The following is a 57,671-nucleotide window of genomic DNA, read 5'->3' as shown; positions in this document are numbered from 1 at the left end:
CCCCTAAAACCTTATAACAATGGCAAAAAATCTCTGGACCCGCGAAGAATTAATTTTAGCTTTCAATCTTTATCTTAAAATAGAATTCGGAAAAACATATGCTGGAAATCCTAAAATAATCGAACTTGCCAATATAGTGGGGCGAACGCCCGCATCAATTGTTATGCGGTTGGCAAACTTTGCAAGCATAGACCCTTATCATCAAGAGAGAGGTGTTGGTGGACTAAAGAACGGCATGAACCAGGTAAAGCCAATTTGGGATGAATTCTTTAACAATCAAGAAGAGCTTGTTTTTTTAAGCGAAGAGATTCTAGCTCAAAAACAAAATCTAACTATTGAAAGTAAATACCACGATCTGCTCTTTGATCTAAAGGGATTAAAAGGAGAAACAAAAATCAGGGAAGTTAAGACCCGCGTCAATCAATATGTTTTTAGAGAAATGGTAATGGTAAATTACGCTTCGAAATGTGCAATTACCGGAATTGATATTCCTGATTTATTGCATGCAAGCCATATTATCCCTTGGTCACAGAGCGAAAAAGAAAGATTAAATCCTGAAAACGGCATTTGCTTGTCGGCACTCTATGACAAAGCTTTTGACAAAGGCTATATCGGATTAGATAAAGATTATAAAGTACTTCTTTCCTCGAGCCTAAAAAAGAAAAAGGATACCGAGTATTACTCAAGATATTTTGCTCCAATAGAGAATACTGCTATTACTACACCTATAAAATATCAACCAAGGAAAGAATTCCTAGAATATCATCTCGATACTATCTTTGATAAAAGATAATTCAAACCCTCAATAACAAAAAAAAGCCCAATACTTTCGTATCAGGCTTTTCATTAACCAATCTATATTTACCCCTTAACCACTTCAAGGTCTTTACGCTGCTATTCGCGTAATCTTAAATTTCAGTCCAAACATACATCAAAACAAAATGTGAATTTTGGACAATGAATATCCGTCGGCTTCTGCCCTATATCCGTTTATATATACAACAGAACCGTTTTAAGAAAATTCAATTTCCAAGACTCAACGCGATGACCCCTTAAAAACAAATTTACTATAGCTGTCAACTCTGTTAGACACCTTAAAACGACCTCACTTTAGCCTGTCAACTCTGTTAGACGGCTTCTCCCGAGTTGAAAGAAGCTGTCAACTGGGTTAGACACCTTAAAACGACCTCACTTTAGCCTGTCAACTCTGTTAGACGGCTTCTCCCGAATTGAAAGAAGCTATCCACTGTGTTAGACACCTCAAAACGACCTTACTTTAGCCTGTCAACTGTGTTAGACAGCTTCTCCCGAGTCGAAATATGCTGCCTTCTGTGATTTTTGAATTAAAAATTAGCATAATTGTTATTATTTTATATAATTTTTCAATAAATTTGAAATACAGAGATTTTAACTCGTTAAAGTTATAATTGTTAAATTTAATTCCATGCCGTATGAAAAAGTATTTTTTATTTTATTTCTTGTCCTTTTTTCTATACGCTCCGGCGCAAGTATTTGTTACGCCATCGGCAGCAGGAACCGGCAACGGCTCTTCCTGGGCCAATGCCGCAACGCTGCAAAATGCAATCTCAAGTATGGCGGCCAATTCTCAGATCTGGCTTAAATCGGGAGTGTATAACATAAGCACGACTTTGGATATCAATAACAATGCATCGAACGTAAAAATATACGGGGGATTTGCAGGTACTGAAACCAATCTGAGCCAAAGGGATTATCTGACCAACGTTACGACTCTTGACGGACTGACCACTACTCAAATCCTTATCATCAGGAACGATGCTATTGAGGTCAACGGCATCACCTTTACAAACGGCTTTATAACGGGCACCATTACCGGTGGTACCAATCCCAATACCGGAGGCGGAGCGATACGGGTTATGGGCAGCAACTCGGTCTTGCGAAACTGCAAATTTCTTAACAATGTATCCACCTCAGAAAGAGGCGGCGGCGCCCTGTTCATCTGGTACGGAGAAGGGCATTTGATCGAAAACTGTGAGTTTCAGGGCAATGTAAACCGTACGGCAGACGGTAATGGCGGCGGCGCTATTCACAATTGGGAGGAAAATGTCATCATCCGCAACTGCAAATTTATTGGGAATAGCTCTACAAACGATGGCGGTGCTATCTACACCTGGGTTTATAATCTTACCATCAGCGGCTGTATCTTCGAGAACAATCATTCTGATGAATCAGGCGGCGCTATCCACACCCGATCCATTGCAAATCTTTCCAATTCCGTTTTTAAATCCAACTCCTGCACTGAAAATGGAGGCGCCATTTATACATCGGAGGCGTTAAAAGTGACCAACACCTTATTCAATCAAAATACTGCCGTGGGATTAGGTGGAGGAATTTTTAACGCTGAAGCGCTATATGTTTCGAATTCTACTTTTGTTTCCAACCAAGGGTCGGGCATTATCCACAGTAATTTTCAGACCAGCGGAAGTTTTACCCGCTTGACCCATATTTTCAACTCTATTTTTTACAACAATACCACATTGATTCCCGGAAAATTAGCTGATGTAGACAAAGAGGCTAACGGGGGAACCGATCTAAGCGATAAAGATTTTAGAAGAAACATCTTTCAGTCCAATACCTTTGGCAGCAACAATCTAGTAGGCACAAATCCTTTATTCGAAAATTTTGCCGCTAGCAATTTTGCTTTGCAAAGCTCCAGCCCTGCTAAAAATTTTGGCGAAAATGCGCTGTACAATACTGTTTCGCAAACACCCGTTTCGGCTTCAACAGACTTGGCCGGCAATCCCAGATTGGGGGGCTCTGCCATTGATTTGGGAGCCTATGAATTTCCGGAAAATCTTTCCACCTCAGAAAACGACACATCCGGTAAAGTATCTTTTTACCCCAATCCTGTAAAAGATTTTTTAAACATCTCGAAAATATCTTCGAATTCAACGTATAAAATAATGAATATTACCGGACAACTTTTGTCGAAAGGAAATGTTCACAACAATACTGTAGATGTGAGAAAATTAGATAAAGGAGTGTATGTTATTCTTATAGAAGACGGGACAAAGTCTTATACTAAGAAATTCATTAAAAATTAAATAATGCCCCACCATCGCCAATACCCGAAACGTTATGCGGCTTTTAGACTAAATGAATTCAAAACTATATATGTTTAATTAAAATCAAAATATTATGAAAAAATTGCTACACCACTTTAACCTTCAAAAATATTCGGAATGAAAATCTCTAAATACCTATTATTTGTTTTCGCATTATTATTGGGCAGTGCGGTTTATTCCCAAGAAATCATTTATCCAAAAACAGCCTTCGATCAAGCTGCGGCTAAAAAAGCGCTCGAAAAAGGAAAATCTTCCATTTCGGGATTTGTTTTTTCTGCACCTCGAAATGGCTTCGGTATTAAACACGTAAACGAAAGAACCTATGGAAAATACAAAGTTGTTTCTCTTTTTCCCTTAACACCCTATATGGAAGAGTGGAAAAAACTAAGGACAAGACTTCATAATACCGGAAAAAAAATTGTAAAAATGAGCAAAGAAGCAGACGCCACAAGAATAGATGTGGAAACTGATGAAGGCGGCAACTTTACATTTAAAGATTTGAAACCTGGCAAATATTTATTGATAAGCGAAGTGTCCTGGCATTATGCACAAACCGATGAAGATCCGGAAGAAAATATTTACGTAGAAGTGTACGGTACGGCGGAAATAAAAACAGACGGTGAAAAGCTTACAAAAGTGAAGGTTACGAATTAATATAATTGAATTTTATAAAATCGAAACCTTTTCAAAACCCTAAAAAATTTCTGGATCGTGAATAAAAAATGAACAGATAAAAAAGCAAACAACGAACGCACAACAAAGGTTTATCTCACCTACGTTATAGCGATATTATTAACAATTTAAAACAAATCGTAGCATCTTAAAGCAATCTTACTTTTAGCTATAATTGAATTAAAAAGCTGATAAGATTTTGTTGGTCCTCTATCTTTAGCTTTTTTCTCAAGCGATGTCTTCCTATGTTGATGCTGTTTTGGCTCTGTCCGGTAATAACAGAAATATCTTTGGTAGAAAGATTTAATCGAAGGAAAGCCGAAAGTTTAAGATCATTTATTGTTAGGCTAGGACAACGGGAAATTAGTTTTTTATAAAAATCAATTTGATTTTCTTTGAATAATTTTTCGTATTCTTCTTTATTTAAAATTTTTTGGCTGTTCTTCAGATCTATAAGAATTGAATTTAACTCCGGTTTAAATTCGGAGCCATCTATCAGGTCTTGTAATTTTTTGTGAGTAGAATCCAATATTTCATGGCTATGAAGTATTTCTAGGCTTTTTTGGTTAATTTCATTTTTTTGCCCATCCAACTCTTCAAGCAACAATTCTTTTTCCAATTTACTTCTCATAAGCTTGCTTTTTTGAAGTTTATAGATGAGAAATAAAATAACGCAGCCTAAAGTAAGAATTGACAATCCGGCAAAATACATCCAGTTTTTCTTTTTTTGCTGTGCCAATACAGCCTCTTCTTTTAGCTTTTGCCTGTACTTGAATTCTACTTGGTTAATACGAACATCTCTAATTTTCCCTAACTCTTTTTCATTCGCATCCTTTATCTGGTGCAGGTAAAAGTTGGCCAATTGATAATTTTGTTCTCCTTCGTAAATTTTTATCAATGATTCCGAACTTTCTTTTTTAATACCAACGTAATTTGTCTGTGAACTCAAAGAAAATGCTTTGTTTAAATAATACTTTGCAGAATCTATATTCTTTTGGGGGTAGTTATAATAAAAGTAGCCTAGATTATAATAGGTATTTACTAGACTGTATTGTTCATTTAATCGTGTAGCTAAAGATTTTGCTTTAAAAAAATAATATAAGGCTTCCTCAAACTGATTAAGTTTAAAATTGACAATCCCTAAGTTCTGATAACTCATAACAGTGCTTTCAGGGTCATTCATCTGTAGCGTGCTTTTCAGGGCCGTAGTATAGATTTTTTTGGCTTCTACTAAATTCCCCTGCTTTTCTTCTAAGATTGCAAAATTATTGTATAGGAGATACGTTTTAGGATTCTTGGCCTTTTTAAATCCTTCCAAAGCCGAAGCCCAATATTTTCTTGCTTTTGATTCATTTCCCAATTTATAGTAAACGTTCCCGATTTCTTTTATGGTAGCATACCGATTTTGTGTATTTATTCTTTTTTGCAATAAGAGTTCTAAATGGTAATAATCCAATGAAAGATCGTATATGCCTTGGGAATCATATAATCCTCCTGCCGTATCATATAGTCTTATCAGAAGGCTATCGGGTATTTTTTTTTCAAAAATGAAAGCTTCCTCCAAATAATTTAGTGCCTTATTTCCGTCTGTCTCCTGAACTTTTTCTATAGCATTTAAAAGCTTTTGCACTTTGTGGATTTCACTATTAGTTTGAGCATTTAATAAAATAAAAAAGCAATTACAAGTAAAAAAACATAGTAGTATTTTCATGTTTTGTGACAAAATTTTACAGAGTAAATATATATCATAAAGGTAACAATAATCACATTTCTGTAAAATGAAATATTTTGAAATACCCTTTTTTAAAGAAGTAATATTTTGTAATCACCTCATATCGATTAATAAATGCGTGTTGATATAGTTTTGCTAATTAAAAATCTAATTAAAATTTACGATTATGAAAAACAAGAACTTTTTAATGATTGCTGCTTTTCTTTTTGGTTTATCCGTTAGCGCTCAGGAAAACGACACTATTTATTATACTAGTTTTGAAGAATACGCGGACTGGATTTACTCTGATATTGGCGACTGGACTTTGATTGATTTGGACAGTCAAGATCAAATGGGAATTGTAGGAGTCCGTTTTCCCAGAAATGAATCACATCCATTTGCTGCTAAAATCATAAACAGTACAACCGCAGTGCCAGTTGCTTCAGAAATAAATGTTCCAGATATAAGAAATTTTGATGCTAAAACAGGACAAAAAGTTCTGGGTATGTTTGCAAGCATAGAACCGAGTAATAACGACTGGATTATTTCCCCACAAATTACGCTAGGATCACAAGGAAATAAATGGATTTTCAACATGAAATCGTCTTATATGAATAGTAACAAGTATGAGAAATTCAGGGTACTGATATCAACTACCGATACGAATCCTGAGAGCTTTACAGCTTTCCCCCAAGTTTATGAAGGAGACTATTTTACCAGTTCTGAATGGACTGAATTTGTAATTGATTTGGATCAATATAAAAATCAAGAAGTTTACTTAGCCATTAATTATATTTCTGCTTTTTATGACTATCCGTTTCTTCCTGATCATTTGCAAAAGAAAGCCTTGTCACTTTTAATGGATGATTTTCTGGTGGTAGCAGATTTAGAAGAAAACAGCTACTGTGAGCCCGCAACAAACTGTGCAGACAGAGACGTAATTAACAATGTAACTTTTGCCGGAATTAATAATACTACAGAATGTAGTCCTAACGGTTACGGTGATTATACTGCCATGGTTGCAGAAGTTGCCGCAGGAGAAACTTATCCTATGTCTGTAACTGTAGGAGCAGGATGGGATTATGAATCTGTAATGGTGTGGATTGATTTTAATAATAACGCTGTTTTTAACCCATCGGAATACTATTTTATCGGGTCAAACCCTGGCACTACTAATACTGCCAATATTACAATCCCCGCAGGAACTCCAAACGGAGAATACAGAATGAGGGTAAGAGCCGTGGCGCTTAATCCTGAACACCCTGACACTGGAGATCTATCAACCTATGCCTGTGATGAAGTGAACCCTTTTGGTGAAACCGAGGACTATACTCTTACTGTGAATGAGAATTTAAGCGTAACCGAAATGCCTTCATTGGACCTTGTTTGCTATCCAAACCCTGTCAAAGATTTTTTAACGATCTCCAAAATAACTTCGGGCTCAACCTATACAATAGCAAATCTAACCGGGCAATTGTTGTTAAAAGGAAGTATTCATAACAACAATCTTGACCTGAGAAAATTAGACAAAGGAGTGTATGTCATTTTTATAGAAGACGGGGCAAAGTCTTATACTAAGAAAATTATTAAAAATTAAGGTAAAATATAGCCTCTTAAAGCCACCTTAACTTTAATGAGTCAACAATGGTAGATGATTTCTTGCTAACTACACGCCTATCAAAGTGAGTTTGACAGCCTTTTGCAATCTGCAAGAAGTCATCAACCGTTATTTTTAATATAAAACAGTATTATTTGTTATATTTTATTAAAAAACATTGGTAAAACAAAATATTTTTGTTTTACCGTACGTTATAGCCATATTATTAACAATTTAAACATAATAGCCATGAAACTTCACAAATTAAACACAAGTCATTTGCAGTATGTAGAATCCGGACAATTTATCATCCGTTTCCTGACTGACTTTAAGAACTCTACTCTGGTACCGACAGAAGATGCCGAATTTAATGCCCTCTACCAGAGCCTCCTCCAACAATCTCCTATTTATGACCGCGCGCTGATGCAGATCCAAAGCTGGGCCGAATCTAAAAAACTGATGGATCTGGATTACATCCGAGACAGAAAGATGACGACAGTACGCACTGTGGTCAGCACGTTCCGACACACCGATGATGAAGACGAAAAGAAAGCCTACGACCTCCTCATGACCTTGCTCAGGACCTATAAACGTGTAGAACACATGAATTTTGAAGCCGAAAGCCTGGCACTAGACAACTTTATCGCCGAAATACGAAGCCCGCGGTTTTCGGCCGCCGCCACAAAGCTGGCACTCGAAAAACACCTGATGAATCTGGAAGCGGCGAATACCAACTTCAAGACGCTGTTCAGCAACCGTTCGACCAACATCAACACCACCGAGGTTTTTGATACCAAGGCACTCCGCAAAAAGATATTGGAAACCTATAAAGACCTGGCCGAATATGTGCTGGTGATGGCAAAAAGAAAAAATACGCCGTTTTATACAGAACTGCTTACGATCTTGAACACCGGAAGAAGCTATTTTTCTGACCTGATCGCCCGCCGAAAAGGCACGGCTGCGGGTACTGATCCGAGAATATAACGAACTATAAATCAAAAAACAATCCCGACACTAGTATTGGGATTGTGCCGAATCCAGACAGCAATGTCTGGATTTTTTGTTTGTATAAGATTTATCCAAAAAAGTATAAGATACTATCTAAAAAAATGGCGGACATTTATACGTACAAAAACATAGTTATGAAAAAATTCATACGGAACAACAGCCTCTCCTTAGTGTTCCTGCTCCTCTTTATAGGATCGCTTGTCGGGCAGACGCTAACTGGATATCGAGAACACAACAAAGAACTTCACGAAGATGGTGCCGCACCAATACCTCTTTCAGAATACCTCCATACAGGCCATTTTATCCAAGCGACTTTCGAAAACTGGGAAAGCGAATTCCTGCAGATGGCACTATTTGTAGTCTTGGCCATCTTTCTGCAGCAGAAAGGTTCTTCGGAATCCAAGGATTTTGACAAGGCCGAAGAAGTAGACCGCGAACCCTCAAAAAGAAGAAAAGACGCACCATGGCCTGTCAAGGCAGGCGGATGGATCATGGGACTCTACAAAAACTCGCTGACGATTGTCCTGTTCCTGCTCTTTTTGGCCTCATTTGTCCTGCATTTTTACGGAAGCCTGAAAGACGAAAACGAACAGCTGGCCTTACAAGGACTGCCACAAGAAACCCCGCTTGCCTATCTTGGCGATTCCAGATTCTGGTTTGAATCCTTCCAGAACTGGCAGAGCGAATTTCTTTCGGTATTGGCAATCATCGTCCTCTCCATCTTCCTGCGCCAGAAAGGATCGCCACAGTCTAAGCCTGTAGATGCCCCGAATAGCGAAACAGGAGGATAGTAAAAAACACAAGGTCTTTTCCGTCTAAATCCGGAAAAGGAAAGTACCCTTATCCAGTCCCGAAGTATGGAACTGCCAGTTGATCTTGAGCACCTCGCGCAGCGATTGTTTTAGCACCTCGAAATCGTTGGGCTTTTTAATATAGATATTAGCACCCCCAACAAAAGTAGCGTGCACGTCGGTTTCGGAACTCGAAGTCGAATAAATGGCGATAGACAAGTCCTTGAAACGACTATGGCGACGTATTTCCGTCAGGCAGTCGTCATACTTTGTACATAACATGTTCAGGTCGAGGAACAAGATATGAGGCAGCTTTTCGTTTCCTGGATCGTGGAGGTAATCCAGAAGTTCATCCCCATTTTTGAAAAGAGTTAATTCCACATCCAGATTTAGTTCCTCAATAGCCTCCCTAAAAAGCTCGCGGTCATCTTGGTCATCGTCCGCAAGCACGATATGCATTTTCCCTTCTTTTGCCATAGATAATAGTTAATTAAGTTAGTTTGTATGTGCGATTTTTTTCCGTTCACTGATAATTTTCTTGAATGCGGAAGGCGAAAGCCCCGTCATTTTTTTAAACTGTCCCGACAAGTGGGCAACGCTGCTGTAGCTGAGCAGATGCGATATTTCCGTCAGTGACAAATCGTGCAGCAGCAGCTTTTTGGCCCGTTCTATTTTTTGGAGTATGATATAATTCTCGATCGACGTATGCGTATGCTCCGAAAATACAGCAGATATATAATTGTAGTTCATCTGCAGCCGTTCTGCCAGATAATGCGAGATCTTGGAGCTCGGCAGCTTGTCTCGCCCTACCATATCGATAATCGTATTCTTGATCCGCTGGATCAGCTGGCTCTTTTGGTCATCGAGAATATCGATACCGTAGCGCTTCAAGTTAGCCTGCAATGTCATGAAAATGGCAGGAGGTACCTTTTTCTTGATTACGATTTCGCCCAGTTCTTCCAGCTCATAATCAATCCCCAGACCTGCCAGCTGTTCTTGCATAATCGCACGGCAGGCCGCATTAATATCATATTTAATGTAGGTTTTCTTCATAAATAAGTGCTTGGTTTAATGGTCGTATAAATATAATAATAAAAAGGTTCCAAACTACAATTTTAGGAAACCCTTAGCATGTGAGTCCATTCCGTTAAAAACCGAAAAGCAAAAAAACAGCCACAAAAGCACGAAGACCTTTTAATAAACCGCTAATTGTTTTATTTTTGCACCATGGCCTCGTAGTTCAATGGATAGAATGGGAGTTTCCTAAACTTTTGATGCAGGTTCGATCCCCGCCGAGGCTACAAACGATAATTCCTAAATAAAAAAAGGCTTCTCTATTTTGAGAAGCCTTTTTTCGTTCCACAAAAGTTAAACTTCTCAGAAACAGCTTTCAAAATCATCTTCACGATTGTAACTTTATAAGACAAGGCTTCCATTAGCTATTGTCCCTTTTGCTATGAAACAAAAGTTGCTCCTATTTAACGACAAGGGCATCTATTGCCCGCAGGCTGATGTATATCTTGACCCATGGCGACCCGTAAAAAATGCCATCATCACCCACGGACATGCCGACCACTCGCGATGGGGACACCAGCACTATATTACCCACCACATGAACGTGCCCATCATCAAGCACCGTTTGGGCAGTATCGTGGTGACAGGCAAAGAATGGGGAGAAACCTTTACGATAAACGGCGTCAAATTCTCGCTGCATCCAGCAGGCCATATTATCGGCAGTTCGCAGGTCCGAGTAGAATACAAAGGAGAAGTATGGGTATTCACGGGAGATTATAAGACCGAAGACGACGGCATTTCGACACCCTATGAAGCCATCAAATGCCATACGCTGATTACCGAAAATACTTTTGCACTCCCTGCCTTTAGATGGCTCCCGCAAGCCGAAGTTATGGACGATATCAACAAATGGTGGGCACAAAACAAGGCAGAAGGCAAGACCTCTGTGCTTTTTGGATATACCTTGGGCAAGGCACAGCGCCTGCTGAAACATCTTGATCCGCACATAGGCCCGATCTATACCCACGGAGCAGTCGAAAACATGACCGAAGTATTGCGCACTATGGTCGATTTTCCTGCTACGATACGCATTACTCCAGAAACCAAAAAAGAAGCCTTCCCCGGAAGCATGGTGTTGGCACCGCCCAGTGCGCATGGTACCGTGTGGATCCGGAAAATGGCACCCTATGTTACCGCTTCCGCAAGCGGATGGATGGCCTTTCGCGGTGCCCGAAGACGCAGGGCGATTGATAAAGGTTTTGCGCTCAGCGACCACTGCGACTGGCAGGGATTGCTAGAAAGCGTACAGGCAACCGGAGCCGAAAGAATAATTTGCACGCATGGCTATAGCGAAATATTCAGTGCCTACCTCCGCGAGATCGGCTACGATGCCGTTACGGAAAACACCCAATACCAAGGTGATGAAGAAGAGCCAAGCGATGCCAAAGAAAACGAAGCCGAAAACCCAGAAGCGCTATGAGAAATTTTGCAGCACTCATAAAAGCACTGGACAGCTCCAACAAGACATCGGTCAAGGTAGATGCCCTGACGGAATACTTCCGCAATGCCAGCGATCCCGACAAGGTATGGACCATCGCACTGCTGTCGCATCGGCGTCCGCCGAGACCGGTCAATACCACCCTGCTCAGGCTGTGGGCTTCAGAACTTGCTCATATTCCGCTATGGCTCTTTGAAGAATCCTATCATATCGTAGGCGATCTGGCCGAAACCATAGCCCTCATCATACCCGATGCTAAAGAACACTCCGAAAAAAGCCTGAGCGAATACGTAGGCGAAATGATTGCCCTAAAAACAAAAAGCGAAACAGAAAAGCGGGAGTACCTCCACGAAAACTGGCTTATGCTCAACTATTATGAACGCTTTGTCTTTACGAAATTAATTACCGGCAGCTTCCGTATCGGCGTAAGCCAGAAACTGATGACGCGTGCCCTTTCCAAAGCCGTGGCCATTGATGAAGATATATTGGCCTATAAACTAATGGGCGACTGGAATCCCAAAAAGATTACTTTCCAAAAACTGATACTCGAAGAAAAAAGCCAAGACTACCTCTCCAAGCCCTACCCATTCTACCTCGCTTATGCGCTAGAGTCGGAACCCGAAAACTTGGGCGACTGCAGTGACTGGAGCATTGAGCACAAATGGGACGGCATACGGTCACAGACAATTGTCCGAAATGGAGAGCTCTACCTCTGGAGTCGAGGCGAAGAATTGATTACCGACAAATATCCGGAGTTCCAAAGCTTTCTCGGCAGCATTCCCGACGGTACCGTTATCGACGGTGAAATCCTGCCGTATAAAGAAGGCAAGATAGGCTCCTTTAGCGAGCTTCAGACACGGATTGGGCGCAAGGCACTATCCAAGGCGCTGCTCCTCAAAACGCCAGTTATCATCAAAGCATACGACCTTTTGGAATGGCAGGGCGAAGACCTACGGGAACGCCCGTTTGAAGAAAGAAGGCGCCTGCTCGAACAGCTGTATGACACTATAAAAGGCTATGGACTCCCTTTGCAGCTTTCGGAACGCATCGAACTGGACAATTGGGAAGCCGTTGCCGAAGAAAGAGCGCGAGCCCGCGAACTGAACAGCGAAGGCCTAATGCTGAAACGCAAGACATCGCCTTATCTCGTAGGCCGCAAAAAAGGCGACTGGTGGAAATGGAAGCTCGAGCCTTTCTCTATCGATGCAGTGCTCACCTACGCCATGCGAGGCAGCGGCCGCAGGGCTACGCTGTTTACGGATTATACCTTTGCGCTTTGGCAAGATAAGGAAGACGGAACCCGAGAGCTCGTCACTTTTGCTAAGGCCTATTCCGGCCTGACCGACGCCGAGTTCAGGATGGTAGACGATTTTATAAAGAAAAACACGTTGGAACGTTTTGGCCCCGTGCGGAGCGTGACACCCAAGCTGGTTTTTGAAATCGGTTTTGAAGGCATCGCACTTTCCTCTCGACATAAAAGCGGCATAGCCACGCGCTTTCCGCGTATATTGAGATGGCGTACCGATAAAAAAATAGAAGACGCCAATACCATTGAAGACTTAAAGAGCATGATTCCGAAATAAACGTCATAAACACCATGAACAGGCACGAACTTTTTGACATAGCCAAAGGCTGGTTTGCTAGCAAAGGTTGGAAACCCTATGCCTTCCAGCTGCAGGCATGGGAAGCTTTCCTCCAAGGAAAGAACGGCCTGCTCAATGCCCCAACAGGCAGCGGTAAGACCTATGCCCTGTGGATACCGATCATGCTCGACTATATCAAAAAGAATCCTCAATACAAGACAAAACACGCGCCCGGCCTAAAAGCGATATGGGTGACGCCGCTCCGAGCCTTGTCTGTCGAAATAAAACAGGCCGCCGAAAGAGCTGCCTACGATTTAGAAACCGGCCTGACAGTAGGCATCCGTACCGGCGACACCTCATCGTCTGAAAAAAGCAAACAAAAAACCAAGATGCCCGACCTGCTCGTTACCACGCCCGAAAGCCTGCAGCTCATGTTGGCTTCCAAAGGCTATGATACTATTTTTAAAGGCTGTACTGCCATCATCATAGACGAATGGCATGAGCTCTTAGGTACCAAGCGCGGCGTACAGACCGAATTGGCGCTGTCGAGGCTAAAGACCATAACGCCCAAGCTCCGCATTTGGGGAATATCCGCAACCATCGGCAATCTTGATCAGGCGCGGGAAGTATTGCTCGGACCGGAATCTGAAGCGTTCCAAAATTCGACACTTGTCAAGGCGCATATCCATAAAAAAATAAAAGTCCAGTCGATCATCCCTGAAAAAATGGACACGTATCCGTGGAGAGGCCACATGGGACTCCATCTTATCGATGAAGTGGCCAAAATCATCAAGGCCAGCAAGACGACCCTTGTGTTTACCAACGTAAGGGCCCAATGCGAAATCTGGTTTCAGGCCCTGTTAGAAAAATATCCCGAGTTTGCAGGCGACATGGCCATGCACCACGGAAGCATCAGCCGCGAAACAAGGCAGTGGGTAGAACAGGCGGTACGCGATGAACAGCTCAAGGCCGTCATCTGCACCTCCAGCCTTGACCTCGGAGTAGATTTTGCGCCTGTAGAAACCGTCATACAGATTGGCGGGCCCAAAAGCGTGGCGCGGTTCCTGCAGCGTGCCGGACGCAGCGGTCACCGTCCCGGGCAGCAGAGTGTCATTTATTTTCTGGCAACCCATGCCATAGAGCTCGTAGAAGCATCGGCCTTGAAACGCGCTGTCAAAGAAACTGTAGTAGAAGACCGCATTCCTTACCTCAATAGCTGGGATGTCTTGGTACAATACCTCGTGACCTTAGCGGTATCGGACGGATTTTATCCTTCTGAGATTTATAAAGAGGTAAAAAGCACCTTCTGTTACCAAGCCATGACAGAAGAAAATTGGACGTGGGTACTTAATTTTATTACTAAAGGAAGCCAGAGCCTCGAAGCCTATGACGAATACAAAAAAGTAGATATAGAATCCGACGGACTTTTTAAGGTAAACAGTCGAAGTGTCGCGCTTCGTCATCGCATGCAGATGGGTACTATTATAGGCGATGCGGTCATGAATGTCAAATTTCTCGGTGGCGGTTATATCGGCAGTATCGAAGAATCGTTTGCCTCCAAATTGTATCCTGGAGACGTTTTTATTTTTGCCGGACGCAAATTGGAACTGTACCGCACAAAAAACATGGAAGTCTTGGTGCGCAGGGCCAATCCGTCTGCAAAAGCACAGCACGCCAGTTGGATGGGCAGCCGGATGACACTTTCGTCCCAGATGAGCGAGCTCCTGCGGCAGGAACTTTATGCGGCCAATGCGTATGCCAGGTCGCCAGAACTGCATGCGCTTGCACCTCTCTTTGCCCGCCAGCGCAAGGAATCTATTGTGCCCGATGCAGACGAATTCCTTATAGAAACATTCAAGACCCGCGAAGGCTATCATGCCTTGTTTTATCCTTTTGAGGGCCGTTTTGTGCATGAGGCATTGGCAAGCCTGATGGCGTATCGGATCAGCCTGCTTTCGCCGATTACTTTTTCGCTTGCGTATAATGATTACGGCTTTGAGCTCTTGAGCGATACTGAAATCGACATACAGCAGGTGCTGGACAATAACCTTTTCACGCCCGAGCACCTGCATCATGATCTTCAGAAAAGCTTGAATGCTACTGAGATTGCCCGAAGAAAATTCAGGGACATATCCGTCATAGCAGGACTGGTTTTTAGTGGATATCCCGGCAGAATCATAAAAACCAAACACCTGCAGAGCGGGTCCCAGCTGATTTTTGAAGTATTCAGGGATTATGAACCGGATAATTTATTATTGCAACAAGCTTATCGGGAAACATTTGAGCACCAGCTGGAAGAAGGCCGTCTCATTGAAGCCTTGGAGCGCATACAAAACCAGCAGATTGTATGGAAGCCATGCGAGAAGCCGACTCCGTTTAGCTTTCCGATAATCACGGACAGGCTGAGGGAACGATTGTCTACCGAAACGCTGGCAGAACGCATAAAAAAGATGACCGCCAGCTATATGAAATAACCAGCTACCACTAAAAAAATTCTTGCATGACATTAGAAATAGAAATTAACGGACAAACCTTTGTACTCCACAACAGCGGGGCGCTCTATTGGGTTGGCAAGAAAATGCTCCTCATCTCGGATGCGCATCTCGGAAAGATCTCGCATTTCAGGAAACACGGATCGGCATTGCCTGCCAAGGCAATCTTTATGAATTTTAGCAGGCTCGACGAACTTGTAGCCTATTTTGTTCCTGAAAAAATCTGCTTCTTGGGCGACCTATTTCACAGTGCTTTAAACAAGGAATGGCATTTCTTTGAAGAATGGGTAGCCCGTACGGCGCTTCCTATTATCCTGATAGCCGGCAACCACGATATTGTGAGTCCGCAGAAATATGAAGAATTGCATATTCCTATAGTAAGCGAATGGCTGCTAGATGGTTTCCTGCTGACTCATTTCCCAGAAGAACGCGAAGGTGCTTTTACCTTTTCGGGACACATCCATCCCTCGGTTATGCTGACAGGACAAGGACGTCAGTTTTTAAAACTGCCCTGCTTTTTCCGATCGGGAGAACAGATAATCTTGCCTGCTTTTGGCGAATTTACGGGAACTTCTGTCATGGAACTCAAGCCTGGCGATGTGGCGTATGTCATCACGAAAGAAGAAGTAATAAAAATCTCAAAGGCACTTTAAATACGTATCCCTAGTTGCTGAGATTTAGGCCAACAGTTAATTTTTAGACGGAACGGCATAAGAGAAAAGACTGCCTCCAGCTTCCCTGTTTTCGGCCCATATCCTGCCGCCTAATTTGACGATAAAGTCCTTGCTGAAAGATAGGGCTATACCTGCACCATCGTGCATCGTTCCACCTTTGCTGCTGATGGAAAAAAGCTTCTCCAATTGGGCAGAAGAAAGACCCGTACCTTCATCCTCTACAGAAATGACGATTTCAGAATCCTGCTTCGCCGCGTCCAAGATGATGGTCTTGTTTTCGGGAGAGAATTTTAAGGCATTCGACAGCAGATTTCGATTGACGAATTGGAGCATTTCTTTGTCCGATTCTGCCAAGATGGCTTCTGGAGCATTATTGATTACGGTAATGTTTTTTTCCTTGAACTGCATGCTATAGCCGCTGATGGCCTCATCAAGAAGCTCACGCATATTGACCGGCTCTGGATTGATCTTGAATTCGCCGAGCTGGCGCTTGATCCACTGAAGCGTAGCATCAAAATTTTCGAGGATGCCGTTGATGTCGTCACTGATCGTGCGATAGAAAGTATCTTTATCCGCTTGGGTAAGTTCGGTATCACGCTCAAGCAGTCGCACCATGTAAAGGGTAGAGATAAGTGGCGAACGGAAATCGTGCGCCAAGATGGAGACCAGGTTTGATTTCATGCTGTCTGCTTCCTCAAGAGAAGCATTCTTTTTATCGATAATATCGTACAGCGCCGCCTTCTTTTTAGAATCGCGCCTGATTTTTCTAAAAGCACGCCATAATAGCAGCGACAGGGCGGCACACAAAAGAGAAAAACCGCCGAGAATTGCAATAGTCTGTCGGGATATTTTCTGTGATCGTTCGAGATTTCTGTTATTTTCCTGTATTTGGTTGTAGTGGACGTAATCGCCGACAAACTTTTCCAAGCTGACCATGCGCTGCATCTGGGCCGCAATGATTTTCTCGGTGATTTCTTTTTCTTTTTCAGAATTCCCGAGCATCTTGGCAAAACGGAGCACCGACATCAGTACAGGGGCTTTCAATTCATCATAACCATTCGCTTCTGCCAGCTTTAGTTGCTCTTCCATATAGTGCAGGGCAAGTGTTGGATTGCCATTGCCAGCATAGTATTCACCCAAAAAATTAAGGCTTACCAACTGCAGCCTTTCCAATTTGACAGTCCTGGCTTCTGCAAGAGAGCTTTCAAGTAACGGAAGCGCTATAGTGCCCAATCCTCTTCGAAGATAAAAGAGCGCGAGAATTTGCTTATTTCCGATAAGCACTTGCTCGTCTTTTAATCTTTCTGCTATCTTATTGGATCTTCCTAGATAATATTGCACGCTGTCTTCAAAAAGCTCCGGATTGGCGATGCAGTAATTGGCGTAGACTTTTGACATGATACTGTCGTTCGGGATTTCCCTACCGATCTCCAAAGCTTTCCTGCTGTACTCGATAGCACGCTTTGGATTTCCGAGCTGCATCTGGATGCTGGCGAAATTCATGTACAATTGGGCCGTATTGGGCCTGTCGCCCATTGCCTCGTAAGAAGCAAGCACTTCACCAAAAATCTTGTTAGCTTCTCTGTTCAGTCCCTTTAGGGCTAGCGCAATACCGATTACGTTTTCGGCATCAACGGCTCCTTTTTTATAGCCGATTCTTCCGGCAACGGCGCGCGCATTCATGGCATACACCAAACTGCTGTCGGGACTCTTGAGATGCATCAGTATTCCGATACGGTTGATACTGTTAACATAGGAAATACTGTCCTTTACATGAGGTAGTTTTTTTTGTATCGATCTGATTTCTTGAGTTTGAGAATAAGAAGAAAGAGAAAATAAAACGAATGAAGCAGCAAGCAAAACGTATTTTAGGGGTACTAATCTGGGCATCTTTTTGTGGTAGTTTATTTGACGTAAAAATAGCAATTAAAAGCATGCAAAAGCAAAACCATTATTTCAGGAATCAGAGTTTCTAAAAACCAAAATGACGACGTAATTACATGATTTTTACTTTAAGAGCCAAATCTTTAAAAATCTTCTTCTTTTTATTTCGCCTTTCCTAAGATTAAAATTTCAATAAAAAAAATTTAATCGATTAAGTGTAATTTTTATCGATTAAATACATTTTTTTACTATTTTTGAGACCTCTTAAAACAAGAGATGAATTGTAGGAATTCATATTTGATAAAATTTAAGCTATTTAAATTTTTTAATGAAGAAGTGATTATAAGACAAAAGGGAAACATTAATAGTTATTAGTATACAATTTGGGGGAACTGTATATTTAATAGCATTGCCAGAGTATTGATAACTTAAGGTTTGCCATGAAAACATATAATCAGCGGAAAAAACTGTGTTTGCTTTACTGCTTCCTTGTTGGGCTGGGCTTTGCAGGCTTTAGTTATTCGCAGATAACTATCTCGACGCCTTCTATCGCTTTCACGCAGGCCTGTGCTTCGGCAAGTTTCAATACTTATAATTTTTCATTCTCTTTCTTTCCGGTACAGAATCTGGGCGCCTCTAACCAGTTTATCGTTGAGCTTTCCGACAGAAACGGAAGTTTTGCAAGTCCCGTAATCGTAAAGACACTCCCCAATACCACCTCACCCGTAACCAGCAATTTCAGCCTGCCGCCAGATACGTATGGAGAAGCCTACCGCATCCGCGTCAGAAGTACAAATCCTGTAAAAGTCAGCCCAAACAGCAATGCTTTTGCGGCCTACTACGCTGTACACAACCAGCCTTTCTCGATTAATGGAAACAATGGCACCGTGACTTTGTGCGGAGCCGAAGATTATCTTTTGCAGATTGACAATAACGGAACTCCGGCCTCTCCTCTGTATTATCCAGCACTGAATTACATATGGTATAAAAATTTTATCGAAATACCGGGAGAAGACGGGCCGTCGCTTAGAGTCACCCAGCCAGGATCATACTATGTTGTTGTGGATTACGGGACCTGCGTGATGAATTCGTATTCTAATATCGTACAGGTACAAGCCCAGAGCGCGCTGTCGCCAACCATCCAAGCCGAAGACAACTCGACCGCTATCTGCCCTAACGATACGCGGACTTTGACAAGCGTTCTTCAAAATGCGAGCTATTCTTATAAGTGGTACAAGAACAATATCCTTATCGCCGGAGCCAATGCCTCTACCTATGAAGCATCAGAAGGAGGCGTCTACCATCTTGAAATCACGGTCGGCGGCTGTACTTTTGAATCGAACCCAATTACGCTAGAAATAATCGATTTCAATCTGTCGCTCAGCACTCCGTCTGAGATAGTATTGATTCCCGGAGAAACCATAACGGTTAATGCTGTAACCGATGCACAGAATCCGCAATTCCAGTGGCATAAAAACGGACCTGCTATTCCAGGCGCTATTCAATCTTCTTTAAACATTACGCAGGCAGGGACTTACAAAGTGGTCGTGACCGAAGCCGTGCCTTGCAACATTGTTAAAGAAAGCACCGTATCGGTAGTCTATCCTCTTGGCTTTGACGTAGAAATTCAGGCTGCTGCTGGATACAGTTCTTGCGTAAGTTCCTCGACAACGCTGTCTATAGCACAGTTTGACGCCATTACCGAAGATGACCCTATAAATCTTATCGGACGCACCAATAATTATACGTATCAATGGTACAAAAATAGCATCGCCGTAGCAGGCGCAGTAACGCCATCGCTGCTTATTAACAGTCCCGCGCAAAACGGAAGCTATGTGCTTAAAATTACCATTCCTGATTTTGGCGTGGTCACTTCTAATGCTTTGGATGTAAATCTGGCGATTGAAAATGCTGTCATAAGCAGCGAAGGCAGTCTTTGTGAAAATGGCACGGTCCTGCTTTCATCGAACATAACAAATCCAGCTTACACTTACCAATGGTTTAAAAACGATATTGCGATTGCAGGCGCGGTCTCGAATACTTATACTGCTTCCGCAGAAGGCAACTATCATCTTGTCATCACGAGCGGCGCATGTACCCGACAGTCCAATACGCTTGCTTTGCAGATAGCTACTTTCAATATAACTACAACAACGCCAAGTCTTGACATATTGATTCCGGGCGAACAGAAAACACTTTCTATTTCCACAGACGCCGTAACTCCGCAATTTGCTTGGTACAGAAATGATATCCTGATTGCTGGAGTCAACCAAAACAGCTATAATGCTGTGCAGAATGGGACATACAAGGTCGTCGTGACTCAAAACCAAGGCTGTCTTGTCCAGAAAGAAAAAATATTCGTACTGGAATATCCTACGAGTTTCGAAGTAACTATCGCTCCAGATGCCGCTTATGCCGCTTGTGGCAGCGCGCCTGCAATTCTTGCGATAACCAGTTTCATTGCACACACCTCTCAAGGAATCATTGACCTGACCAACAGATCAAACACCTATTCTTACCAATGGCATAAGAATGATATTCCTGTGGCAGGAGCCGTAGGCAGAAGTCATACCGTAAACAGTGCGACACAGAACGGAAGCTACAAAATCAGCATTACGCTGCCTGACTTTGCTCCTGTATTTTCGAACAGTATAGACATAAAGCTGGCGCCGCAGAATGTAACCATCAGCAGTTCGGGAGTGTTATGCGAAGGCTCGACCGTCTTGCTTTCTTCCAGCATAACCGATCCAGCTTATTCGTATCAATGGCATAAAAACAGCCTGCCGATTCCCGGAGCGGTATCCAGTACGTATACCGCAAATGCGGAAGGCAGCTACTATCTTGTGATTAGCAATAGCAACTGTACAAGACAGTCTGACCCGATTTCTCTTGTCATAGCTCAGATCAGCATCAGCAGTACTTCTCCAGCTACAGACATTATCTTGCCTGGAGAAACCAAATTGCTTTCTGTCACGACAGATGCTGTACAGCCTCAATTTGTATGGTATCGAAATGATATCTTGATTGTCGGAGCCAACCAGAGCAGCTATGGCGCTACTCAGAATGGAACTTACAAAGTGGTCGTAACCCAAACCCAAGGATGTAATGCTGTAGCCGAAAAAATATTTGTACTGGAATATCCTACGAGCTTCCAGATAACCATCGCTCCGGATGCCTCTTACACGCCTTGCAGTAACGGTTCTGTGACGCTCGCAATAACCAGCTTCACTGCAAATACTTCGCAAGGAGTTATCGACTTGACCAATACTTCCAACAGCGCTTATGCTTACCAATGGCATAAGGACAACAGTCCAGTAGCAGGAGCCGTAAGCAATAGTCACACTATAAGCAGCGCGACACATAACGGGGGTTACAAGATAAGCATTACCCTTCCTGATTTTGCTCCTGTGTTTTCTAATACTGTGGCTATAAAATTGGCGCCAGAAAACCCAATAATTAGCAGTTCTGGAGTGCTTTGCGAAGGCTCGACTGTTTTGCTTTCTTCCAGCATAACCGATGCTGTTTATTCTTATCAATGGTATAAAAATACCTTGCCTATTTCGGGAGCAACCGCCAGCACGTATACTGCCGATGCTGAAGGCAGCTACTACTTGATCATCAGCCATAGCGGCTGTACGAGACAATCAGACGCCATCACTCTTGAAATCGGGCAGATAAACATAACAAGCACTTCTCCTGTGACAGATATTATCCTTCCAGGAGAAACTAAAATAATAACTGTCACTACTGATGCTGTTCAGCCTCAATTTCAATGGTACCGAAACGACATTCTTATTGCAGGCGCTAACCAAAGCAGTTATGCAGCCACTCAGAATGGCACGTATAAGGTAGTCGTGACCCAGACGCAAGGATGTAATGCTGAGGCGGAAAAAATATTTGTCTTGGAATATCCGACGGGCTTCGAAAGCACTATCGCCGCCAACTCGGATTATCAGCAATGCTCTAGTACTTCGATTACTTTAAGCCTTTCAACTCTGACAGCAATTACGCCGGCAGGAAACATCACCGTTGCCAACACTTCGAGCTATTCTTACCAATGGTTCAAGAATGGGAATCCAGTGACTGGAGCCGTTTCATCTACCATAACACTTAGCAGTCCGGCAGAAAACGGCACCTATAAGCTGAGAACTACATTGCCTGATTTTGCGCCGATATTCTCGAATGAAATAATCGTAAATTTAATTTCCGGACAGCCATTGGCCATAACTGCAGTCGGACAGCTGTGTCCAGAAAACCCGCAGGTAGTCATCAGCAGTAGTATTTCAGACAGTTCATACACCTATACTTGGCTCAAGAACGGTATCGAAATCAGCAGTGGAAACAACCCCAATTATACTGCAACAGAGACAGGAACTTATACGCTGACTGTAGCTACCGGAACATGTACTTTCAACTCAAACGCGCTCGAAATCAGAGAAAGCGATTTTATGCTTACGCCCAACAGTCCACTGATTGACACTATTATCCCAGGGGAAATAAAGACGCTTTCTGTCACTACCGATGCGCTGCAGCCTACGATTGATTGGTTCAGAAACGATATACTAATCAGCAACTCCAACAGCAGTTCTTTTGCCGTAAATCTAGACGGATTGTACAAGGCCGTCGTAAGGCAGACCCAAGGATGTGTCATCACAAAAGAAGTTGCCTTCCGCATAAACTATCCGAGCGAGATGACCGTTACTATTGCGGCAAACGGCGATTTTCAGCAATGCGGCAGCACGACAGCCCAACTGAGCATAAGCGCATTCAACGCAGTAGTGCCATCAGGTCCTGTAAATCTTTTAAACAATACGTTCAATTATCAATACCAATGGCTTAAAAACGGACAGCCAATTGCGGGAGCTACTTCTACGACTCTGGCTATAAGCAATCCTAATGACAGCGGTACTTATAGTTTGCAGGTTACGATTCCTGGTTATGCTATTATACTGTCTAACACCGTTGCCATCAACTTAAGTTTTGCTAATGAAGTGGTAATTTCTACGAACGATATCCTTTGTTCTTCTGAGAGCAATGTTACGATAAGAAGCAATGTCAACAATCCGGAATACACTTACAAATGGTACAAGCAGGGAAGCTCGACCATCATCGGGACAGAAAGTACTCTGACGGTAAACAATGCAGGAAGTTATTTCTTAGTAGTAAGCTACGAAAACTGTACCGTTACATCCAATTCGCTTGAAATCATACCGTTTGACATGGCTCAGATAACAGTAGATTCTCCTAGAGAAATCACGCTGATCATCGGAACATCCATAACGCTGACAGCAAGCGGTGCCCAATCGTATGAATGGTATTTCAACGGAGAGCTAGTTTCCAACAGTCCGTCTATAGAAATAGAAGAACCTGGAACCTATACGCTGATAGCCAAGGTCGGAGAATGCCGAGTGACCAAAGAGTTTATCGTGACCGGAATGGAAAACAACATGATGGCCATACCTAATGTAGTAACGCCAAATAACGACGGGGTAAACGACACATGGAACCTACCGACCAAATTCGTCAATAACGAAAATGTGGAAGTAGTAATTTATGGTCCCGATGGAGCAATCGTTTTCAGGTCCAACAGATACCTGAACAACTGGCCAGAAAGCTCGTTTACCTATTCCCTAAAAAATCCCGTGTACTATTATACCATCATGGAAGGCAATAAGATTACCAAACGTGGCTCAATAACAATCGTAAAATAACTAGATGATAAAAAACTACCTTGTCTTATCGTTTTTTATTTTTAGTGCTTCTTTTATGAAAGTAAGCGCGCAGGACGCCCCTGTGCTCACGTTTAACCTGCCGTCGCAGAACAATCTCAAGTTTAACCGCTTTTTGCAGAATCCTGCGTTTTCTTTTGTACGCGAAGACAATACCTATATCTCCTTATACCACAGGAACCAATGGATACAGTTTGACGATTCTCCAAAAGTGTATATGCTGGCCTATACCGGAAAATTCTCCGACAGGTCAGGACTCGGTTTTGGTTTATACCAACAGAATCTAGGCGTTATCGTAAGTTTTGGAGGAATTGCCAACTACTCATACAACGTCAAGCTAAGCGAAAAAATGGACCTGACTTTTGGGTTCAACCTCGCCTATTACAACAGCGGCGTTGACCGCAATAGGACCGTTACCGAAGAGCCCGATCCGATATTGCTAGCCATGAGAAACAATTCGCTGTTAAGCATAAAGCCCGGATTCAACCTCAGCTACGGCAATATCGATTTTGGAATTTATGCAGAAAATTTTATCGATTACGATTTCAAATCGAGCAAGCTGGCAAAAGATTATTCCGACAAGACTTTTTCGGCCCACATCATGTATTCGCATGAGATGAGTTCCTTGACAGACCTGTTCGAAGGCAGCAGTTTCAGGCTTGCGGCCCGAGGCAAAGTCAACCAAGAAAGCGATTTGGGATTGAGCGGTTCCATACTCGTCGATTTTCCAAAATTCGGATGGATACAGATTGGCATTGATGATTTTTTTGGCGTAGGCGTAGGCATCGGATTTCATTTTACGAGAAGACTTTCTTTAGGCTATACTTACGAAAGGACCATTAAGGAAGGCCTCGTTAATCTAGGTCCTACGCATGAAATCACCATGGCTTTTTCGTTCCAAGATAGGCTTTTGGCAAAAAAGAAAGTCCTTACTGCGAAAGATACTTTAGACCAAATTGAAGCCATAGACAAAAAACTGGCGTCTAAAAAAGCTTCCAAAAAAGGAAAACCTGATTTCGATAAAGATCTTGAATTAGAAAAACTGAAACTACAGATGGACGACAGCAACATGCACCTCTTGGATATGCTGATGCAGGAAGACTCTATCGAAACTATCCGCAAGGCAGAATTCGAGCAGAAGGTAAAAAACCTGATGGACTATGTAAAAAGAGAGAATAGCGCCAAGGAAGCCAATGCCAAGCCGATTGTGCTTCGCAAGTCGAAACCTGGGAAGAAAATAGTCCCAAAAACGATGGAAGACTTGAAAGATGCCGAAAACGGATACTATATCGTTTCCAAATCAGAAGACGGTTCGCCTATCATAGAACGATACGAATCACTTCCTGAAGCCTTGAAATCCTACGAAAAGAAAAAAGCATCAGGCAAAGAAAAAGACATCTACATCATCCATGTAGACAATCCCGACGAGCTCGGGCTGGACGAGAACCACAAGAACGCAGATAGTAATTCCAAAAACAAAAACGATGAACCACAAAAAAGCACGGAAGGCTCCGTAGAGGACATCCTGAAAGACGAAAAAGCGCAACGAGAAATAAGCGCCAAGACAGAAGAAGAAATCAAGGAATTCTATTCCAAGAAAACCGCCAAGATCAGAGAATCCCCTAAAAAAGGAAACAAGCTCTCGGTTGCAGGACTTGAAACAGGCTATTATATCATTGCCAATGTCTTCGCCGAGCAGGAAAACACCGAAAAATTCATGCGAAAAATGAAGAGCCGGGGAGTCGAAACAAGCTATTTTATAAACCCTAAAAACAATTTCAGATATGTCTACTTGAGAAAGCATTCATCATGGAAAGAAGCCCTCGTATCTTATTATTCAAATGCGGACAACACCTACTTTGACCCCATCTGGATCATGAGCATTAACACCAATTAAAAAACAAAACAACAAATACCACTAAAAACAAACACAATGCACCAGCTCCCAAATCACGTTCATAAGACAATCGTTCTGCTCGGATGTCTTATCCTCGCCTGTTTTAGCGCTCAGGCACAAGTACCCGTCCCTTTCTCACCCAGGCTCCAGAACGGAAGCTTAAAAGTAAAAGGGGATATCCTTTTTGTCGGAAACAATATCCTTAACAGGGCCGCTGCAAACAATGTAGCGGAAGCAAACACGCCTTACAATGGCACGAGCGACAACAACTCCTTCAATATGGAATATATCGATATTGACGGCGACCCATCTACATTCAGCTCCAGTTCGGCAGATCTGTCTTTGGGAAGCAGTTGTTCCAAAGTAATCTATGCCGGATTGTATTGGGCTTCGACCTATCCGTATGAACGAAGCACGAACCAAAACTCGCAATGGCAAGGAACGCCGAGGTTTAATGACTGGAATCAAGTCAAATTCAAGCTCCCTGGAGGTGCCTATCTAAACCTGTCGGCAGACAACAATGCCGATCCGGCAGGCGATGAAGATGCCATAATTTTTGACGGATACAATGCCGCGAACATTTCTGCCTCTTTCAAGGATTCACCGATTGTGTGCTACAAAAACGTGACCAGCCTCGTAAGAGGACTGGCAAATCCAAACGGAACCTATACGCTGGCCAACCTCCGTGCTGCCAAAGGCCGAAGAGACGGGGCGAGTTCTGCAGGCTGGGTAATGGTCATCATTTATGAAAACCCGACCATGCCTGGAAAATTCATCTCTACTTTTGACGGATATGCCGGTGTACAAGGAAACGTTACGGCAGACATCAATATCAACGGCTTTGTAACACTTCCTGCCCCTTTCCCAGTTCGTGCAAAACTAGGAGTAGGTGCTTTAGAAGGCGACGTTGGAATCACGAATGATAGACTTAGAATCAAAGCAAATACGGTAGCTACTTTTACAGATGTTTCCAATACGCTGAATCCAGCTAACAACTTTTTCAACTCTTCCATTACCAATAACAATGCGCAAGTCCCGAACAGGAGTCCTTATGGAACCAATACCCTGGGTCTTGATTTGGACATGCTCAACTTGTCCAATCCATTGAATGGAATTATACCCAATAATGAAACAGGGGCAACCCTAAGATTGCTGACATCAGGAGACGGATATGGTGCATTCCTTACCTCCTTTGCAGTAGAAGTAATCGAGCCAGAAATCAAGCTAGTCAAGACTGTTAGAGATATCAGCGGTAATGATATTGGTGGTGCAGATGTGAATCTAGGACAGGTTTTAGACTACGTAATTACGTTTCAAAATATTGGAAATGATAACACAAGAGCCCTAAGCATCCGAGATATCCTTCCAGAAAACACCATCTTTACTAATGGTCCAGGTTCCGTAGATCTAAGCGGTGCTCCTGGAACAACTTATACTTACAACGCTGGAACAGGACAATTGGTGTTTACTGTGCCAAACAACTTGGTTGAAATTGGCGATCCCGTATATACGATAAAAATTCGCGTTCAAGTGGTCAACACCTGCAGCGAATTGACAAACGCCTGTTCTAATATTATCCAGAATTTAGCCTATACGACGTATCGAGGAGAATTGAACAGCAATACAATTTCAGACGATCCAAGTTATGCTGGATTGGATTCTTGCGGATTAGGAATTCCTGGACCAGCAAATTTCCTTGTCGATATTGACGAATGTGCTTTCACCAGAAGCGAGATTCTTTGTGGTGCTTCCGTTGTCCTGACCGCGGGCTCTGGTTATGCTTCTTATGAATGGCATAATGCGAGCGGTGCCGTTATTGGAAATACGCAGAGCATCACGGTAACTTCGCCAGGAAGCTATTATGTAATCAATACACCGACTCCGCCGTGTATCGGAATTACAGAATACATCAACGTAACCTTATTCGGAACCAACCAGACCAATCCGGTACTGCCATTCGCAGACGAGATCGTAATCTGTCCGAATGACGGAGAACAGCTGCCGAACATCTTCTTATGCGGATTGAACGACAGCCGTTTTATACAGACCAATATTACAGATGCCGTGAGCATCATCTGGGAAAAACTAGATGAGGCCAGCTGTCCAGCAGTTGGTATTGATGACTGTCCGAATAAAAATCTTGCCTGTACTTGGAATCAATTCGGAACCGGAACTAATTTCAATGTGACGCTTGCAGGACAGTATCGTGTGGTCATCAATTACCAGAACGGCTGTTTCAACAGATATTATTTCAATGTCTACACCAACCTTTTGGATGCGCAGTATATTGTACAAAATATTACTTGTAACACAGCAGGACAGATTACGGTCACCAACGTGCCTTCGACTTATGAGTTCCAATTGGTCAATCAAAACACAGGCGCCGTTTTGGTAGGGTACCAGAGCAGTCCTATCTTTCCGATAAGCCAGGCCGGTTCTTATCTGGTACAGATCAGGCAGCAAGGTGTTACAGACGGTTGCGTTTTCACGATTCCAGATATTGGAGTTTCTGATTTGGACTTCCAAGTAAACGTCATTACTAAAAATACTTCCTGCAACGGATTCGGAAGCATCAGGCTGCAAGCTTCAAATGTAAGACCGCAGTACTATTATTCTATTTCCGGACCAAGTACGATAAACGTAGGACCGCTGACAGATAACGATTATATCTTCCAAAATCTAAATCCAGGAACGTACACCGTTACGGTAAGGACAGATGACGGATGTACGTATACAAGCACTACAACCATTTTAGACAATAGCAATTTAAGCTTAAATGCTACGATTGTCCAAAACATCTCTTGTACGCCAGGCAGCATCCGATTGACTCCGTCAGGTGGCGAAGCGCCATATGTATTCGCTATCTACAGCTTTAACGGAACGCTACTTAATCCGACGGCTGGCGATTATACAGACATCGATACCTTCGAAATCCCGATAGGCCAGCAAGGAACGTATGTGTTTATTATGGTAGACAACAATAACTGTACAGTATTGTCAAATCCGGTAACCATCCAGAATCTTCCAGATGTGGTGTTCACGACCAGTTTTCAAAACATAAGCTGCAACGGTGCCAACAACGGAAGTATAACCTATACGGTGACCAACGCCAATGGCTTTTCATACTCTTTTGAATTGCTGGATGCAACAGGCACTGTAATTCGCACGAACACTTCTGGTATTTTCAACGGATTGGCTCCGGGTAATTATACCGTCAACTTCATACAAAATAATACTACTGGAAGCTGTTCTTTTCCAGCTACATTCACGCTAACGCAGCCAGCACCGCTAACAGGAGCAGTAACCCAGATACAGCCTTATAACTGTACCACTGGAGGAGCAACCATAAGCGTGACGGCAGGAAGCGTAACAGGGGGAACGCCTCCATACCAATACAGTATCGACGGCATCAATTTTGGTGGTGCCACTTCTTTTAGCGGCCTGACAGCTGGAACGTATACGGTAACAGTAAGAGATGCTGAAGGCTGTACGTTCAGCACCAATGCCATCACGATCAATCCATTGTCTCCGCCTACCAACATTCAGTTTGCGGCAACGGCTCCGAGCTGTCCAGCGCTGACATCGAATGTTACCTTGACAGTGACTGGCGGAACAGGTCCGTTTGTCTATGAAATAACAGCTCCTGCGGCTGCCATAGCAAACAACGGAAGCAATCCTGTATTTTCTGGATTGGCTCCTGGAACATATACTTTTGAAGTAACCGATGCCAACGGATGTTCTTTCACTAAAAATTACACGATCAATCTCGTGACTCCGATTACCGTTACGGGACAGCCTGTAAGCAATATAATTTGTTTCGGCCAGGCAAACGGCTCGGCAAATTATACCGTGAGCGGTTTTGGAACAACGTACAGCTATACTGTCGTAAACGGTTCAGGAACAACAGTAGCTTCTGGAACAAACACGACAGCAACGGCAATCCCAGTCAATAATCTTCCTGTTGGAAATTATACGATTACGGTAACTGATTCGGCAACAAATTGTACGGCAACAGCTGTAGTAGCAATCAATGGCCCGACAGCAGCATTAGATTTGACGCCAACAGTAAATCCGATTACGTGTGTTGGATCCGGAAGCGTCACTGCTCCGGCCGTGGGCGGATGGGGAAGTTATCAATACCAATTGCAATTGCCAAGCGGAACGATTGTCGGACCTCAATCCAGCTCCGTTTTCAACAATCTGACATTACCTGGAACGTATACGATTTCGGTAAAAGACGCAAACAATTGTACCGTTAGCGAAACATTCTCACTAAGTACCGTCACAAGCCCTACACTTTCGATAGCAGCTACTTCAGATATCTGTTATGATACTACAAATAGTGCTTCTATAACCGTAAGCGTAACTGGCGGACTGGCTCCTTTTTCTTATACCTTAAACGGAGCAGGAAGTCAAGCTTCTAATACGTTTGCCAATCTGACACCGGGCACATATACTATTGAAGTAACCGATTCAAATGGCTGTACCGATACTATCACCCAAGTCATCGGGCAGCAGCTTGTGGCTATCTCTGTATTGAATAAAGATTTGGATTGTACGGCGAGTCCGAATGCCGTGATTGATATTGCAATTAGTGGCGGACAGGCTCCTTATTCTTACCAAACTTCTGTAAACGGAGGAACGTACGGCACGGCTACAGCAGTAACCGGATCAACCATAAACTATTCAACAGCAGCACCAGGAACATACGAATTCGAGATTACAGATAACATCGGCTGTAGTATTGAGACGAACATAGTGACCGTATCGCCAATAACCAATCCTGTAATAACCTCTGTAACACAAACACAGAATATCTTGTGTAACGGCGACAATAGCGGTGCGATTGCAGTTGTGATCGATACTACTGTCGGTACGGCTCCTATAGCCATTTCTGTGGTAAATACAACAACGGGGACTAATTACGGTTCTCAGACTTCAGGCTTACCGGCAGGAAATTATACGATTACTATAACCGACAGCAATTCGTGTTCGGATACAGCAACCATTACTTTGGCACAGCCAGCTGCCATTACCTACAACGTTTCAACTGTAGATATTACGTGTAACAATCCTGGTGGCACATCGTACGGTGAAATTATCGTAGAGAATGTCACAGGAGGAACCGGACAATATACGTATCATGTAAGCAACAACTTTGGCTATTCTGACACTTATGTGACTACCGCAGGAGAAGACCATTCTTTCCAGATTTTGGCCTTCGGTATTTATCAGGTCGATGTAATCGATGCTAACGGATGTTCTGTAGTGAGAAGCCATATCATAATCGCTTCACCTCCAGACGATTTAGTCATAGACGTTTCTGCTGTTACGGCTGACTGTTTGAACGGAGGAACTGCACAAATTACAGTGACTTCGGCAGTGAGCAGCGGTAACTTCCAGTTTGCGATTTTAGAATACAATACGATTCCGTATTCCAACAATTACCAACCTGCCAACCCGGGAACTCCAGAAACTTCAACCTTCACAGGACTGACTCCGGGCGTAACTTATACTTTTGTGGTTTATGACGTAGTGACGCAATGCTACTATTTCAAATCCGCAGACCTTCCGATCGATTCGCCTTCCAACTTAACGGCTGCACTAAACGTCGTAAGCAACGTTTCTTGTACAGGAAGCGGAAACGGAAGCGTTTCATTTACCTTTAGCAACTACGATACTGGAGCATCACAGGTAAATTATGAAATTTTCAATGCACAGTCTAATACGAGCACAGGAATAACAGGCGGTACCTCGCCATTACCAGCATCTGGCAATCCAGTGACGGTAAATAATTTTGGCACGCTTGCTCCTGGAAATTATTACATACTGTTTACAGAAGTAGGCGGTGCGTTTTCAGGATGTACGAACGCCTCTCCTTCTTTTGCCATAAGCCAATCGACTAATTTGTTGCAAGTCACAGCTACCGTGGCTAAAAATGACAATTGTACTGCAAATGCAGGGCAGATTACAGCAACAGGGCAATACGGAACCGCTCCTTACCAATACCAATTAGTGGCTGGAGGAAACCCGGCACCTACAGTAGCCACTTGGGCAGGAGCAACTGCCAATGTTTTTAATGTTGAAGGAGGAAATTACACCGTGTATATCAAAGATGCTAACAACTGTATCCAAGCAGCGCCGATTACATTGCCAACAGACACTGCCCCTATTATCACTGCAAGTGTAGCCAATCAATGTAACACAGCCGAAGGAAGTTTCACCATCCAAATAGACAGAACGGTTGACGGAATTGCTCCGTATTCCTATAGCCTAAACGGAGGAGCCTTCCAAAGCCAAGCTGCGGCATCGTTTACTTATGGCAATTTAGCTTCAGGAAGCTATACAGTACAAATAAAAGATGCCAATGGCTGCGGAAACACAGTAACGCTACAGATTTTTGCGCCGCTCAATCTTACTCCTGTTGCAGCTGTACAGCCAAGCTGTGCTAACAACGACGGAGAAATTACCGTAACGCCTTTTGGAGGTTCCGGAACTTATGAATACGAACTGCAGGATGGTACGGGCACGACGATTGTCGCTTCCCAAACAGCAAACAATTTTACAGGTTTGGCAGCAGGAAGCTACATAGTAGTAATCCATGACACCGTTTCAATGTGTACCGAACAAGCAACAATTTCGCTAGAAGTTCCAACACCAGTAACCTTTACGACAGCTTCAGAAAACGTAAGCTGTAACGCAGGTTCAGATGGAGTCATTACCATAACATTGCCTGTATCAAACGACAATCCACCGTATACTTATACTGTCGATAACGGAACAGACCCTGCCATAGCACAGAACAATCCACTATTTACAGGACTGTCGGCAGGAACTTATACTGTGACGGTAACATCTGGCAAAAATTGTTCGGATACTCAAACCGTAATCATTACAGAACCATCACTTTTAGACATCAGCGCTACGGCAACAGCCTTTGCTTGTAATGCTTCTAATACGGTAACTACATCAACACTTACGGTAACGGTTGAGAATGACGGAACAGGAAATCCTTCAGGAACGGCTCCATATTCGTATAGCATTGACGGAACGAATTTCTTCCCTACAAATGCCTTCGACATTGTAGACAACGGAAGTATTCAGAACATAACCGTGACTGTAAAAGACAGCAATAATTGCTCGCAGACGACAACAGTAACCATCAATCCGCTACCAGAAATAACGGTAGTTGCAGCTGTGCAAGGAACCGCAATTACTTGTACAAACGATGAAGCCGTACAGATAACCGTAACCGGAGGATCGGGAGATTTTACTTTCGATGTTTTGCCATTAGGATCACAGGCTTCCATAGCTCCAGGAGCAGGAACCTACACAGCAACATTGTCGCTTACGCAGCCTGGAAGTTATACGTTCCAAGTAACCGATAATGTCACAGGATGCTATATGCTTTCTGTACCTTATGAAATTCTTCCTTTTGACACCATAGAAGTGGTCGCGTCAAGCCCTACTCCTGTAACGTGTTTCGGAGATTCTGACGGAAGCTTGATCTTAAACGTAACAGGATATACGGGAGCGTATTCGTATACAGTCCTTAATGCAGCTGGAACGACAGTAGCCACAGGAACTGGCAATACGACTGTAAATCCATTTACGATAACAGGATTATCGGCAGGAAATCTTCATGTAGTTGTTACGGCAACCGATACGCCTTTCTGTACCGAAGATTCTAATTCAGTAACCGTGACTTCCCCTGACAGTCCTTTGGCCTTGACAGCAAATCCGACTGCTAACGTTACTTGCGATAACAACCAAGGAGAAATCACAGCCTCTGCCAATGGCGGCTGGGGAACCTATTTGTATGAATTGGTAAATACTACTACGAGTACAACCCTACAAGCTTATGCGGCAAACAGTACTTTCACGGGATTGTCTGCAGGAAATTATACTATTTCTGTAAGAGACTCAGGTGGATGTATCGTAAGCCAAGCGGTTGTATTAGTACAGCCTGCACTTATCACGGCAAACATCAACGCCTCAACTACGCAAGTGCTTTGCTTCGGCGACAACACAGCCACAGTCGAAGTTCTAAATGTAATAGGCGGACAGGGAAGTTATCAATATATCCTGAACCACTATGATGCCGCTGGAACAACTATAGTATTAAGTTCTGGTCCTCAGACAAATCCTCAATTCACAGGACTTGGAGCAGGAATTTACAGCATTACGATAACAGACGGTTGGAATTGCGACCTGACAACGCCAACAATAACCATAACAGAACCGACGCCAGTACAAGGATTCTTGTCTATAACCAGCAACATAACTTGCTTGACTCAGGCAGAGATTACCGTTTCAGGTTCTGGCGGAACGCCACCTTACCAATTTAGTACAAACGGAACAGCCTACTCGAATACAGCCGTATTTAATGTAGGGCCTGGTACGTATCAATACTATGTCAGAGATGCCAATGGATGCCAAGCCGTATTGACCAACCAAGTAACCATTTTGCCTGTTCCGGCTTTACAGCTGAATTTAGATCTTAGCAGTGCCAATATCAATTGTTCAGGCGAATCCACTGCGGCTATTACGGCTAATACAACCGGAGGATTGGGCAATTATATGTATGAACTATTAGACGGAGCAAGCAATGTCTTAACCGGACCTCAGGCAGGAAATAGCTTTACTGGCCTTCCGGCAGGAAACTACTATGTCCGTGTGGTAAGCGGTGATTGTACGGCAACGTCTTCAGTTATTACTATTACCGATCCAGCGCAGCTAACGGTAACTTATACCAAAAGAGACGTGCTATGCTTTGGTGATGCCAACGGAAGCATTGAAATCCATACTACAGGAGGAACCGGAATCATCCAATATGCGATCTCCCCTAACCTCAACCAATTTGTAACAGACAATCTATTCGACGGACTACCTCCGGGAAGCTACGAAGTTGTCGTACAAGACCAAAAAGGCTGTTTTGAATTGTTAGAGATTGATATTTTAGAACCCGCTCCGCTCGTAGCAACAATAGATGTCGTAAGCCAAGAACTCTGCCTTCACGATGCCGACGGTTCGATTTCGATAAGCATCACGGGAGGAACCGGAGACTATTTGGTAAGTCTTGACAATGTGACATTCGTGCCTGTAATCGGCAACCAGCATACGTTTACCAATTTGGTAGGCGATACCTTATATCTGATTTATGTAAGAGATTCTAACGGTTGTAACGTAAACCCTCCGTTGGAGCAATATATGGATCCTGCTGTAGAAGTAATCCCTGCTGTTACAGTACAAGCGAATTGTACGAATAACCTTCCTGGAACTGTGGCAACGGTAACCGTAAATGCAGAAGTCGTAAGCGATGTCCAATATTCGTTGGACGGAATAACTTATGTTACTTCAAATACATTTACAAACCTCGCGCCTGGAAATTATACCGCTTACGTCCAACATCAAAACGGATGTACAAAAACGGCTACTTTCACGATTGATAATTTGCTGCCAATCACAGCGACACCTACTGTAACAGCAAACGTATTATGCTTCGGCCAATCGACTGGAAGCATCGAAGTAACTGCTACAGGGGGAACCGGAACGATAGAATATGCCATCTCGCCAGCCTTCGTTTATGGAACGGCAAACACTTTCAGCAATCTTCCAGCAGGAATCTATTCTGTACGGGTAAAAGATGCGATTGGATGTGAAGTCGAGCTTACAAACATTACCGTAACACAGCCGGCAGCAGCGCTTTCGGCAACCGTAAATGGAACGACAGAGACCTGCCTTGGAAACAATGACGGAACGATTACCATTACGCCTGCAGGTGGAACGGGTCCGTATTTCACGAGCCTCGATTCCAACAACGCTGCAGATTTTGTACAGGATCTTTTCGTCTACCAGAACCTGAACGGCGGGCAGACCTATACCATCTACGTAAAAGATGCCAACGGATGTTCTATAACGCCGCTGACTTTCACGATAAATCCTGGCGTAGACATCCAGCCTACTGCGACGGTGGTACCGAACTGTACCAATAATGTTCCAGGGAACACGGTAACCATAAATGTAGACCTATCTGTTGTAGGACAAGTCCAGTATTCTTTGGACGGGATAACCTATGTGGCTTCGAATACCTTTACCAACCTGGCGCCTGGAAACTATACCGCCTACGTACAGCACCAGAATACCTGTACGAAAACGGCTCCGTTTACCATCAACAACCTGCAGCCTATCGCAGCAACCGCAAATGTGACTGCAAACGTATTATGCTTCGGCCAATCGACTGGAAGCATCGAAGTAACTGCTACCGGGGGAACCGGAACGATAGAATATGCGATATCGCCAGCCTTTGTTTATGGAACTTCGGACACTTTCAGCAACCTTGCGGCCGGAACTTATACGATAAATATAAGAGACGCGATAGGATGTGAAATCGTATTGTCGAACATCACCGTAACACAACCGGCAGCAGCGCTTTCGGCAACCGTAAACGGAACGCCAGAGACCTGCCTTGGAAACAATGACGGGACGATTACGATAACGCCTGCAGGAGGAACGGCTCCATATTTTACAAGCCTGGATTCCAACAACGCGGCAGATTTTGTGCAGGACCTTTTTGTCTACCAGAACCTGAACGGAGGACAGACCTACACTATCTACGTAAAAGATGCCAACGGATGTTCTATAACGCCGCTGACTTTCACGATAAATCCTGGCGTAGACATCCAGCCTACTGCGACGGTGGTACCGAACTGTACCAATAATGTTCCTGGAAACACGGTAACCATAAATGTAGACCCATCTGTTATAGGACAAGTCCAGTACTCTTTGGACGGAATAACCTATGTGGCTTCGAATACATTTACCAACCTGGCGCCTGGAAACTATACCGCCTACGTACAGCACCAAAATACCTGTACCAAAACGGCTCCGTTTACCATAAACAACCTGCAGCCTATAGCAGCAACCGCAAATGTGACTGCAAACGTATTGTGCTTCGGACAATCGACTGGAAGCATCGAAGTGACCGCTACAGGAGGAACCGGAACGATAGAATATGCGATATCGCCAGCCTTTGTTTATGGAACTTCGGACACTTTCAGCAACCTTGCGGCCGGAACTTATACCATAAATGTAAGGGACGCGATAGGATGTGAAATCGTATTATCGAACATCACCGTAACACAGCCAGCTTCAGCGCTTTCTGCAACGGTAAACGGAACGCCAGAGACCTGTCTTGGAAATAATGACGGAACGATTACCATTACGCCTTCTGGAGGAACGGCTCCATATTTTACGAGCCTCGATTCCAACAACGCTGCAGATTTTGTACAGGATCTTTTCGTCTACCAGAACCTGAACGGAGGACAGACCTACACTGTATATGTGAAGGATGCCAACGGATGTTCTATAACACCGCTGACTTTCACGATAAATCCTGGCGTAGACATCCAGCCTACTGCGACGGTGGTGCCGAACTGTACCAACAATGTTCCTGGAAACACGGTAACAATCAATGTAAACCCATCTGTTATAGGACAAGTCCAGTACTCTTTGGACGGAATAATTTATGTGGCTTCAAATACCTTTACCAACCTGGCACCTGGAAACTATACAGCCTACGTGCAGCACCAGAATACATGTACCAAAACGGCTCCTTTCACAATCAACAACCTGCAGCCGATCGCAGCAACCGCAAATGTGACTGCAAACGTATTGTGCTTCGGACAATCGACTGGAAGCATCGAAGTGACCGCTACAGGAGGAACCGGAACGATAGAATATGCCATATCGCCAGCCTTTGTTTATGGAACTTCGGATACTTTCAGCAATCTTGCGGCCGGAACTTATACGATAAATGTAAGAGACGCGATTGGATGCGAAATCGTATTATCGAACATCACTGTAACACAGCCAGCTTCAGCGCTTTCGGCAACCGTAAGCGGAACGCCAGAGACCTGCCTTGGAAACAATGACGGGGCGATTACCATTACGCCTGCAGGTGGAACGGCTCCGTATTTTACGAGCCTCGATTCCAACAACGCTGCAGATTTTGTACAGGATCTTTTCGTCTACCAGAACCTGAACGGCGGGCAGACCTATACTATCTATGTGAAGGATGCCAACGGATGTTCTATAACGCCGCTGACTTTTACCATAAATCGAGGCGTAGACATTCGACCTACAGCAACCGTAGTAACGAACTGTACCAATAATGTCCCTGGAAACACGGTAACCATAAACGTAAATCCAGCGGTCGCAGGACAGGTACAATATTCACTAGACGGAATAACCTATGTGGCTTCAAATACCTTTACCAACCTAGCGCCTGGAAACTATACCGCCTACGTGCAGCATCAGAATACCTGTACGAAAACGGCTCCTTTCACGATCAATACGATAGTGCCTGTTACAGCAACTGCTAATGTGACGGCTAACGTTCTATGCTTCGGACAATCGACAGGAAGTATTCAAGTTACAGCATCAGGAGGAACAGGAATATTCCAATATGCAATTTCTCCGGCTTATACCTATATTTCATCAAGCACTTTCAACAATCTTGCTGCTGGAACTTATTCGATAAAAGTAAAAGACCAAAACGGTTGCGAAGTTACGCTTACGAATATTACAGTAACACAGCCTGCCGCTGCACTTACGGCTATCGTAAACGGAACGCCAGAAACCTGTGACGGATTGGATGATGGAACAATAACGATAATCCCTTCTGGAGGAACGGCTCCGTATTTCACGAGTCTTAATTCAAACAATCCTGCCAACTTCACACCGACGTTGACCTATACCGGATTGATTGGAGGAAGACAGTATACTGTATATATAAAAGATGCCAACGGATGTCTAATGGCTCCTGCAGTATTCCGCATAAACGAAGGCTTAAACTTACAGCCGACTGTAGCTGTAACGACGAATTGTGACAACAATATACCTGGAAATACCGTAACTGTTTCAGTAAATCCGGCGGTTGTAAACGACGTACAATATTCATTAGACGGAATTACGTATGTGACATCAAACACCTTCAGCAATTTGGCACCTGGAAACCATACTGTTTATGTCAAGCATACCAACGGATGTACCAAAACTGCCTCTTTCAGAATCAACCCAGTGGTAGCAATTACGGCAACGGCAACAGCAGTTAATGCAACCTGCAACGGACTTGCGAACGGAAGAATTACCATAACAGCTTCTGGTGGAACAGGACCTTTACAATATGGAATTTCTCCTGACTTTGTCCTTTCTTCTAGCAACGTATTCCAGAATATTGCTGCAGGAAATTATTTTGTAAGAGCTGTTGATTCTAAAGGATGTTACAGAGAAGTCGCTATTGCAGTAACCGAGCCAAATGCTTTGCAGGCAACAGCAATAGATGTACTTCAAGAAATCTGCGTAGATGACAATAATGGCGCTATTGAAATTTCGGTAACCGGAGGAACAGCGCCTTATTCTACGAGCCTTACAGAAAACGGTACCTACGTACGAGGTGAATTTTTATATGAAAACTTAGACGGAGGGCAGACCTATACCATCTATGTAAAAGATGCAAAAGGCTGTACTACTTCTGTTCAAGTGACCTTAGATGCTCCAGTTGACATTGATGCTGACGAAACTATCGTTTACAACTGCGGCGAAAACACAGTTACAATCCTAGTCAACCCAAGTGTGGCCAATGCAGTAACTTATTCGTTGGATGGAGGAACACCTCAGACTGGAAACATCTTTACAAATCTTCCTAATGGAAGCCATACCGTGGAGGTAGTTCATGCTTCTGCGTGTACAGATACCGTTTCTTTTAGCATCAACAATGGAATACCGCTGACAGTAACATTAGCCGAAACAGGGCTTAACCAAATTACCGCGACAGCTTCTGGAGGAACAGGGAATTATACCTATACTTTCAACGGCTATGACAACGGAAGGAATAATGTATATGTATTCTTCCAATCGGGTACTTATGAAGTTGTAGTGACCGACAGTAGCGGCTGTGAAGCCAGAGCTGTTATCAATGTAATATTCACGGATATTACGATTCCAAATGTAACCACTCCGAATGACGACGGCGACAACGACACTTGGTCGCCAGGCAATACTCAAAACTATCCGAACATTACGACCGATATCTTTGACCGATACGGAAGGAAACTCGCATCGTTACGACAAGGTCAATCGTGGGACGGAAGATACAACGGAACCGAAATGCCTTCTGGAGATTACTGGTACCTCATCAAGCTCGGAAATCCGAATGATAACAGAGAATTTGTCGGAAACTTCACTATTTACAGATAAAAAAAGAAAAGTCGTTTCTGCTACTATTCAGCAGAAACGGCTTCAATTAAAGTGCCCCAAAAACAAACACAAAATGAAAAAAATATACCATCTTCTGCTGATTTTCCTGTCTATGCACAGCCTGCATTCTCAAGAATTGTCGATACCTACCTTCACTCAATATTTGGCAGATAATCCATTTGTGATCTCTCCTGCCTATGCCGGAATCGGAGATAATGTGAAGATTAGGATGAACGGACTGACACAATGGGTCGGAATCAAAGATGCGCCAGACATGCAGTCTTTGGCTGGCGACATGAGAATCTCGGACAATTCAGGAATCGGAGTATTTCTTTATAATGATAAAAACGGAAACACAAGGCAATATGGAGGCAAATTTTCTTTTGCCCATCACCTTATCTTGGACAAATATTACGACCAGTTCTTATCCTTCGGTATTTCGTACAACTTGAACCAATTCCGACTTGAAATCGAAAATTTTAATGTCCCAGATATGGCTGTCCGTGATGATCGTTCCGTTGTCAACCATAACTTTGATGTGGCCGTATTATATCGATTCCAAGATTTTTACTTCAGTTTTAATGCCAGCAATATCTTGGATAAAAATCTGGATAAATTCAACATCAATGAGCCTGGAAAACTTCGAAATTATCAATTTTATACCGGTTACATTTTTAGAGAAAACAGAAACAGCGACTTCGAAGTAGAACCTTCTGCCTATGTCCAATATTTTGAAAGTGACGGACGTTCTTCCACAGACTTGAACGTAAAACTGCGCTGGAAAGACAGCGAAGACTACTATTGGGCTGGGATAAGCTACCGTTTCCTAAACGATCAGATGTTAGAGCCTGTCAACATAGGACCTATGGCAGGATTGAAAAAATCTAATTTTTATTTCGCCTATTCCTATCAGCTTACCACAAACGAGCTGTTGGCCTATAACAGCGGTACCCACATGATTACTTTGGGTCTTGATATTTTCCAAGGTGTCAGCAATTGTGCTTGTACTTTCTAAAAATCTTACAACTTTTACAGAACGCGGGCAATTGACCCGCGTTTCTTTTTTGATTATCTTAGCTAATCACAGTAATCGCCAGTTCTTAAATTTAGTATCCGCCTTCAAAAACTAACGCCACTAATAGTTTTTAGAAATGGATGTTTTCTCAAAAGAAAAACGAAGCAAGATAATGCGGGCCATAAAAGGCAAAGACACCAAAGAAGAAAGACTTTTGGCGAAAGCACTTTGGCACCGCGGTCACCGATATAGGAAACACGACAAAACTATTTTTGGAACTCCTGACCTTTCTTTCAAAAAGTATAAAATCGCAATATTTGTCGATGGAGAATTCTTTCATGGCAAAGACTGGGAAACCGTAAAACATCGGCTCGACACCAACAAAGAATATTGGCTGGCAAAAATTGAAAAAAATAGAGCCCGTGATAAAATTGTTAATGAATACCTAACTTCTAAAGGCTGGCTTGTGCTTCGGTTTTGGAGCAAGGACGTAAAAAGAAAACTTTACACAACTGTCCGGACCATAGAAAAAGAAATAGAAAGCGTCCACAAAAAAATTCATTATCGCGATTTTTAAATTATTTCAAACTTAAAATTATAACGTTTTCGTAAATTATACCTATGTTTTTATAGGGTATAATTTTATATTTTAATATAATTTTATACTTTTACCTATATAAAAATAGGGTATAACTATAAAATAATAGAAATGAAAATAGAAAAACGTTGGATTGCTTCTTTTATCATTATCACCGTTGTTGCCCTCATCGGATTAGTCTATGAACCCAAAACTGACTTTCCTGCTTCCGATTTCGGAAGTACAAACGCTATAATCCCTGCTGATGTAGCATGGCTTCTGACAGCTTCCTGTCTTGTCCTTCTGATGACTCCAGGGCTTTCCTTTTTCTATGGAGGAATGGTAGGCAAGAAAAACGTAATCTCAACAATGCTAAAAAGCTTTATCTGCCTAGGAGTCATTAGCCTATTATGGGTAGTCGTTGGATTTAGCCTTTCTTTCGGAGATTCTCTTGGCTTTGTAATTGATGGAAAACACTATGGGATTATAGGAAATCCTGCTACTTTTTCTTTTTTCGACAATGTCGGAGAACATCCCCATCTCAAAATGGCGTCCACTATTCCCTTTATACTGTTTGCCCTTTTCCAAATGAAATTTGCAGTAATCACGCCCGCTATAATTACAGGATCTCTTGCGGAACGAATCCGTTTTATCTCCTTTCTCATGTTTATTTGTTTGTTTACTTTGTTTATCTACACGCCGCTCTGCCACATGGTCTGGCATCCGAACGGCCTGCTAGGAAGTTATTTCGGAGTTAAGGATTTCGCAGGAGGCACTGTAGTTCATATGAGCGCTGGTTTTGCTGCCATAGCAGGAGTACTTGTTTTAGGGAAACGCAAGAATAGCGAACACATTCCCGCCAATATTCCGTTTGTCCTTTTAGGAACAGGAATGCTATGGTTCGGATGGTTTGGCTTCAACGCAGGATCGGCTCTTGCCGCAAATGCAACCGCGGCCATGGCCTTTGCAACAACAACAATTGCCTCAGCCTCAGCCATGCTTACTTGGGTGTTTTTCGACAGAATCAACGGAAGAAAAGTCTCAGCCATGGGAGCCTGCATCGGAGCAGTAGTCGGACTGGTCGCTATTACGCCAGCGGCTGGGTACATCTCCATTCCGAAAAGTATCTTCTTCGGATTCTTGGCCGCAATTATATCCAACAAAATGCTTTATTGGAAAAAGCTAAAACAGATTGACGACACCCTCGATGTTTTCGCCTGTCATGGAGTTGGCGGCATAACCGGAATGGTGCTCACGGCTATATTTGCACAGGGAGAAAATGCAAGCCTGCTTCACGGCGGATGGAATGTCTTTGCCCACCACCTCATGGCATTGGTATTGGTTTCTGGCTTTACCTTTTTTGGGTCTTATTTCCTGTTTCGATTCACAAATTTGTTTATCCCGCTTCGCGTATCCGAAGAATCGGAAATTATAGGATTGGATCTTTCCCAACATGATGAACAGCTAGGACACTCGTGACCTATTACTAATTTTGTTATCTTTAAAGAAAAAATCACAGATGAAAAAAATTACGCTTATTATTATCCTCACGCTAACTGTAGCGACCTACGGCCAAAAGAAAGATGATGCTGAAAAAGAAAAAATCACAAAAATGCTAGACAACTGGCATGCCGCAGCAGCCAATGCAGACTACAAAAACTATTTTGACCAACTGACTGAAAATTCGATTTTTATCGGGACAGATGCTACAGAAAACTGGAACAAAAAAGAATTCGAAGCGTTCTCCAAACCTTATTTTGACAAAGGTCAGGCATGGAATTTCAAAGCTTTAGAAAGAAACATTTATTTCAGCGACGATAAAAAACTGGCTTGGTTTGACGAACTTTTGGACACCGAGATGAAAATCTGTCGTGGCTCTGGAGTTGTGGTAAAAGTCAATGGCGAATGGAAAATCAGACATTATGTGCTCTCGATGACCATTCCAAATGACATTTCAAATGAAGTAATCAAAATTAAAGAACCGATAGAAAATCCGCTTATCGATAAATTAAAAAAGCAATAAGTCTTTTAATTAAACTTAAAAAAGAAACCCGAGAACAAATAGCTCTCGGGTTTCTTTTTATTCTGATAAATGTTCCAGCATATCTTTAGTCATACTTTCTAAGTCAAATTCATGCTTCCAGCCCCAATCTTTTCTGGCATACGAATCATCGATGCTTGATGGCCAGCTGTCGGCAATCTTCTGCCTGAAATCAGGCGCATACGAAATCGAAAATTCTGGAATATGTTTTTTGATCTCGGCAGCAATCTCTTCTGGAGTAAAGCTGATTCCTGCTAAATTATACGAAGAACGGATCTTGATACTTTCTTTCGGAGCTTCCATAATGCTTATCGTGGCACGGATTGCATCGTCCATATACATCATCGGAAGTTTGGTTTCTTCAGACAAAAAGCATTCGTATTTTCCGTCGCTCAAAGCTTTGTGATAGATATCCACAGCATAATCGGTAGTACCGCCGCCTGGAGGAGTCGACCAGCTGATCAAGCCTGGATAACGGATGCTTCGGATGTCCACGCCAAAAATATTGTGATAGTATTCGCACCATCTTTCGCCTGACTGCTTGCTGATGCCATATACCGTTGAAGGCTCCATAATCGTATATTGAGGAGTATCTTCTTTTGGCGTCGTCGGTCCGAAAACGGCAATACTCGATGGCCAGAATATTTTTTTGATCTTTCCGGCTTTAGCCAGATTCAATACGTGGAAAAGCGAATTCATATTCAAGTCCCACGCAAAAGCAGGATTTTTTTCAGCTGTAGCAGAAAGCAATGCTGCCATCAAATACACATCTTCAATTTCATATTTCTCAATTATAGTCTCAATTTGGTTGAAATCTAAAGCATTTACAACTTCAAACGGACCAGAGTTTACAAATTCAGGACTTCCTTTTCGAACGTCCGAAGCGATTACTGCGTCCTTGCCATATTGGCTTCGAAGTTTTTTTGTCAATTCAGTTCCTATTTGGCCACAAGCCCCTATAATTAAGATTTTTGCATGCATTCTTCCAGATTTTTGTTGGACAAAGATAACGATTTCGAAAAACAAAATTTACTTTGGCTCGTTGGATTTAGGAAGAGAATCTGAAAGATTTGTGATTTTTCCGTTAGATAAATTCAGATTTCATAATTTATTCTTTATAATCGCCTCATTCACTAACAATTATTCAGTTGCCAATAAGGGTAAATTTTAATGAACTTTTATGAATATCAGCCTTATTGCCTTCGTTTTCTTATGCAATTGTTTGCTAACTTTGCATTTCAAAAATATTTCGATGAAGATTTATTCCTATATCATGTTGGTGGTTTTTTGCTTTCTTGTTTCCTGCAAAGATGACGAGGCCGCTAGACTTGAAGCCAATGCAAAAGACTCCAAAAAAAATGAGCAGATTTTTGCCTCTATAGACAAATCGTGGAATTTCAATACTCCGTCGATGAATCCTTCTGTTGCAAGCATCATCCAAAATTGGGACGAATGGCGTCTTTTCATGACCGAGCTGAACCAAAAGCCAAAAAGCTCTATCGGAGCATTCCAACAAAAGGCAAAAACGTTGTCGAAAAGAGTCATAGACCTCAACAACCACATTCCTGCTGTCTTTGACAAACCTGAAGTAAGAAGCCGTATCATGACACTGGCTACAAAAGTAAGATCGTTAGATTTATACATAAACCTGAGCCATATTCAAGAACAAAAAGTAATAAAGCTCATTCCTGAAATCAATGAAGAACTTGCCTCGCTTACATCACAGATGGATGAAATCGTAAAGAAAAGCCAGATCCGTCTTGAAGAAGGAGAAGCAGAAATGCTTCAATCGCTAGGAAAAGATTCATTAAAAACACCCCAGCCGCCTTCCGAACAGCCAAAGCCAAGCAACACCACACAACAAGGAGGAATTATCCCGCACCATAATCCAAAACAAAAAAGTCAATAGCACATTTGAAACCGCACATTCTAAAAACATACGCTAGCACTCCAAAAATCAAGCAGATTTCTGAAAGTCTTGCTGTTCGAGATACTAAAATACAGTTAAAGGGCCTTATCGGTTCTTCGCTGTCTTTTGTCGTGGCCTCATTGTTTGAAAAAAGCGACCAGCCTTACCTTGTTATTCTTCAAGACAAGGAAGAAGCCGCTTATTACTTAAATGATTTGGAACAATTGGTAGGCGAAGAAGACGTGCTCTTTTATCCAGGCTCGTACCGACGTCCGTATCAAATTGAAGAAACCGACAATGCCAGTGTTCTTCTTCGTGCCGAAGTTTTAAACAGAATCAATTCGCGAAAAAAACCGGCCGTCATCGTAACGTATCCCGAGGCGCTTTTTGAAAAAGTTGTCACTCGAAAAGAACTCGATAAAAACACTTTAAAAGTTGCTGTAGGCGACCAAATCTCAATAGATTTTATCAACGAAGTATTATTTGAATACGAATTCAAGCGTGTTGATTTTATAACGGAGCCGGGAGAATTTTCGGTACGAGGCGGTATTCTCGACGTCTTTTCGTTTTCGAACGAAAATCCTTTCCGTATTGAATTCTTTGGAAACGAAGTCGACAGCATTCGAACTTTTGATGTAGAAACGCAGCTTTCGATCGAAAAGCAGAAAAAGATCACGATTATTCCAAACGTAGAAAATAAATTCTTTCAAGAAAACCGTGAAAGCTTTTTAAATTATATCAACGAAAGGACAGTTCTTTTTATCCAAAATACGGAATTGCTTTTTTCAAAATTGGATCAGCTTTTTGGAAAAGCAAAAGAGATTTTCGGTTCTATGCAGTCGACCGTCAATCACATCGCTCCCGAAGAATTATTCCTGAATCAAGAGGCATTCATCAAAAAAGCATTGGATTTTACGATTGCAGAAGTCAGTTCCAAGCCTATTTTTAAGACACAGAAGACTTTCGAGTTTCATATTCTGCCGCAGCCTTCTTTCAATAAACAATTTGATTTGTTGCTGAACAACCTTAACGACAATCATTTCAACGGATATAAAAATTTTATTTTCTGTTCTAACGAACAGCAAGCCAAACGCTTTCACGATATTTTTGAATCGCTAGACGAGGCCAATAGCGAAAATATCAGAAAGCAATACCATACAATCGTCTTCCCTTTATATCAAGGTTTTATCGACGAAGAAAACCAGATTGCCTGTTATACGGATCACCAAATTTTTGAACGCTACCACAAATTCAGCATCAAAAACGGTTATTCTAAAAAACAGACCATCACGCTAAAAGAGCTGAATACGCTTTCTGTAGGCGATTATGTGACGCATATCGACCACGGAATCGGAAAATTTGGCGGCTTGCAGAAAATTCAAGTCGAAGGAAAAACGCAGGAAGCCATCAAGCTGGTGTATGCGGATAACGACATTGTGTATGTAAGCATTCACTCTTTGCACAAGATTTCCAAATTCAACGGAAAAGACGGCACTCCGCCAAAAATATACAAACTCGGCTCGAACGCATGGAAAGTCCTTAAGCAGAAGACCAAAGCAAGAGTCAAGCACATCGCTTTCAACCTAATTCAATTGTATGCCAAGCGAAGATTGGAAAAAGGATTCAAATACGATCCGGACAGTTATCTTCAGGCCGAATTGGAATCTTCTTTTATATATGAAGACACGCCAGATCAGTTCAAGGCAACCCAAGAGGTAAAAGCCGACATGGAGAACGAACGCCCAATGGACCGTTTGGTCTGCGGCGATGTAGGCTTCGGAAAAACAGAAGTCGCTATTCGTGCGGCATTCAAGGCGGTAGACAACGGAAAGCAAGTTGCTGTTTTGGTCCCGACAACTATTTTGGCCTTCCAACATCACAAGACTTTTTCGGAAAGGCTAAAAGATATGCCTGTTTCTGTGGGCTATCTGAATCGTTTCCGAACTGCAAAACAGAAAACAGAAACCCTAAAACAGTTGGCCGAAGGAAAATTGGACATTATCATCGGAACACACCAATTAGTCAATAAAAATGTGGTTTTCAAAGATCTTGGATTGCTGATTGTTGATGAAGAGCAAAAATTCGGCGTTAACGTAAAAGATAAGCTAAAAACGATTGCCCACAATATTGATACCTTGACATTGACCGCAACGCCAATACCGAGAACGTTACAGTTTTCGTTGATGGCTGCACGAGATTTGTCGGTTATTACGACGCCTCCGCCAAATCGTTATCCGATTGAAACGCAGGTAGTAGGTTTCAATGAAGAATTGATTCGTGATGCGATTTCTTATGAAATACAACGAAACGGACAGGTTTTCTTTATCAACAACCGAATTGAAAACATAAAAGAAATTGCCGGAATGATCCAGCGTCTTGTTCCAGGAGCAAGAGTCGGAATCGGCCACGGTCAAATGGACGGCAAAAAGCTAGAAGAACTGATGCTGGCCTTTATGAGCGGCGAATTTGACGTATTGGTAGCGACTACTATTATTGAAAGCGGACTTGATGTGCCAAATGCCAATACGATATTTATCAACAATGCCAACAATTTCGGACTGTCGGATCTTCACCAGATGCGTGGTCGCGTAGGACGAAGCAATAAAAAAGCATTCTGTTATTTTATCACGCCTCCGTATTCTGCCATGACAGATGATGCCCGAAAAAGAATCCAAGCTTTGGAACAATTCAGTGAACTGGGAAGCGGTTTCAATATCGCCATGAAAGATTTGGAGATCAGGGGTGCTGGAGATTTATTAGGTGGAGAGCAAAGCGGCTTTATTAACGAGATTGGTTTTGAAACCTACCAAAAAATCATGAACGAAGCCATCGAAGAGCTGAAAGAAAACGAGTTCAAAGATTTATACGAAGATGAAGACAAAGGCGGCGAGAAAGAATATGTAAAAGAAATACAGATTGATTCTGATTTCGAATTATTGTTCCCAGACGAATATATCAATAATGTTTCCGAAAGGCTAAATCTCTATAATGAATTGAGCAATGTGAAGAACGAAGAAGAACTCATCGCTTATGAAAAGAAACTGATTGACCGATTTGGCGCATTACCAAAACAAGCTATCGCTTTGCTAAACAGCATCCGTATCAAATGGATTGCTACCCGTTTAGGAATTGAAAAATTAGTCTTAAAGCAAGGCAAGATGGTCGCTTATTTTGTTTCGGATCAGCAGTCGGAATATTACACATCTAACCAATTCCACAAAGTATTGCAGTTTGTGCAAAAGAATGGCAACTTGTGCAAGATGAAAGAAAAGGAAACAAAAAATGGCTTACGACTTCTCTTGACTTTCGAGAATGTAAAGTCGGTCAAAAAAGCCTTGGAGCTTATCGAAATGATGTAAGAATAAAAAAGCCGTTTAAATTAAACGGCTTTTTTATTTATAGACTTTTCAAGTCTTTGATTACTTTGAAAGCGACATCTACTTCTTCTTCGCTGACAAGAATCGTGAATTCATAGGAAGTTGAAATTACTTCGTTTACGATAATTCCTTCCCAAGCCAAACGCTGGAAAATAAAGTAATATACTCCAGGAGTCGAAACGTTGTCTTTTGGAAGTTTTACCGTAATAGAAGCCAAATTTTCCCATTTGTGGAGCAATTTCTCGCCCACAAAATGCTTGTCAACTAAATGGCTTACGCTTTCGCTGACTACAATATTGGTTTCGCTGACACCTCTCGAGGAAGTATAAAAAATATCAGAATAAGTATTGATTTCAGAAATCAAGCTGGCCTGCTTGTCTAAAATCTTATCTGATACTGCGAATGTAAAATCGGTAAGCGATGAACGCACTGTAATCTCTCCAATACTTTTCAGTACTTTTAAAATTTTGTGATTCAATCTAAAATCAAGGTCTTCAGAAAGGCGTTTTAAGGCCATAACGACAGCTCCTTGTTTTACCTCTTTTCCTAACTCTTGTTTTAAATCAGGAAGCATATTTCTGGACAGCGAGGTCAGATTGATGATTCCTTGCGACAAAGCACTCAAGAGGAAAGGCTTTGTTTTGATGTAGTGCTCTACAACAGAAGAAATTGTTTTCATAATGGTTATGTTGGTGGTAATAGTTTTACAAACATACAATTTAAAAACAATTTGTTAAAAGCATAACCACTTAAAAATGTAAAAAAGCATCAATCAGATGGTTAATTGTGAAATTTTTACCGTTTTTATGAATTGATATGATATCGAAGCGTACATCGACATCTAAATTTTTAACAATTACATATTCATTTACAGCTTTTACTAAAAGTTGTATTTTTTTAGGCTTTACAAATTCTTGCGGCAGTCCGAACTCAATGCTTGATCTCGTCTTAACTTCAATGATAGCAAGGGTTTCCGCTTTCCTAGCAATAATATCGACTTCTGCTTTTTGAAAAATCCAATTGGTTTCCAGAATTTCATACCCTTCCTTCTGAAGATAGTCTACAGCTAGTTCTTCTCCTAATTTTCCAAGTTCATTGTGGACGGCCATGGTTATTCAAACTTCAAGATTGTTTCTTTGTCGTTGACTTCAAACGTCACATTTTTTCCTAAAATCAATGCACGATTGTCTTTGATATGCCCGGCTGGAAAATTATAAGCAACTGGTATTTTAAGGTCTTTTACGACATCTTGGATGATTTCCAAAGCATCTTTGCCCCAAGGAATATCATTGTCATTCATGGAAGTCATTCCGCCAATAATAATTCCCTTAACACCGTCCAATGAACCGTTTCTTTTGAGGTTAATCATCATCCTGTCGATGTGATAGAGATATTCGTCTAAATCTTCTAGAAAAAGAATCTTGCCTTTCATATCTACTGCTGATTTGGAACCTTGGATGCTATACAACACCGAAAGATTTCCTCCAACCAGTTCGCCTTGCGCCTTTCCGTTTTTGTTAAACGGATGAGCCGGAATATGATATTCTAATTTTTCGCCAAATAATGCTTTTCTGAAAGACTCGACGGCTTCTGGCGTAGCTGTTTTTGCGCTGATGGCCATGATAGCATGAAGCGTACCGATATCCATATTATTGATATGACTGTGCAAGACCGTGACATCGCTAAAACCTACAATCCATTTCGGTTTCTTCTTGAAATTAGTAAAATCAATCCTGTCGACAATTCTCACGGTTCCATAACCGCCTTTTGCAGCCCAGATCGCCTTGATATTCGGATTGTCCAACATTTCCTGAAAGTCGGTAGCACGCTGCCAATCAGCACCTGCCAATTGGTTTTGTTCTTTGCCGATAGTTTTTCCTATGACAACTTTTAACCCCCAGCTTTCCAGCAATTTAATACCTGGTTCCAATGTGGCTAAATCAATTTTTCTGGCTGTGGCTAAAATGCCTACAGTATCTCCTTTTTTTAAATATTCTGGCATGATGACTTTGTTTTGCGCATGAAAGGTTACGAAATTCAATAATGATACTATTATGAAGAATAATTTTAATCGGTTTGGCCTTTGCATAATGTCTATTTTCTGTTAAACAAATAAACGAATAAACGGCTTACTATGCAAGTTGGGCATTGCTTCGAGGCTTTAAGAAATCATGTTTTCTTAATCCTTAGAATTAATAGGACGGTTTTAGGTATTTCAGCGCTAATAGATTATTTTTGCATACTTATTATAGAAAATCCATGATACAAGATCCAAAAAGATATACGATTACAGCGGCTTTGCCATATACTAACGGACCGATACACATCGGGCATTTGGCAGGAGTGTATGTTCCTTCCGATATTTATGCGCGTTTTTTGCGTTTGCAGAATCGCGATGTGGCTTTTATTTGCGGAAGCGACGAACATGGCGTGGCCATTTCTATGAAAGCAAAAAAAGAAGGAATCACCCCGCAGGAAGTTATCGATAAATACCATGCTATAATCAAAAAATCATTTGAGGATTTCGGAATTTCTTTTGACAATTATTCAAGGACCTCTGCAAAAATTCATCACGATACTGCTTCTGAATTCTTCAGGACTTTATATGAAAAAGGCGATTTTATCGAAGAAGTAACAGAGCAATTATATGATGCGAAAGCCAATCAGTTTTTAGCAGACCGTTTTGTGATTGGAACTTGTCCAAAATGTGGCAATGACGAAGCATATGGCGACCAATGCGAAAGATGCGGTTCGTCGTTAAATGCAACTGATTTGATCAATCCAAAATCAACTATTACAGGAGAAACTCCTATTTTGAAATCAACAAAACATTGGTTTTTACCTTTGGACAGATACGATGCTTTTTTGAGAGAGTGGATTTTAGTCGGACATAAAAACGACTGGAAACCTAACGTATTCGGACAAGTAAAATCTTGGCTAGACGACGGCCTAAAGCCTCGCGCCGTAACAAGAGATTTAGATTGGGGAATCCCTGTTCCTGTGGAAGGTGCAGAAGGAAAAGTGTTGTATGTATGGTTTGACGCACCTATTGGCTACATTTCTTCTACAAAAGAATGGGCGCAACGCGAAGGAAAAGACTGGGAACCGTATTGGAAATCAGACGACACCAAACTGGTACATTTTATCGGAAAAGACAATATCGTTTTCCACTGTGTGATTTTTCCAGCAATGCTGAAGGCCGAAGGAAGTTATATTCTTCCGGACAATGTTCCTGCAAACGAGTTCTTGAATTTGGAAGGTAACAAACTTTCTACTTCTAAAAACTGGGCGGTATGGTTGCACGAATACCTAGAAGATTTTCCAGACAAGCAAGATGTATTGCGTTATGCCTTGACATCAAATGCGCCTGAGACAAAAGATAATGATTTTACATGGAAAGATTTCCAAGCCAGAAACAATAATGAATTAGTAGCAATTTTTGGGAATTTCATTAACCGTGTGGTTGTCCTGACCAACAAATATTATGACGGAATTGTGCCGCAGCCGAATGATTTTTCTGAAATCGACGAAGCGACCTTAGCTGAATTAAAAGCATATCCTGCCGTAATCGCAAGCTCGGTAGAGCGTTATAGATTTAGGGAAGCCTTAGGAGAATTGATGAATGTAGCCCGTTTAGGAAATAAATATTTGGCAGACGAAGAACCTTGGAAGGTTATTAAAGACAATCCGGAAAGAGTTCATACGCAGATGTATGTGGCATTACAGATTGCTGGAGCTTTGAGCGTTTTAGCGGAACCATTTTTGCCTTTTACAGCACAAAAATTAGCACGTATTCTGAAAACCGAAAACAATTTTTCTTGGGATACAATTTCCGAAGATTCAGACCTGATTCCAGCCAGACGTAAAATTGGAGAGGCTGAATTACTTTTCGCTAAAATAGAAGACGAAGAAATTCAAAAACAAATCGATAAGTTGGAAGCTACAAAAACAGCCAATAAAGCCGAAAATAAAAAAGCAGAACCGCAAAAAGACTTAATCCAGTATGAAGATTTTGCAAAAATGGATTTGCGTGTCGGAACTATTTTGGAAGCTGAAAAAATGCCAAAAGCAAACAAGCTTTTAGTATTAAAAATCGATACGGGAATTGACGTAAGAACCATCGTTTCTGGAATTGCAGAAAGCTTTTCTCCTGAAGAAATTATCGGAAAAAAAGTTACTGTTTTGGCCAACTTAGCGCCAAGAAATCTTCGAGGCGTAGAAAGCCAAGGAATGATTCTGATGACTACAAACGCAGAAGGAAAATTAGTTTTCATCAACCCTGATGCAGAAGCCGGAAACGGAGAAACTATAAATTAATATAATTCAACCAACCCTATCAGCGTTTAAACGCTGACAGGGTTATACGATATAAAATGAATATAAAAGTAATTGCTTTCGACGCAGACGACACTTTATTCGTAAACGAGCCGTATTTTCAAGAAACAGAAGAAAAATTCTGTGCCTTGATGCAGGATTATTTGTCACATCAAGGACTGTCGCAAGAGTTGTTCCGGGTAGAAATACAAAATCTTTCCTTATACGGTTATGGCATCAAGGGATATATCCTTTCGATGATCGAAGCCGCGATGAAGATTTCGAACAAGACTATCAGCGTTGATGTCATCGAAAAAATAATCCAATACGGGAAAGAATTGCTCCAAAGACCAATCGAATTATTAGATGGTGTAGAAGAAACTTTGGAAGCCTTGCACGGAAAATATAAATTAGTCGTTGCTACAAAAGGTGACTTGCTAGACCAACGTCGTAAACTGCATAATTCAGGATTAGGACATTTTTTCCACCATATCGAAGTTATGTCAGACAAACAGGAAAAAGATTATCATGATCTGTTAAGCCGACTGGAAATCAAACCAGAAGAATTTTTCATGATCGGAAATTCTTTAAAATCAGATGTCTTGCCAGTCTTAGGAATCGGTGGCCATGCTGTACATATTCCTTTTCATACGACTTGGGCTCACGAAAAAATAGACCATAAAGTAGAACACAAAAACTTTAAAGCATTAGAAAAGATTACTGATGTTTTGCCAATTTTAGCATAAGTGAAAACTAAACTGGATTTAAATAACTGGCCGAGAAAAGAGCACTTTGAATTTTTCAGTAAATTCGAAGAACCATTTTTTGGATTAACCGCCACAATAGATTGTACAAAAGCTTACGAAACTTCTAAGAAAAAAGGTGTTTCGTTTTTTTTGTATTACCTGCACAAGACATTAGCTGCCGTAAATGCTGTTGAAAATTTTCATTACAGGATTTCTGAAGGAGAAGTGTATCGCTATGACAAAGTCAATGCCTCGCCTACATTAACTCGAGAAGACAATACTTTTGGGTTTTCGTTGGTCGAATTTTTTCCTGATTTTGAAACTTTTGAGGCAAAAGCTTTAGAAGAAATCGAAAGAGTCAGAAATACGCCTGGCCTTTTCACGAGAAGCTTCGAAGTTGATAATCTGATTCACTTTTCAGCAATTCCTTGGGTGGATTTTACCTCTTTGTCCCATGCGAGAAGTTTCACTTTTCCCGACAGCTGTCCGAAAATTTCTATAGGAAAGATGGTCATTCATGAAAATGGAAAAAGAACCATGTCCGTTTCTGTCCATGTGCATCACGGTCTTATGGATGGCTTCCATGTCGGAGAGTTTATAAATAAGTTTCAAGAATTTATGGATTCCTAAAAAACTACTGGTATTGTTTTTGAGCAGGAAGAAATAAAAAATAAACAGGCTATGAAAAAATTACTTTTTACGCTTCTTGCTTTTTACGGTTTTGCGACTTCTTCTTTTGGGCAGACACTGCTTGCTTCGCAACCTTTAGAATTAAAAAAAACGGCCAGCAGCCACCAGATTCTAAACGCCGTAAATAACCAAAACCAAGTTTTTGCATTTGCCGCCGACAAAGAAAGCTTGAGAGCGCTGAAATATAATAACGCCTTGTTTTTTAAAGATAGCATTTCTGCTGCCCGTCCGGATAAGAGTTATGAATTTATGGCTGGCTTCAGTTTTGAAGATAATGGAAACCCTTATCTATATTGGGCTTCTGGCGATTATTTCAAAATCCAATCGATTTACTTTGATTTTGAAAATAAAACGGCAACCACTACCGAATTCCGAATTCCTTATAAGGATGAAGCAATTATTTCTGTCTTCAGCGAAAACAATTCCTTCTATATTCTTACCCAATTCAAAAAAGAAGACAAGCTGAAATTTTATTGTTTCAATAAGGGAAAACTAGAAGAAAAAATAATTGACTTTTCTTCTTATAAATTTATAGACGAGAATGGGAAATCTTCTACGTTTAATAAATTGATGGCTGAGAATTCTATTGAAAAAATAGACACGAGATCTCTCAATCCTTTATTTCAAAGTATCTCAAAAGTAAAGTTTTATATTTTGAAAAATCGCATGATTCTGACTTTTGATTCTTTGAGCAGAACGCAGTTATTTGATATTGACTTGAATACTTTTAGTATAACAGAGAAAACAATTCCGTCTCTAACATTGGCGACAAGTATTGGCAAGTCAAATTCCTATTTTCACCAAGACAAACTCTACCAAATCAAAGCAAATGATGAAGAATTGATGATTGCCGCTGTTGACATTGCTTCTGGAGAGACGTTAAAAAGTTATGCTGTTGGTCAAAAAGATACTATCTCATTTAAAAATTCACCGCTTTATTCGCAGACAGGTAATGAAAGAGGCCAGGAATTAAAAAACACCAAAAAGTTTATCCAGAAATTAAGAAATTGCGAAGTCGGAATTTCTGTCTATAAAACACCTAATGCAATTATGGTTACGGCTGGAGGTATCAGGGATGTAAGTTCAACAGGAGGGCTTCTTTTAGGAATTTCAGCCAGCTTTGCTATGATTACAGCGGGAAGTTATTATCCTATTGACGGACTACTTGACACTCAAAACCTGCAATCTATCTATTTTGAAGGATTGTTCGATGAAAAATTCCAGCACAAAAATATCCAACAACAAGGACTTGCGGTAGATTATATTTCCCAGTTTCAGCATGAAAATAATGTCTCGCTGGTATCCGTTTTTCCTTATCACGATTATTTCATTATGGGCTATTACGACTCGAAAAAGAAAGAATATGCATTGCGAAAATTTGAAGATTCTAATGACTAATCTCCAAGTTAATGCTTCCGATTGCTTTTCATCCAATTTATAAACATCCGTTACCTGAGGGTCATCGTTTTCCGATGCTGAAATACGAATTGCTTCCACAGCAGTTGCTTCATGAAGGGATTGTCACAGAAAATGATTTTTTTACACCTGATATTCCAGACCTAGAGCACATCTTGGCAGTTCATGATAAAGATTATGTTGAAGAATTGCTTACTCTGACATTGGATGCGAGAGCAGCACGAAAAATAGGTTTCCCGCTTTCAGCCGAATTAGTCGAACGCGAATTACGAATAGCGCAAGGCACAATTTCAGGCTGTGGAAAAGCATTACAGACAGGAATAGCATTTAATATTGCCGGCGGTACGCATCATGCTTATAGCAACCGAGGAGAAGCTTTTTGTTTATTGAATGACCAGGCCATTGGCGCTCAATATCTTTTAGACAAAAAGTTAGCTTCAAAAATCCTAATCATCGATTTGGACGTCCATCAAGGAAATGGAACTGCTGAAATCTTCCAGAATAATCCCGATGTTTTTACTTTTTCAATACACGGGAAATCGAATTATCCTTTCAAGAAAGAAACTTCCGATTTGGATATTGCGTTGCCTGACAAAACAAGCGATGAAGAATATCTTCGTATCGTAAATGAAATTGTACCGAAATTGATTGCACAAGAAAAGCCCGATTTTATATTTTATCTAAGCGGCGTAGACATCTTAGATTCTGATAAACTAGGAAAACTGGGCTGTTCTATCCAAGGTTGCAAAAAGAGGGATGAAATTATCTTGTCATTTTGTAAGAAACTCGAAATTCCTGTCCAATGCAGCATGGGCGGCGGTTATTCTCCAGAAATAAAAACGATTATCGAAGCTCATGCCAATACGTATCGCATAGCAAAAAGTCTTTTTACATAAAAGACCATCCCAAATAGGGATGGTCAAAATAATAACAGTTTCTGAAGTGGCGTTTAACATAATTTATCTTCCTATATCAAATTCAAACAACTGTTACTAATCTTTGGAATCGAGTCTACTTATTTCCCAATAGCATAATTTCAGCAATCACGATTTCAGTGACATACCGTTTTTCTCCGTTCTTATCGTCATAACTTCTGTGCGTCAGTTTGCCTTCAATCGCAATCTGGTCACCCTTTGTGACATACTTTTCTATGATCTCGGCCGTCTTTCCCCAAGCCACAAGAGAATGCCACTGAGTATCGGTAACTTTCTCACCTTTGTCATTAGTAAAAGACTCGTTTGTCGCGATAGTCAGGGTTGCTAATTTTTTACCTCCATCAAAATTCTTGATTTCAGGATCTTTGCCTGTATTCCCAATCAGCTGTACTCTGTTTCTTAATGCATTCATGGCGTTTAAATTTAAGTTATTATATTTATATCAAATCGCATAATACAATGCCTCGTTTTAACCAACATTGCAAAGATGTGATAGTTAAGTGAAATTATTCGGTAGTAATCCGTTTACTTTCGATTATAAGTGTTTATAATCGTTTGCAAACGGAAAATATTATGTTTAACTTTCGGAAAATGAATTTTTTATGCAGGCGGAAATTAATAAAGTAGAATTACGAAACTTACAGATAGAAGATTATAAGCAGCTCAAAACTTCAATGCTTCATGCTTATGATGAATTTGATGAACCTTATTGGGAAGAAGAAGAAATAGAACGATTGC

Annotated in this window: 34 protein-coding genes and 1 tRNA gene (1 of these 35 only partly in view); 26 read left to right on the top strand and 9 right to left on the bottom strand. The window is 41.8% G+C overall.

Annotated features, from left to right (window positions below):
- Positions 1 to 19 precede the first annotated feature (19 nt).
- The 3 genes from GGR22_RS08095 (at position 20) to GGR22_RS08085 (ending at position 3,758) form a co-directional block, all read left to right on the top strand.
- On the top strand, positions 20 to 793 hold the full coding sequence (locus GGR22_RS08095) for an HNH endonuclease (RefSeq protein WP_182493233.1): 774 nt from the start codon (positions 20 to 22) through the stop codon (positions 791 to 793).
- A gap of 658 nt (positions 794 to 1,451) precedes the next feature.
- Positions 1,452 to 3,083, top strand: a complete 1,632-nt coding sequence (locus GGR22_RS08090) for a T9SS type A sorting domain-containing protein (protein WP_182493232.1) — start codon at positions 1,452 to 1,454, stop codon at positions 3,081 to 3,083.
- Between the two features lie 138 nt (positions 3,084 to 3,221).
- On the top strand, positions 3,222 to 3,758 hold the full coding sequence (locus tag GGR22_RS08085; RefSeq protein ID WP_182493231.1) for a hypothetical protein: 537 nt from the start codon (positions 3,222 to 3,224) through the stop codon (positions 3,756 to 3,758).
- A gap of 187 nt (positions 3,759 to 3,945) precedes the next feature.
- Here GGR22_RS08085 and GGR22_RS08080 read toward each other — a convergent pair whose 3' ends face one another.
- Positions 3,946 to 5,487: a tetratricopeptide repeat protein gene (locus GGR22_RS08080; RefSeq protein WP_182493230.1), complete on the bottom strand. Its 1,542-nt coding sequence runs from the start codon at positions 5,485 to 5,487 to the stop codon at positions 3,946 to 3,948.
- Between the two features lie 187 nt (positions 5,488 to 5,674).
- Between GGR22_RS08080 and GGR22_RS08075 the strand changes: the two genes are divergently transcribed.
- The 3 genes from GGR22_RS08075 to GGR22_RS08065 all read left to right on the top strand — a co-directional run bounded on the left by GGR22_RS08075 (position 5,675) and on the right by GGR22_RS08065 (position 8,883).
- Complete coding sequence (locus tag GGR22_RS08075; protein ID WP_182493229.1) at positions 5,675 to 7,084, top strand: GEVED domain-containing protein; 1,410 nt, start codon at positions 5,675 to 5,677, stop codon at positions 7,082 to 7,084.
- A gap of 249 nt (positions 7,085 to 7,333) precedes the next feature.
- Positions 7,334 to 8,068: a DUF6261 family protein gene (locus GGR22_RS08070; protein ID WP_182493228.1), complete on the top strand. Its 735-nt coding sequence runs from the start codon at positions 7,334 to 7,336 to the stop codon at positions 8,066 to 8,068.
- Between the two features lie 158 nt (positions 8,069 to 8,226).
- The gene (locus tag GGR22_RS08065) at positions 8,227 to 8,883 is read left to right on the top strand and encodes a DUF6766 family protein (protein WP_182493227.1); all 657 of its coding nucleotides are present in this window, start codon (positions 8,227 to 8,229) and stop codon (positions 8,881 to 8,883) included.
- 24 nt (positions 8,884 to 8,907) lie between these two features.
- Here GGR22_RS08065 and GGR22_RS08060 read toward each other — a convergent pair whose 3' ends face one another.
- Positions 8,908 to 9,360 carry a response regulator gene (locus GGR22_RS08060; RefSeq protein ID WP_182493226.1) on the bottom strand — a complete coding sequence of 151 codons (453 nt, stop codon included), beginning with the start codon at positions 9,358 to 9,360 and terminating at the stop codon, positions 8,908 to 8,910.
- Between the two features lie 18 nt (positions 9,361 to 9,378).
- The gene (locus GGR22_RS08055) at positions 9,379 to 9,936 is read right to left on the bottom strand and encodes a helix-turn-helix domain-containing protein (protein WP_182493225.1); all 558 of its coding nucleotides are present in this window, start codon (positions 9,934 to 9,936) and stop codon (positions 9,379 to 9,381) included.
- A gap of 176 nt (positions 9,937 to 10,112) precedes the next feature.
- On the opposite strand from GGR22_RS08055, the gene GGR22_RS08050 reads away from it, so the two are divergent.
- From GGR22_RS08050 to pdeM, 5 genes are all read left to right on the top strand, one after another.
- A tRNA-Arg gene (locus GGR22_RS08050) sits at positions 10,113 to 10,184 on the top strand.
- Positions 10,185 to 10,339: 155 nt separating this feature from the next.
- Entirely contained in the window at positions 10,340 to 11,377 is a 1,038-nt protein-coding gene (locus tag GGR22_RS08045; RefSeq protein WP_182493224.1) for a ligase-associated DNA damage response exonuclease, read from the top strand.
- A complete protein-coding gene (locus GGR22_RS08040; RefSeq protein ID WP_182493223.1) occupies positions 11,374 to 12,978 on the top strand; it encodes an ATP-dependent DNA ligase in 1,605 nt (534 codons plus the stop codon). The genes GGR22_RS08045 and GGR22_RS08040 overlap by 4 nt, the downstream gene beginning before the upstream one ends.
- 14 nt (positions 12,979 to 12,992) lie before the next feature.
- Entirely contained in the window at positions 12,993 to 15,452 is a 2,460-nt protein-coding gene (locus GGR22_RS08035; protein WP_182493222.1) for a ligase-associated DNA damage response DEXH box helicase, read from the top strand.
- A 26-nt stretch (positions 15,453 to 15,478) separates the two neighbouring features.
- Positions 15,479 to 16,123, top strand: coding sequence for a ligase-associated DNA damage response endonuclease PdeM (gene pdeM / locus GGR22_RS08030; protein ID WP_182493221.1), 645 nt, complete (start codon positions 15,479 to 15,481; stop codon positions 16,121 to 16,123).
- A gap of 36 nt (positions 16,124 to 16,159) precedes the next feature.
- Here the strand turns inward: pdeM and GGR22_RS08025 are convergent, their stop codons facing one another.
- Entirely contained in the window at positions 16,160 to 18,034 is a 1,875-nt protein-coding gene (locus GGR22_RS08025; protein ID WP_182493220.1) for a tetratricopeptide repeat-containing sensor histidine kinase, read from the bottom strand.
- 434 nt (positions 18,035 to 18,468) lie between these two features.
- On the opposite strand from GGR22_RS08025, the gene GGR22_RS08020 reads away from it, so the two are divergent.
- From GGR22_RS08020 to GGR22_RS07990, 7 genes are all read left to right on the top strand, one after another.
- A complete protein-coding gene (locus tag GGR22_RS08020; protein WP_182493219.1) occupies positions 18,469 to 23,739 on the top strand; it encodes a T9SS type B sorting domain-containing protein in 5,271 nt (1,756 codons plus the stop codon).
- 4 nt (positions 23,740 to 23,743) lie between these two features.
- Positions 23,744 to 25,654: a PorP/SprF family type IX secretion system membrane protein gene (locus GGR22_RS08015; protein ID WP_182493218.1), complete on the top strand. Its 1,911-nt coding sequence runs from the start codon at positions 23,744 to 23,746 to the stop codon at positions 25,652 to 25,654.
- Positions 25,655 to 25,690: 36 nt separating this feature from the next.
- Complete coding sequence (locus GGR22_RS08010; RefSeq protein WP_182493217.1) at positions 25,691 to 39,913, top strand: T9SS type B sorting domain-containing protein; 14,223 nt, start codon at positions 25,691 to 25,693, stop codon at positions 39,911 to 39,913.
- Between the two features lie 73 nt (positions 39,914 to 39,986).
- Complete coding sequence (locus GGR22_RS08005; RefSeq protein ID WP_182493216.1) at positions 39,987 to 40,928, top strand: PorP/SprF family type IX secretion system membrane protein; 942 nt, start codon at positions 39,987 to 39,989, stop codon at positions 40,926 to 40,928.
- Positions 40,929 to 41,064: 136 nt separating this feature from the next.
- Positions 41,065 to 41,505, top strand: coding sequence for a very short patch repair endonuclease (locus tag GGR22_RS08000; RefSeq protein WP_182493215.1), 441 nt, complete (start codon positions 41,065 to 41,067; stop codon positions 41,503 to 41,505).
- A gap of 132 nt (positions 41,506 to 41,637) precedes the next feature.
- Positions 41,638 to 42,984: an ammonium transporter gene (locus tag GGR22_RS07995; RefSeq protein WP_182493214.1), complete on the top strand. Its 1,347-nt coding sequence runs from the start codon at positions 41,638 to 41,640 to the stop codon at positions 42,982 to 42,984.
- 40 nt (positions 42,985 to 43,024) lie between these two features.
- A complete protein-coding gene (locus GGR22_RS07990) occupies positions 43,025 to 43,528 on the top strand; it encodes a nuclear transport factor 2 family protein (protein ID WP_182493213.1) in 504 nt (167 codons plus the stop codon).
- Positions 43,529 to 43,585: 57 nt separating this feature from the next.
- Here GGR22_RS07990 and GGR22_RS07985 read toward each other — a convergent pair whose 3' ends face one another.
- Positions 43,586 to 44,527 (bottom strand): L-threonine 3-dehydrogenase, encoded by a 942-nt coding sequence (locus GGR22_RS07985; protein ID WP_121375825.1) that lies wholly within the window; start codon positions 44,525 to 44,527, stop codon positions 43,586 to 43,588.
- A 271-nt stretch (positions 44,528 to 44,798) separates the two neighbouring features.
- Here GGR22_RS07985 and GGR22_RS07980 point away from each other — a divergent pair, with 271 nt between their 5' ends.
- Positions 44,799 to 45,455: a hypothetical protein gene (locus GGR22_RS07980; protein WP_182493212.1), complete on the top strand. Its 657-nt coding sequence runs from the start codon at positions 44,799 to 44,801 to the stop codon at positions 45,453 to 45,455.
- Positions 45,456 to 45,502: 47 nt separating this feature from the next.
- A complete protein-coding gene (gene mfd / locus GGR22_RS07975; RefSeq protein ID WP_379730590.1) occupies positions 45,503 to 48,814 on the top strand; it encodes a transcription-repair coupling factor in 3,312 nt (1,103 codons plus the stop codon).
- Positions 48,815 to 48,851: 37 nt separating this feature from the next.
- Here the strand turns inward: mfd and GGR22_RS07970 are convergent, their stop codons facing one another.
- From GGR22_RS07970 to GGR22_RS07960, 3 genes are all read right to left on the bottom strand, one after another.
- Positions 48,852 to 49,511, bottom strand: coding sequence for an aspartate kinase (locus GGR22_RS07970; RefSeq protein WP_121375822.1), 660 nt, complete (start codon positions 49,509 to 49,511; stop codon positions 48,852 to 48,854).
- 70 nt (positions 49,512 to 49,581) lie between these two features.
- Entirely contained in the window at positions 49,582 to 49,941 is a 360-nt protein-coding gene (locus tag GGR22_RS07965; RefSeq protein ID WP_121375821.1) for a YraN family protein, read from the bottom strand.
- A gap of 2 nt (positions 49,942 to 49,943) precedes the next feature.
- Positions 49,944 to 50,834, bottom strand: a complete 891-nt coding sequence (locus GGR22_RS07960) for a S66 peptidase family protein (RefSeq protein WP_246336928.1) — start codon at positions 50,832 to 50,834, stop codon at positions 49,944 to 49,946.
- A 257-nt stretch (positions 50,835 to 51,091) separates the two neighbouring features.
- Between GGR22_RS07960 and metG the strand changes: the two genes are divergently transcribed.
- The 5 genes from metG to GGR22_RS07935 are packed head-to-tail and all read left to right on the top strand — an operon-like array spanning position 51,092 to position 56,894.
- Positions 51,092 to 53,149 carry a methionine--tRNA ligase gene (metG, locus tag GGR22_RS07955; protein ID WP_182493209.1) on the top strand — a complete coding sequence of 686 codons (2,058 nt, stop codon included), beginning with the start codon at positions 51,092 to 51,094 and terminating at the stop codon, positions 53,147 to 53,149.
- Between the two features lie 56 nt (positions 53,150 to 53,205).
- Entirely contained in the window at positions 53,206 to 53,892 is a 687-nt protein-coding gene (locus GGR22_RS07950; protein ID WP_121375818.1) for an HAD family hydrolase, read from the top strand.
- Complete coding sequence (locus tag GGR22_RS07945) at positions 53,893 to 54,522, top strand: CatA-like O-acetyltransferase (protein ID WP_182493208.1); 630 nt, start codon at positions 53,893 to 53,895, stop codon at positions 54,520 to 54,522.
- Between the two features lie 51 nt (positions 54,523 to 54,573).
- Entirely contained in the window at positions 54,574 to 55,980 is a 1,407-nt protein-coding gene (locus GGR22_RS07940; RefSeq protein WP_121375816.1) for a hypothetical protein, read from the top strand.
- Between the two features lie 11 nt (positions 55,981 to 55,991).
- On the top strand, positions 55,992 to 56,894 hold the full coding sequence (locus tag GGR22_RS07935) for a histone deacetylase family protein (RefSeq protein ID WP_182493207.1): 903 nt from the start codon (positions 55,992 to 55,994) through the stop codon (positions 56,892 to 56,894).
- 115 nt (positions 56,895 to 57,009) lie between these two features.
- Here GGR22_RS07935 and GGR22_RS07930 read toward each other — a convergent pair whose 3' ends face one another.
- Positions 57,010 to 57,345, bottom strand: a complete 336-nt coding sequence (locus GGR22_RS07930; RefSeq protein WP_121375814.1) for a single-stranded DNA-binding protein — start codon at positions 57,343 to 57,345, stop codon at positions 57,010 to 57,012.
- Positions 57,346 to 57,535: 190 nt separating this feature from the next.
- Here GGR22_RS07930 and GGR22_RS07925 point away from each other — a divergent pair, with 190 nt between their 5' ends.
- Positions 57,536 to 57,671: the start of a carbon-nitrogen hydrolase family protein gene (locus GGR22_RS07925; protein ID WP_121375813.1), read on the top strand. The gene runs 1,391 nt beyond the window's last position; the window shows 136 of its 1,527 coding nt (coding positions 1-136); it begins with the start codon at positions 57,536 to 57,538; the stop codon falls past the right edge of the window.

The sequence above is a fragment of the Flavobacterium gossypii genome, assembly GCF_014138495.1.
Lineage (GTDB): Bacteria > Bacteroidota > Bacteroidia > Flavobacteriales > Flavobacteriaceae > Flavobacterium > Flavobacterium endophyticum.
The sequence above is the reverse complement of the archived record's forward strand: the minus strand, read 5'-3'. Positions and strand labels throughout refer to the sequence as shown.

Bases quoted from the DNA above. Each gene is read 5' to 3' on its own strand.
- GGR22_RS07940 (WP_121375816.1), top strand. From the start codon at position 54,574: ATGAAAAAATTACTTTTTACGCTTCTTGCTTTTTACGGTTTTGCGACT.
- GGR22_RS08035 (WP_182493222.1), top strand. From the start codon at position 12,993: ATGAACAGGCACGAACTTTTTGACATAGCCAAAGGCTGGTTTGCTAGC.
- GGR22_RS08045 (WP_182493224.1), top strand. From the start codon at position 10,340: ATGAAACAAAAGTTGCTCCTATTTAACGACAAGGGCATCTATTGCCCG.
- GGR22_RS08040 (WP_182493223.1), top strand. From the start codon at position 11,374: ATGAGAAATTTTGCAGCACTCATAAAAGCACTGGACAGCTCCAACAAG.
- GGR22_RS08000 (WP_182493215.1), top strand. From the start codon at position 41,065: ATGGATGTTTTCTCAAAAGAAAAACGAAGCAAGATAATGCGGGCCATA.
- pdeM (WP_182493221.1), top strand. From the start codon at position 15,479: ATGACATTAGAAATAGAAATTAACGGACAAACCTTTGTACTCCACAAC.
- GGR22_RS08060 (WP_182493226.1), bottom strand. From the start codon at position 9,360: ATGGCAAAAGAAGGGAAAATGCATATCGTGCTTGCGGACGATGACCAA.
- GGR22_RS08055 (WP_182493225.1), bottom strand. From the start codon at position 9,936: ATGAAGAAAACCTACATTAAATATGATATTAATGCGGCCTGCCGTGCG.
- GGR22_RS07985 (WP_121375825.1), bottom strand. From the start codon at position 44,527: ATGCATGCAAAAATCTTAATTATAGGGGCTTGTGGCCAAATAGGAACT.
- GGR22_RS08080 (WP_182493230.1), bottom strand. From the start codon at position 5,487: ATGAAAATACTACTATGTTTTTTTACTTGTAATTGCTTTTTTATTTTA.
- GGR22_RS08070 (WP_182493228.1), top strand. From the start codon at position 7,334: ATGAAACTTCACAAATTAAACACAAGTCATTTGCAGTATGTAGAATCC.
- GGR22_RS07935 (WP_182493207.1), top strand. From the start codon at position 55,992: ATGCTTCCGATTGCTTTTCATCCAATTTATAAACATCCGTTACCTGAG.
- GGR22_RS08025 (WP_182493220.1), bottom strand. From the start codon at position 18,034: ATGCCCAGATTAGTACCCCTAAAATACGTTTTGCTTGCTGCTTCATTC.
- GGR22_RS07930 (WP_121375814.1), bottom strand. From the start codon at position 57,345: ATGAATGCATTAAGAAACAGAGTACAGCTGATTGGGAATACAGGCAAA.
- GGR22_RS08065 (WP_182493227.1), top strand. From the start codon at position 8,227: ATGAAAAAATTCATACGGAACAACAGCCTCTCCTTAGTGTTCCTGCTC.
- GGR22_RS08085 (WP_182493231.1), top strand. From the start codon at position 3,222: ATGAAAATCTCTAAATACCTATTATTTGTTTTCGCATTATTATTGGGC.
- GGR22_RS08010 (WP_182493217.1), top strand. From the start codon at position 25,691: ATGCACCAGCTCCCAAATCACGTTCATAAGACAATCGTTCTGCTCGGA.
- GGR22_RS07990 (WP_182493213.1), top strand. From the start codon at position 43,025: ATGAAAAAAATTACGCTTATTATTATCCTCACGCTAACTGTAGCGACC.
- GGR22_RS07950 (WP_121375818.1), top strand. From the start codon at position 53,206: ATGAATATAAAAGTAATTGCTTTCGACGCAGACGACACTTTATTCGTA.
- GGR22_RS07970 (WP_121375822.1), bottom strand. From the start codon at position 49,511: ATGAAAACAATTTCTTCTGTTGTAGAGCACTACATCAAAACAAAGCCT.
- GGR22_RS07995 (WP_182493214.1), top strand. From the start codon at position 41,638: ATGAAAATAGAAAAACGTTGGATTGCTTCTTTTATCATTATCACCGTT.
- GGR22_RS07980 (WP_182493212.1), top strand. From the start codon at position 44,799: ATGAAGATTTATTCCTATATCATGTTGGTGGTTTTTTGCTTTCTTGTT.
- GGR22_RS07965 (WP_121375821.1), bottom strand. From the start codon at position 49,941: ATGGCCGTCCACAATGAACTTGGAAAATTAGGAGAAGAACTAGCTGTA.
- GGR22_RS07960 (WP_246336928.1), bottom strand. From the start codon at position 50,834: ATGCCAGAATATTTAAAAAAAGGAGATACTGTAGGCATTTTAGCCACA.
- GGR22_RS08005 (WP_182493216.1), top strand. From the start codon at position 39,987: ATGAAAAAAATATACCATCTTCTGCTGATTTTCCTGTCTATGCACAGC.
- metG (WP_182493209.1), top strand. From the start codon at position 51,092: ATGATACAAGATCCAAAAAGATATACGATTACAGCGGCTTTGCCATAT.
- GGR22_RS08015 (WP_182493218.1), top strand. From the start codon at position 23,744: ATGATAAAAAACTACCTTGTCTTATCGTTTTTTATTTTTAGTGCTTCT.
- GGR22_RS08020 (WP_182493219.1), top strand. From the start codon at position 18,469: ATGAAAACATATAATCAGCGGAAAAAACTGTGTTTGCTTTACTGCTTC.
- GGR22_RS08095 (WP_182493233.1), top strand. From the start codon at position 20: ATGGCAAAAAATCTCTGGACCCGCGAAGAATTAATTTTAGCTTTCAAT.
- GGR22_RS08075 (WP_182493229.1), top strand. From the start codon at position 5,675: ATGAAAAACAAGAACTTTTTAATGATTGCTGCTTTTCTTTTTGGTTTA.
- GGR22_RS08090 (WP_182493232.1), top strand. From the start codon at position 1,452: ATGAAAAAGTATTTTTTATTTTATTTCTTGTCCTTTTTTCTATACGCT.